This is a genomic window from Frankia sp. EI5c (assembly GCF_001636565.1).
Lineage (GTDB): Bacteria > Actinomycetota > Actinomycetes > Frankiales > Frankiaceae > Parafrankia.
On record NZ_LRTK01000021.1, the window covers coordinates 1 to 57671 of the forward strand.

At 72.9% G+C, this 57671-nt stretch carries 46 protein-coding genes and 15 pseudogenes (1 of these 61 running past the window's edge); 35 read left to right on the top strand and 26 right to left on the bottom strand.

Translation table 11 applies throughout. From position 1 onward, the window contains the following. Positions 1-90: 90 nt before the first annotated feature. A complete protein-coding gene (locus UG55_RS12010; protein ID WP_199865111.1) occupies positions 91-525 on the top strand; it encodes a hypothetical protein in 435 nt (144 codons plus the stop codon). 12 nt (positions 526-537) lie between these two features. Continuing rightward, the gene (locus UG55_RS29460; RefSeq protein WP_128422953.1) at positions 538-918 is read left to right on the top strand and encodes a hypothetical protein; all 381 of its coding nucleotides are present in this window, start codon (positions 538-540) and stop codon (positions 916-918) included. A gap of 446 nt (positions 919-1364) precedes the next feature. Here the strand turns inward: UG55_RS29460 and UG55_RS12020 are convergent, their stop codons facing one another. Beyond that, complete coding sequence (locus UG55_RS12020; RefSeq protein ID WP_066067112.1) at positions 1365-3029, bottom strand: acyl-CoA dehydrogenase family protein; 1665 nt, start codon at positions 3027-3029, stop codon at positions 1365-1367. 177 nt (positions 3030-3206) lie between these two features. Continuing rightward, positions 3207-4031, bottom strand: a complete 825-nt coding sequence (locus UG55_RS35895; RefSeq protein ID WP_242424212.1) for a TetR family transcriptional regulator — start codon at positions 4029-4031, stop codon at positions 3207-3209. A gap of 1297 nt (positions 4032-5328) precedes the next feature. On the opposite strand from UG55_RS35895, the gene UG55_RS12035 reads away from it, so the two are divergent. Both UG55_RS12035 and UG55_RS12040 read left to right on the top strand, forming a co-directional pair. Further along, complete coding sequence (locus UG55_RS12035) at positions 5329-9828, top strand: diguanylate cyclase domain-containing protein (protein ID WP_066067114.1); 4500 nt, start codon at positions 5329-5331, stop codon at positions 9826-9828. Positions 9829-10011: 183 nt separating this feature from the next. Next, the gene (locus UG55_RS12040) at positions 10012-10392 is read left to right on the top strand and encodes a response regulator (protein WP_066067115.1); all 381 of its coding nucleotides are present in this window, start codon (positions 10012-10014) and stop codon (positions 10390-10392) included. A gap of 1564 nt (positions 10393-11956) precedes the next feature. Here UG55_RS12040 and UG55_RS35900 read toward each other — a convergent pair. From UG55_RS35900 to UG55_RS27200, 3 genes and pseudogenes are all read right to left on the bottom strand, one after another. Further along, positions 11957-12739: response regulator (locus tag UG55_RS35900; protein ID WP_242424213.1), on the bottom strand; the 783-nt coding region annotated here is incomplete at its 5' end. Position 12740: 1 nt separating this feature from the next. Continuing rightward, positions 12741-13933 (bottom strand): annotated as a pseudogene (locus UG55_RS35905) (PAS domain S-box protein); the annotation flags it as partial. 56 nt (positions 13934-13989) lie between these two features. Continuing rightward, the gene (locus tag UG55_RS27200) at positions 13990-15012 is read right to left on the bottom strand and encodes a phosphatase PAP2 family protein (RefSeq protein ID WP_242424214.1); all 1023 of its coding nucleotides are present in this window, start codon (positions 15010-15012) and stop codon (positions 13990-13992) included. Positions 15013-15716: 704 nt separating this feature from the next. Here UG55_RS27200 and UG55_RS35910 point away from each other — a divergent pair. The 4 genes and pseudogenes from UG55_RS35910 to UG55_RS12065 all read left to right on the top strand — a co-directional run. Beyond that, on the top strand, positions 15717-16457 hold a 741-nt coding region (locus tag UG55_RS35910), incomplete at its 3' end, for a response regulator transcription factor (RefSeq protein WP_242424215.1). Between the two features lies 1 nt (position 16458). Then, positions 16459-16626: pseudogene (locus tag UG55_RS35915) on the top strand (guanylate cyclase); the annotation flags it as partial. A gap of 1 nt (position 16627) precedes the next feature. Then, positions 16628-17294, top strand: a pseudogene (locus tag UG55_RS35920) (adenylate/guanylate cyclase domain-containing protein); the annotation flags it as partial. 99 nt (positions 17295-17393) lie between these two features. Continuing rightward, positions 17394-18059, top strand: coding sequence for an SDR family NAD(P)-dependent oxidoreductase (locus UG55_RS12065; protein ID WP_083986701.1), 666 nt, complete (start codon positions 17394-17396; stop codon positions 18057-18059). Here UG55_RS12065 and UG55_RS12070 read toward each other — a convergent pair. Beyond that, positions 18002-18421 (bottom strand): hypothetical protein, encoded by a 420-nt coding sequence (locus UG55_RS12070; RefSeq protein WP_199865112.1) that lies wholly within the window; start codon positions 18419-18421, stop codon positions 18002-18004. The genes UG55_RS12065 and UG55_RS12070 overlap by 58 nt on opposite strands. Positions 18422-18666: 245 nt before the next feature. Next, the gene (locus UG55_RS45315) at positions 18667-18798 is read right to left on the bottom strand and encodes a hypothetical protein (protein WP_255360469.1); all 132 of its coding nucleotides are present in this window, start codon (positions 18796-18798) and stop codon (positions 18667-18669) included. On the opposite strand from UG55_RS45315, the gene UG55_RS35925 reads away from it, so the two are divergent. Both UG55_RS35925 and UG55_RS12075 read left to right on the top strand, forming a co-directional pair. Further along, on the top strand, positions 18797-19061 hold a 265-nt coding region (locus tag UG55_RS35925; RefSeq protein WP_242424216.1), incomplete at its 3' end, for an SDR family NAD(P)-dependent oxidoreductase. The two genes, UG55_RS45315 and UG55_RS35925, sit on opposite strands and share 2 nt — an antisense overlap. Before the next feature lies 1 nt (position 19062). Continuing rightward, positions 19063-19558 (top strand): annotated as a pseudogene (locus UG55_RS12075) (SDR family NAD(P)-dependent oxidoreductase); the annotation flags it as partial. Between the two features lie 69 nt (positions 19559-19627). On the opposite strand, the gene UG55_RS12080 reads toward UG55_RS12075, so the two are convergent. Further along, a complete protein-coding gene (locus UG55_RS12080) occupies positions 19628-20509 on the bottom strand; it encodes a TIGR03854 family LLM class F420-dependent oxidoreductase (RefSeq protein WP_066067127.1) in 882 nt (293 codons plus the stop codon). A gap of 401 nt (positions 20510-20910) precedes the next feature. Here UG55_RS12080 and UG55_RS12085 point away from each other — a divergent pair, with 401 nt between their 5' ends. The 13 genes and pseudogenes from UG55_RS12085 (at position 20911) to UG55_RS12135 (ending at position 32513) form a co-directional block, all read left to right on the top strand. Then, on the top strand, positions 20911-21390 hold the full coding sequence (locus UG55_RS12085) for a hypothetical protein (RefSeq protein WP_066067129.1): 480 nt from the start codon (positions 20911-20913) through the stop codon (positions 21388-21390). 300 nt (positions 21391-21690) lie between these two features. Then, the gene (locus tag UG55_RS12090; protein ID WP_242424217.1) at positions 21691-23427 is read left to right on the top strand and encodes a hypothetical protein; all 1737 of its coding nucleotides are present in this window, start codon (positions 21691-21693) and stop codon (positions 23425-23427) included. A 96-nt stretch (positions 23428-23523) separates the two neighbouring features. Next, positions 23524-24269 (top strand): serine/threonine-protein kinase (locus tag UG55_RS35930; protein ID WP_242424218.1); only part of this gene is annotated, 746 nt, incomplete at its 3' end. Between the two features lies 1 nt (position 24270). Beyond that, positions 24271-25758: pseudogene (locus tag UG55_RS12095) on the top strand (serine/threonine protein kinase); the annotation flags it as partial. Between the two features lie 35 nt (positions 25759-25793). Then, on the top strand, positions 25794-26259 hold a 466-nt coding region (locus tag UG55_RS35935; protein WP_242424219.1), incomplete at its 3' end, for a class I SAM-dependent methyltransferase. 1 nt (position 26260) lies between these two features. Further along, positions 26261-26612, top strand: a pseudogene (locus tag UG55_RS35940) (class I SAM-dependent methyltransferase); the annotation flags it as partial. Between the two features lie 132 nt (positions 26613-26744). Then, complete coding sequence (locus UG55_RS12105) at positions 26745-27662, top strand: J domain-containing protein (RefSeq protein WP_066067295.1); 918 nt, start codon at positions 26745-26747, stop codon at positions 27660-27662. Between the two features lie 363 nt (positions 27663-28025). After that, the gene (locus tag UG55_RS12110; protein WP_242424220.1) at positions 28026-28505 is read left to right on the top strand and encodes an OmpA family protein; all 480 of its coding nucleotides are present in this window, start codon (positions 28026-28028) and stop codon (positions 28503-28505) included. Between the two features lie 5 nt (positions 28506-28510). Continuing rightward, positions 28511-29350, top strand: coding sequence for a hypothetical protein (locus UG55_RS12115; protein WP_066067137.1), 840 nt, complete (start codon positions 28511-28513; stop codon positions 29348-29350). A gap of 172 nt (positions 29351-29522) precedes the next feature. Then, positions 29523-30008 (top strand): hypothetical protein, encoded by a 486-nt coding sequence (locus UG55_RS12120; protein ID WP_066067138.1) that lies wholly within the window; start codon positions 29523-29525, stop codon positions 30006-30008. A 165-nt stretch (positions 30009-30173) separates the two neighbouring features. Then, entirely contained in the window at positions 30174-31253 is a 1080-nt protein-coding gene (locus tag UG55_RS12125; protein WP_066067139.1) for a hypothetical protein, read from the top strand. Between the two features lie 105 nt (positions 31254-31358). Beyond that, a complete protein-coding gene (locus UG55_RS12130; RefSeq protein WP_199865113.1) occupies positions 31359-31724 on the top strand; it encodes a DUF2203 domain-containing protein in 366 nt (121 codons plus the stop codon). 96 nt (positions 31725-31820) lie between these two features. After that, a complete protein-coding gene (locus tag UG55_RS12135) occupies positions 31821-32513 on the top strand; it encodes a hypothetical protein (RefSeq protein WP_066067143.1) in 693 nt (230 codons plus the stop codon). 86 nt (positions 32514-32599) lie between these two features. On the opposite strand, the pseudogene UG55_RS35945 reads toward UG55_RS12135, so the two are convergent. The 11 genes and pseudogenes from UG55_RS35945 to UG55_RS12175 all read right to left on the bottom strand — a co-directional run. Further along, positions 32600-33201 (bottom strand): annotated as a pseudogene (locus UG55_RS35945) (AMP-binding protein); the annotation flags it as partial. Between the two features lies 1 nt (position 33202). Further along, positions 33203-33568, bottom strand: a pseudogene (locus UG55_RS35950) (AMP-binding protein); the annotation flags it as partial. A 1-nt stretch (position 33569) separates the two neighbouring features. After that, positions 33570-34489, bottom strand: a pseudogene (locus UG55_RS35955) (AMP-binding protein); the annotation flags it as partial. Positions 34490-34552: 63 nt separating this feature from the next. Further along, the gene (locus tag UG55_RS12145; RefSeq protein ID WP_066067148.1) at positions 34553-35344 is read right to left on the bottom strand and encodes an SDR family oxidoreductase; all 792 of its coding nucleotides are present in this window, start codon (positions 35342-35344) and stop codon (positions 34553-34555) included. A 183-nt stretch (positions 35345-35527) separates the two neighbouring features. Beyond that, complete coding sequence (locus UG55_RS12150) at positions 35528-36208, bottom strand: triacylglycerol lipase (protein ID WP_066067151.1); 681 nt, start codon at positions 36206-36208, stop codon at positions 35528-35530. 88 nt (positions 36209-36296) lie between these two features. Next, on the bottom strand, positions 36297-37061 hold the full coding sequence (locus UG55_RS12155) for an SDR family oxidoreductase (protein WP_066067153.1): 765 nt from the start codon (positions 37059-37061) through the stop codon (positions 36297-36299). Positions 37062-37264: 203 nt separating this feature from the next. Continuing rightward, positions 37265-38380 (bottom strand): class I adenylate-forming enzyme family protein (locus tag UG55_RS12160; protein ID WP_242424222.1); only part of this gene is annotated, 1116 nt, incomplete at its 5' end. A gap of 1 nt (position 38381) precedes the next feature. After that, positions 38382-38968: pseudogene (locus tag UG55_RS35960) on the bottom strand (AMP-binding protein); the annotation flags it as partial. 183 nt (positions 38969-39151) lie between these two features. After that, positions 39152-40327, bottom strand: a complete 1176-nt coding sequence (locus UG55_RS12165) for a branched-chain amino acid ABC transporter substrate-binding protein (RefSeq protein WP_066067157.1) — start codon at positions 40325-40327, stop codon at positions 39152-39154. A 139-nt stretch (positions 40328-40466) separates the two neighbouring features. Further along, a complete protein-coding gene (locus tag UG55_RS12170; RefSeq protein WP_066067159.1) occupies positions 40467-41882 on the bottom strand; it encodes a CoA transferase in 1416 nt (471 codons plus the stop codon). A 244-nt stretch (positions 41883-42126) separates the two neighbouring features. Further along, entirely contained in the window at positions 42127-43173 is a 1047-nt protein-coding gene (locus UG55_RS12175; protein ID WP_066067298.1) for an asparaginase, read from the bottom strand. Positions 43174-43416: 243 nt separating this feature from the next. Between UG55_RS12175 and UG55_RS27210 the strand changes: the two genes are divergently transcribed. Next, positions 43417-43647, top strand: a complete 231-nt coding sequence (locus UG55_RS27210; RefSeq protein WP_083986703.1) for a zinc ribbon domain-containing protein — start codon at positions 43417-43419, stop codon at positions 43645-43647. Positions 43648-43656: 9 nt separating this feature from the next. Here the strand turns inward: UG55_RS27210 and UG55_RS29465 are convergent, their stop codons facing one another. From UG55_RS29465 to UG55_RS12205, 6 genes and pseudogenes are all read right to left on the bottom strand, one after another. Then, on the bottom strand, positions 43657-43980 hold the full coding sequence (locus UG55_RS29465) for a hypothetical protein (RefSeq protein WP_199865114.1): 324 nt from the start codon (positions 43978-43980) through the stop codon (positions 43657-43659). 48 nt (positions 43981-44028) lie between these two features. After that, entirely contained in the window at positions 44029-44358 is a 330-nt protein-coding gene (locus UG55_RS28470; RefSeq protein WP_128422954.1) for a hypothetical protein, read from the bottom strand. 498 nt (positions 44359-44856) lie between these two features. Then, positions 44857-45282, bottom strand: coding sequence for a DUF2795 domain-containing protein (locus UG55_RS12190; RefSeq protein WP_066067168.1), 426 nt, complete (start codon positions 45280-45282; stop codon positions 44857-44859). Between the two features lie 365 nt (positions 45283-45647). Next, positions 45648-45998, bottom strand: a pseudogene (locus UG55_RS35965) (hemerythrin domain-containing protein); the annotation flags it as partial. Positions 45999-46154: 156 nt separating this feature from the next. Next, the gene (locus tag UG55_RS12200; protein ID WP_066067172.1) at positions 46155-46883 is read right to left on the bottom strand and encodes a metallophosphoesterase; all 729 of its coding nucleotides are present in this window, start codon (positions 46881-46883) and stop codon (positions 46155-46157) included. Further along, on the bottom strand, positions 46880-47716 hold the full coding sequence (locus UG55_RS12205) for a phospholipid-binding protein (RefSeq protein ID WP_066067174.1): 837 nt from the start codon (positions 47714-47716) through the stop codon (positions 46880-46882). The genes UG55_RS12200 and UG55_RS12205 overlap by 4 nt, the downstream gene beginning before the upstream one ends. Before the next feature lie 902 nt (positions 47717-48618). Between UG55_RS12205 and UG55_RS12210 the strand changes: the two genes are divergently transcribed. The 4 genes and pseudogenes from UG55_RS12210 to UG55_RS35970 all read left to right on the top strand — a co-directional run. Then, positions 48619-49137, top strand: a complete 519-nt coding sequence (locus tag UG55_RS12210; RefSeq protein ID WP_242424224.1) for a MarR family winged helix-turn-helix transcriptional regulator — start codon at positions 48619-48621, stop codon at positions 49135-49137. A gap of 134 nt (positions 49138-49271) precedes the next feature. Then, positions 49272-50549 (top strand): CapA family protein, encoded by a 1278-nt coding sequence (locus UG55_RS12215; RefSeq protein WP_242424225.1) that lies wholly within the window; start codon positions 49272-49274, stop codon positions 50547-50549. Positions 50550-50672: 123 nt separating this feature from the next. Continuing rightward, positions 50673-51065 (top strand): DoxX family protein (locus tag UG55_RS12220; RefSeq protein WP_242424226.1); only part of this gene is annotated, 393 nt, incomplete at its 3' end. A 1-nt stretch (position 51066) separates the two neighbouring features. Next, positions 51067-51191, top strand: a pseudogene (locus UG55_RS35970) (DoxX family protein); the annotation flags it as partial. 33 nt (positions 51192-51224) lie between these two features. On the opposite strand, the gene UG55_RS12225 reads toward UG55_RS35970, so the two are convergent. After that, positions 51225-51473, bottom strand: coding sequence for a DUF6158 family protein (locus UG55_RS12225; RefSeq protein WP_066067180.1), 249 nt, complete (start codon positions 51471-51473; stop codon positions 51225-51227). A gap of 762 nt (positions 51474-52235) precedes the next feature. On the opposite strand from UG55_RS12225, the pseudogene UG55_RS35975 reads away from it, so the two are divergent. From UG55_RS35975 to UG55_RS12250, 7 genes and pseudogenes are all read left to right on the top strand, one after another. Next, positions 52236-53671, top strand: a pseudogene (locus UG55_RS35975) (Hsp70 family protein); the annotation flags it as partial. A gap of 1 nt (position 53672) precedes the next feature. After that, positions 53673-54415: pseudogene (locus UG55_RS35980) on the top strand (WD40 repeat domain-containing protein); the annotation flags it as partial. 196 nt (positions 54416-54611) lie between these two features. Further along, on the top strand, positions 54612-54749 hold a 138-nt coding region (locus tag UG55_RS35985; protein WP_242424240.1), incomplete at its 3' end, for an MscL family protein. Between the two features lie 21 nt (positions 54750-54770). After that, positions 54771-54824, top strand: a pseudogene (locus UG55_RS35995) (large conductance mechanosensitive channel protein MscL); the annotation flags it as partial. A 23-nt stretch (positions 54825-54847) separates the two neighbouring features. Then, positions 54848-55109 (top strand): MscL family protein (locus tag UG55_RS36005; RefSeq protein WP_242424227.1); only part of this gene is annotated, 262 nt, incomplete at its 5' end. A 1041-nt stretch (positions 55110-56150) separates the two neighbouring features. Next, entirely contained in the window at positions 56151-56885 is a 735-nt protein-coding gene (locus tag UG55_RS12245) for an ABC transporter ATP-binding protein (RefSeq protein ID WP_066067307.1), read from the top strand. Further along, positions 56882-57671: the start of a sensor histidine kinase gene (locus UG55_RS12250; RefSeq protein WP_066067185.1), read on the top strand. 803 nt of this gene lie beyond the right edge of the window; 790 of the gene's 1593 nt are visible here — the first part of the coding sequence; the start codon lies at positions 56882-56884; its stop codon lies off the right edge, out of view. Before UG55_RS12245 ends, UG55_RS12250 begins: the two co-directional genes overlap by 4 nt.

Here is a 57671-nt window from a genome sequence, read left to right on the forward strand (position 1 = left end):
GGCTTCTGCGCCGCCGGCTTCTGACTCGGCTTCTGCGCCGCCGGCTTCTGGGTAGCCGACGGATGAGTTGTGCCCGACGACAGCAGGGAGATGAGGCGAGCTCGGGCTACCGCCACCACCGATCTGCCGGTGTCCGCGGCGTGCTGGCCGGCGCGTCCAACCCCCGGCGGCCCCGCGGAACCGCTGCCGCTCGCCGGCAGCGTCGGCCACCAGGACAGCGGCGGCACGGATCCGGGTGAGCTGTTCACCGGCGCGGAGGAGACGGACGAGGTCGGGGTGCGAGTCGGGCCCGAGGTGCGGTACGAGCCGGTCGAGGCCGGCTTGCCGGTGGCGCTGGTGGTACTCGTGGCGCTGGCGGGCTTGGGCGAGGCGGCCGTCGCACGGGGGCTCGCGGTTGGTGTCGGGCGCGGGCTCACGGGCGGGGTCGGTCGCGATGCCGCGCCACCCGGCGTCCGGCTGGCCGACGTGGTCGGCCGCGGCGAGCGGGTCGAGCCCGATGTCGGACCGCCCGTGGCCGGCGGGTAGGAACCGGCCGCGGTGGGGCTGGGCGCGGGCGGTTGCGCTCCCGACGGTCCCCACGGGACGGACGGGACCGCCGGGTCGGACGGAACGGGCTGCGACGGCGTCCACGGCGTGGGGGCGGGCTTCGGTGCCCCGCCACCGGAGGTCCCTCCGGACGTCCGCGGACCGGTGGGGACCGCGCCGCCGCTGGTGGTGTGGTCCGCGCCGCGGCCGCCGGACGGGCTGCCCGACAGATCCGGGTCGCTGCCCGGATCCGGTCCGGTGGACGCCGGCTGTGATCCGCTGGCGGTCGGCGCCGGCGTCAGCGGGGACGCCGGAACTCCGGTGACGGCCCCGGCAGCGTCCGGGGCCACCGGGTTCGCCGGGTTCACCGGGCGCCCCACCGCGGTGGGCTGACTCACGCCGCCGAAGCGCACGGCTACCGCGCTCAGCGCCAGGACCAGGGCGAGACCGGCCGCGGTCACCATCCCGGCCGTGCGGCGGTTGCGGATCCAGGCCCATTCGGCCACTCCGCGCACCAGACCGAAAAGACCCGCGACGACCACAAGACACGCCACGGCGAGAAAAAAGACGATCATCACACCCCCGGAGGCAGGCGACACGGCTCAACCCAGGAGGGGCCGATCACCTTCCGCTACGCGAAAACTACCTTGCGTTTCCAGTAGTGCGAGAGTCGCATCGCAACAAACTGTCCATAGTCAGGATAGGACCCGGCGTACCGACCAAGGTCACATCAGGACGTCGTCACACCCATCAGTGCAACTCTCCGTACCCGTCCGATCGCCCACGACGATCACCGTACCGGTCGGGCCTCCGCCCGCCGGGGAGCGCCACTCAGGACGTCAGGACGCGGCCGCCGGGATCCGCCGCAGAACGCCGTCGAGGTCGAGACCGGCGGGCAGGGTCCCGAACGCCAGACCGGCGTCACCGGCCACCCGGGCCGCGCAGAACGCGTCCGCCACCGCCGCGGGCGCATGCCGGACCAGGAGCGCGCCCTGCAGCACCACCGCCATTCGTTCGACCAGGCGGCGCGCGAGCAGTTCGAGCTCGACCGGCTCACCCGAGAGCAGGGCCTCCAGCTCGGCCCGCAGCCGGTTCCAGGCCTCGTCGAGCCGCCGGTCGCCCCCGGCCGCGGCGTCGACCTCGGCGGCGTACGCGGCGAGGCTGGCGGGCTCCCGACCGAGGGCGCGCAGCACATCCAGGGCGTTGACGTTGCCCGAGCCCTCCCAGATGCCGTTCAGCGGCGCCTCCCGGTAGAGCCGGGGCAGACCGGAATCCTCCACGTACCCGTTGCCGCCGAGGCACTCGAGCGCCTCGGCGACCATCGCCGGCTGACGCTTGCACAGCCAGTACTTGGCGAGCCCGGTGGCGAGGCGCCGGAACGCCCGCTCGTTCTCGTCGCCCTGCTCGGCCCGGTCCACGGCACCGGCGACGCGCATCACCAGCATGATCGCGGCCTCGGACTCCAGGGCGAGGTCGGCCAGCACATTGCGCATCAACGGCTTGTCGATGAGCAGCGACCCGAACGCCGAACGGTGCCGCACGTGATGCGCCGCCGCGACGAGAGCCGCCCGCATGCCGGAGGCCGTCCCCAAGGCCGAGTCCAACCTCGTGAGCGCGACCATGTCGATGATCGCCCGCACCCCCCGGCCCTCCTGCCCGACGAGATGGGCGAGGGTGCCGTCGAACTCGGGCTCGGCGCTGGCGTTGCTGCGGTTGCCGAGCTTGTCCTTCAGACGCTGGATGAGGAACGGATTCCGGCTTCCGTCGGGAAGCACCCGGGGCACCAGCAGGCAGGACAGGCCACCCGGCGCCTGTGCCAGCACCAGGAACAGGTCGTTCATCGGCGCGCTGGTGAACCACTTGTGCCCGCGCAGCAGGTAGGTGCCGCCGCCGACCGGGGTCGCCCTGGTCTCGTTGGCGCGGACGTCCGAACCGCCCTGCTTCTCCGTCATCCCCATGCCGGCGAGCAGGCCACGCTTGCCCTCCGGTGCGCGCAGTCCCGGGTCGTAGACCGAGCTGGTCAGGCCGGGCAGGTAGGTGGCGGCCAGATCGGGCGCGCTTCGCAGGACCGGCACGGCGGCGTAGGTCATCGAGACCGGGCAGAGATGTCCGTGTTCGACCTGGCCCCACACCACGAGCCCGGCCGCCCGGGCGACATGTGCTCCCGCCCGCCCGGCGGACCACGCGGACCCGGCCAGGCCCGCCCCCACCGCCACGCTCAGCAGTTCGTGCCAGGACGGGTGGAAGTCGACCTCGTCGATCCGGTTGCCGTACCGGTCGTGCGTCCGCAGCACCGGTGGATGGCGGTTCGCGTCCTCCCCCCACTGCTGCGCCTCGGCGCTGCCGGCGAGACGGCCCAGCCGACGCAGGTCATCGAGGTGATCGCCGCCGCCCTCCCGGAACAGTGCCTCCAGCAGCGGGACGTCCTGGGCGACATCACGACCGACGAGCGGCGGCGGCTGGTTGGTCACGCGGTGGGTCGGCCCGCCACCGAACGTCGTCATACCGACCTCCCGACCCGGCCCCGCTGGCCGCCCGGCGGAGGACCGGGGCCCAGACCACCGCCCGGACATCCTCGCCCACGAGGGCCGGGCCTGCACAGGACGCGAGCCCGCGCGGATGGCGGACCAGCATGGAAGCAGCCCCGCCGGCTGACCCTCCCGGACAGCTGACCGGGAGGGTCAGCCGGCTTTCTCCGCGCCGCCCCCCGCACGCACCGCCGGAGGCGCGCCGACGCACCTCAGCGCGATCGCGACCAGCTGCCGCACCACCCGCTCGGCCTCCCACCCGTCCCGGGGAAGCTCCTCCGCCATCGAGATCGGGCCGACGAGGACCTCGCCGATCGCGCCGGTCAGGGCGGCCGCGGAGATCGTCGGATCCTGGTCCGGCAGCATCCCCGCCTCGACCCCCGCAGCGACGAGAGCGGCGAACACATCCCGGTACCGGCGGCGGAAGTCGAGGCGCTCGCACTCCACGGCCGGATCCGACGGCGCCGCCAACAGCGCGTGCGCAAGACCACGACGTGCCAGGGCCCGGCGGGCGAACAGCGCGACCGCGAGTGTCAGGCGGTCCACCGGGTCCCCCGCCGCGCTGGCGAAACCGACAGCCGCCGCGAGTGGTTCCACGCCCAGCAGGTTCAGGCTCAGCGGATCCAGGCTCAGCGGATCCAGGCTCAGTCGATCCCGGTCCAGTCGATCATCATGGTTCACCGGGTCCGCGAGCGGGTCGACATCCAGCAGGTCGGACGCGACCGGCACCGCGGCGACCGCGGCCAGCAGCGCGACCTCACGAGCCGCGGCGCGGCGGAAGACCTCACGGACCAACGCGGACTTGGACGGAAAGTGCTGGTAGACGGAGCCGACCGACATGTCCGCCGCCGCGGCGACCGCCGTGACCGAGGCACCGGCCCAGCCAGCACCGGCGACGAGTTCCGTGGCAGCCGCGACCAGACGCTCACGGGCGGCGGCCAGACGGTCGTCCACGGCGGCGGTGCGGCGGTAGGGCACAGAAGGAGTGAATCATCGCTCGTGTCTTCGAACCGCGACACAGGAAGAATTCAGCTCTCAGGTAGCAGCCCGATCGGGTGATCGCGCCGCCCGCGGGCCGGGACCGGCCGCCGCCCGGGACGAACGACGAGCAGTGCTGACGCCGACATTGCCGCCGGAGCNGCCCACCAGCACCGCCGGCCAGCGCGGCAAAAACAATGTAGAAATGCCGAGCGCTCGGCCGGAGACAGAGCGGGACACGCACACACCCGCTCCACCGCCGGGCCGGTTGAGCCTCGTAAACGATATCCACTGCCCGAACCACGGCTTTGAGTCGCTTCTTTCTACCACAGGCCGCCTAACGGGATGCCGCGCAATGCCGACAGCCGACGACTCCGTCCCCGGCTCCACGCGCATCCACCAACCGCCAGTAGCGCTGCGTAACAGCAACGAAGCTGGGCCGCGGAGGGCCGTCGAGCCGCTTCCGTAATGCTGCGAACAGCGCGTTGTTCGACGCAACGATAAGTCCACGCCGAACTCCATCCGAACTTGATCACACCACATCTCAAGATCGATACTACGGAGTGTGGCGGTTTGAGACACGCCAAGATGTCTCATCAAGAGACCACAACCCGCCACATCACCCCTCGGTCACCGCGGGTCGTTCACGGAAAGTCACCCGAACGGCGCACCGCGGCGCGCCCGACACAGGTGTCACACGGGTGTGACACCCACGCGCTCCGGCTGGTGCCGGCCGGGCGGCGAGCTCCCGGCCGGCCGGCACCCGTGCCGCATCCTCGATTTGCCCGATGACCCTGACGTGATCAGCGCCACGATGGGGCCCATTGACCAGAAGGCGAGGAGCAGGGGTAATACCCACCCTACGCGCGCGGGGCCCGGCCGAATCCAGCCCGGCACCAATTCTGCCCAGCACCCTCAGGCAGCGAAAGAAGGCCGCCACCGACCCGCGGGTGAAAGCCGATGGCACTACTCGTATGCTCTTCCACTGCCGGGATTCGACACACCCAAGCCAAAACCTTCATCCAGGTCGGTTCCGGCAGACGACCGCCGAGTCGGCGGCAAGATGGTGAAACGGAACTGGCGGATGACGATGGCCCACCGGCGGCGCCTTACGGCACCCTACGGGCGCGCCCGACCACTGATCGGGCGCGTCGGGCGTTCTTATGCGACGCCGGGAGCGCCCCGCCGGTCCCGCCCCGACCGCCGGTCCTCACCTCGCGCAGCGCGCTTCCGCCGATCTCGCGGCCGGCCGCGGCAGGCGAGCTGGCCACTCCTCAGCGGGCTGGTCGCCATCGTCGTGCTGAGCTGCCTGGCGCTGGTCGGGGGCAGCCGTTGGCTGCACGGGGCCGAGGAGACCCGCCTGAAGAGCCGAGCGAACCTGATCGGGAACCTGGCGGGCTGGGAGTCGGCCGTCGACGACCCGGCCGCCCTGCGCGTCGCGGTCGACCAGGTCGGGTTCACCCCCGATGATCCCGTTCGCAACAGCAGGCTGACGGCCCGGTTCCAGTTCACCTCCGGAGGCGACACCACCCGGCTGGTCGCCCTGCTGGACCGCTCCGGAAGTCCGCTGTCGGTCCGGCCGTCCCCGGAGACCGTGCGCGTGACGGCCCTGGGTCCCGCCTGGTCGACCGCCTGGGCAGGTGGGAACGCCGTGTCGCCGGTCTTCGAACTGAGCGGGCGAGCGGTGCGGGCGACCGTCGTCCCGGTCGGCGGGCCACGGCCCTGGGCGGTGCTGGTGAGCGTCTCCACCGAGCAGGGAAACGAGCAGCTCGGTACCGCGATCAGCGCGCTGCTGCGGTTACGGGGCAAGGGCTCCGTGTCCACCGTCGATCAGAACGGCGTGGCAGTGATCTCGACGGACCGGGGCCTGGCCGGCGCCCGCGTGCTCGACGCCGCCGATCTCGACGCGACCCGGCGCCTGGCCAGCCTGCCCAGGAGCTGGACCTCCGGCGACTACACCCACATCGCCGCGCATCAGCCCACTACCGGGTACACCACATACCTGACCCAGCCGACGGAACAGTTGTACGGGGAGCTGCGGTCCCATCAGTTCCGCCGCGACATCGCCCTGCTGGTGGTGACGATGGCGGCGGTCCTGTCGATCGCGGTCGTCGGTCTGCACGGGGAGACCCGCGCCCGGCGACGGCACGACGAGGTGAGCTCGCTGCTGGCGGCGACCCGGGACATCGTCCTGACCGTCTCGGCCGACGGGCTCGTGGAATATGTGAGCCCGGCGGTTCTGGGCCTGCTCGGGCATGACCCCGCCGCGCTGCGCGGGCGGCCACTGTCCGACCTCGTTCACCAGGCAGACACCCGCCGGGTCTGCGCGCTGCTGGCCGAGCGGCGTTCCGCGACGGTGATGAACGTCCGGCTGCTGTCGGGAACGGGCAGTGAGCACTGGTTCGATGTCTCGGCCCGACCGCCGACCGAGGCCGGGAGCACCCCTCGGGACCGGTGGGACGTACCCCGAAGCGACCGGCGGGCGTCACGAGGCGACCGGCGGCGGGCGTCACGAGGCGACCGGCCGGCTCCTCGTGTGGTCCTGACGTGCCATTCGATCGAGCGTCGGAAGGGGCTGCTCGACCAGCTCGGCTTCCAGGCAGGGCACGACCCGCTGACCGGGCTGGCCAACCGGGCGACCTTCGACGAACGTCTCGCCGCCGCCCTGGACGAGCGTCCGCCCGACGGGCCCGTCTCGGTCCTGTTCATCGACCTGGACCACTTCAAGCCGATCAATGACACCTACGGGCACGCCGCCGGGGATCAGGTGCTGACCGTCGTGGCCGATCGGCTCACCGCCGCACTCGCCGACAGCACCGCACTCACCGACAGCACCGCACTCGCCGCCACCACCATCCGAGGGGGCCCGGTGGCCGCCCGCGAGCCGACGGCGAGCCGCTTCGGTGGCGACGAGTTCGGCGTCGTCCTGCCCGGCGTGGGTCAGGAGGCCGCCGTCGCCATCGCGGAACGCGTCAGCCGGGCGCTGCGCGAGCCGGTCAGCCTGGAAACGGCGGTGGTCACCGTCGACGCCAGCATCGGAGTCGGGGTCGCCAGTACGGCCTGCCGGGCCGAGAACCTGCTCCGAGCCGCCGACGAGGCGATGTACCGGGCCAAGGCCGCGGGACGCGGGCGCCACGCGGTCGCCGCCGTCGGCGCCTCTCCCCTTCCCCCGGGCCCTCGCGAACCGGCCGAGCCCTCGGGCCCGCTCGAACCGGGCACAGGATCCGGCCCCGCGGATCCCCCCGCCGGGCAGGCGAGTTCCGGCGGGAACGTCCGTGAACACGACGGATCGCCCACAACGACCCGATCCACAGCTGCCCAGCCACCCGCGACCCAGCCACCCGCGACCCAGCCACCCGCGACCCAGGCGGTCGAGAGGCAGCCGGTCGAGAGGAAGCCCGTCGAGAGGAAGCCGGTCGCCGGCCCCTCCTCAGCACGCCAGGCAGCAGCCGGCCCCCTGCGCACGGCCGCCGGCCACGCAACGTCCGGCAGCGGACGGAGCGGCTGCATGCGGAACGGCGACGGCCGCGGCCCCCAGCGCGCCCCGGGCTGCCGCCGGCGGCTCGCGGCCGCGGTCCCGTCCGTCATCGTCGTACTGGTGCTGCTGGGGACGGCGGCCACCAGGCTGGCGATGGAGGCCGCGGAACGCGCGCGAGCGCGGCATCAGCGGCTGGCGGCCGGTGCCCTGTTGGTCAGCCATTTCGCCGAGTACGCCCACGCGATCAGCGACCCCGACCGGCTGACCGGAGCCGTCTCCGACTTCCCCTGGGATCTGGAGGACCCCACCGCGCTGGCCGAGTCGCTGCGAACCATGGCCCTGACGCCGATCGCCGGCCCCAGCGCGCTCCTGGCCGTGGTCGGCCCGGATGGCAGCCCCAAGGCCGTTCAGCCGCCGGGAGCGATGGTGCCGATTCCCCCGAACGACCCCTTCTGGACGCTCTCCAGCCACGGTGGTGCCCTCACCTCGCTACTCCCGGTGGACGGGCACAACAGGATCTGCACCGTGGTCCCCATCCTGCGCGACGGATCGCCGGCGGCCCAGCTCCTGCTGTGCCCGACCAAAGTGCTGCCGGCCGCCCGCGCACTGCGGATGACCGACGGACTGGCCAGTGACCTGGGGCAGGGCGGGGTCTCCGTCCTCGACCAGAACGGCCAGGCGGTCCTGGCGTGGGACGCGGCGCTGGTCGGCCGGGTGCTGGTGGACCGGGCCGAGCTGGCGGGCATCCAGCCCGGCCAGCCCAGGCAGGTGCGGTCGCACAGCGGACCCGACACCATCGCCGTCGCGGCCGCGATCCCCGGGGGCGGGTACGTGCTGCTCGACCAGACCGCCGACGTGGTGGAACTGAGCGTGCTGGAGTACCGCGCGACCGGCGAGGGACTGCTTTTCGGGATCATCGGTGTGACCGTCCTCGGGCTCGCGGTCGCCAACCGGCGGCGGGAGCGCGCGATCAGCCAGGACCTCGAAGAGCTCGGTGTCCTGCTGCACGAAACCCACGACATCGTCGTCCTCCTCGATCGCGCCGGCCGGCTGGCGTTCGTCAACGCGGCCGTCGACCGCCTGCTCGGCCACGACGGGCAGGCGATGATCGGGCAGGATCCACTGCGGTACGTCCATCCGGAGGACCGCACCGCCGTCCGGGCGCTCCTGCACGCCCCGCGGGAGGCGCCACCGCTGCTGGACGTCCGGCTCGCGACGCCGGACGGCACCTACCGCTGGTTCGACATCGCCGCCGCCGTCTGGGAGACCCGGGCCGGGCAGCCACGCGTCCCCGTCCTGACCTGCCGGGAGATCGGTGAATGGCGCGGGCTGACCGAGCAGGCCCGCCGCCGCGCGCGCCTCGACCCGCTGACCGGGCTGCCCAACCGGGCCGCGCTCGCCGAGCACCTCGAGGCGATAGCACGCGACCGGACGGCTTTCGCGATCCTGCTCGTCGACCTCGACGGGTTCAAACCCGTCAACGACACCTTCGGTCACGCGGTGGGCGACCAGGTCCTGCAGGTCACCGCGGCGCGGATCCGGCGCATCCTCGCCGCCGACGGCGCCCCCGAGCGGGGGGGCGACCCGATACCCTGCGCGGGTCACGACCCTCCGGGGCCGCTGGTGGCGCCCGACGGACCCGACAGCCCTGGCCGGCCCGACAGACCCGGCGGCCCGGCCGAGCAAGGGCACGCTCGCCGCACCGACGCTCCGGCGGTGCCAGCGGCGGCGGCGGTGCCGGCGGACGATGCCGATGACGCCGACGCCAGTGCCGGCCAGTTCGGTGCCGAGCGGGACGGTGCCGAGCGGGATGGTGCGGAACGGGACGGTGCCGAGCGGGACGGTGCCGAGCGGGACGGTGCGGAACGGCGGCGGCTGCGCCGGCCGTCCTCCTGGTTCCGCCGTGGCGCGGGACAGTCCTGGTATCAGCCCGAGCGGGGGGCGGTCTTCCGGGTCGGGGGCGACGAGTTCGTCGCGGTGCTGGCCGGGCCGTCCACCGCACTCGCCGGCGGCCTGGACGTCGAAGCCGTGGCGTGGCACACCGCGGACCAGATCACCCTGGCGGTGCGGGAGCCGATCAGCGCCGGCGGGAGCCTGGTGTCGGTCGGAGCCACCGTCGGCGTCGCGCTCTCGCGCGGGCTGGCCGATCCACAGGCCGTCGTCGGACTGGCCGACGCCGCGATGTACGAGGCGAAGCGGAGCAGCGGCCGCGGCCGGCCGCGGAACGGCTCAGCGGCCCTCGAGCCACCGACCCGCCAGGGCCGCGCGGACGGGAACGACGGTCAGCAGCCGCGAGCCGGTGCCCAGCACGTATGGTGACCAATACTGGCACATCGCGACACGGGACTTCGTCGTCGCGCCTTCTGCTGTCAGGGTCGTGCCGTATGGTGTCGCCGTTCGGCTGGCAGGCTGCGACAAGGTCCTGGTTGAGGGCGACCGAGGTGGCGAGTGCGAAACCCAGGTAGCGATGAGGCGCCCCGTACAGGCCGTCCCCAGGCACTCGTGGTCGACGACCAGGAGATGATCCGGGTCCTTGCCGCACGGGTGCTGTCCGACGGCGGCTGGTCCGTCGCCACCGCTGCCGGCATCTCCGAGGCTCTCGCCCTGCGGCCCCTCGACTTCGACGCCATCGTCATCGACACCCGTCTCGGCCCGGAGCGCGGCACCGAGCTGTTCGCCCAGCTGCGCGCGCAGGACCCGCTGGTGTCCCAGCGGTGCCTGGTCCTCACCGGGGCCACTGTCGATCCCACGCCGGAGGGTGTCGCCGTTCTCTTCAAGCCGTTCCGGGCTGACGACCTGCTCGACGCGGTCAACCGGCTCGCCGGCCGCCGCCCGACCGACAACGGCCCGCGGGACGGTGTCCGCCGCGGGCTGAACGGGTGAGCGTCCCCGGGACGGTGGGGCCTGTTCCCGGTGCCGAGCGCCTGCTGTTCCTCATGATCGCCGTACAGGAGCGCGAGAGTCGGGCGCTCACGGAGGCACTGCACGACGGTCCGATGCAGGACCTGACCGGAATCCTGCTGTCGCTCGCGAGCCTGCGCCGGGACCTGCCTGAGGAGGCCGCCGACCGCGTTGCCCAGCTGGAGACATCGCTGCAGGACGCCGCCGCCGCCCTGCACCGGCCGCCGCCCCCGTTCCGCCCNGGCAACAGCCCCCGGCAGATGCTGGAGCTGGGCCTGACGCAACGGGTCGAGGGCGTTCTCGTCGACCGGCTTTACATCAGCCTGGACATCGACTCCTCCCCGCCCGCGTTGAGCGAGGTCGCCATTCTGCTCGCGACCGTCCAGCTCCTCCTGCAGGAGAGCGACCCGATTCACCAGGCCACCCGCGCCCTGGTGTCGGTTCGATCCAGACCCGAGGGAATCGACCTCGCGCTGCGGGTCGCGTACGCCGGTACGCCCCAGCCCTTCACCGCTGACCGCATCGTCGGGGCGGGCTCGGCGGGCAACGACGCGGGCGAAGCCGGGGCCGGGGCCGGGGGCCACGACGGGGCCGGGCCCGGGTCAGAGACCGTGCGGGAGAACGAGACGAGCTGGCTGGGCCGGGTGCAGCCGGTGGCGGACCTGCTGGGTGCACAACTTCGGACGGACCCGGGGACGGGCTCGTGGTCGGCCGTGGTCCGGCTGCCCCGCCGCGGCGCGAGTCCGCAGGCGGCGCGGCACGCGCCGCAGACCAGGCAACCCGCGAGGTAGCGCCGACACAACAGACCAGGCACCGCTAGCCGGCTTTCAGTAGATCAAGGGCGGGCATCCGGGGCAGCAGGCCGGGGGCTGACCCGAGCCCGGGCGACAGCCGGGGGATGCGCAGACGGCACGCGCGGGCGGGGGCGGGAGCGCGGGCGAGGTGCGGACAGCACGCGCGGGTGCGGACAGCACGCGCGGTGCGGCGCGGGCAGGTGCTCGGCGGGCGGAGGTGCGGCGGGTGCGTTCGGTGATCTGACGATGCTGGTCAGCGTTTCGAGCGCGGGCGCGGCAGTGCCGATCCCGCACCTGAAGAGCTGTTCGTGTCTCCCGCCGAGACGCCTTGACAACCACGGCGGCACAGGGGCCGCAACCCCTGCGAGCGAAGGACACAAGGAGCCCTTCAGTCGCTGTCGGCGAATCCTCCCGGACCCACGCCCCACGGGTGGGTGACGGCTGCCGCGGGGCCTGCCGACGCTCTGAAAGCCCAGGTAGCCCCATTACCGCGGGGTCCCGCGGGATGCCCGCAGCCCCGTGGCCGCACCGCGACGCGATCTTCACCAGCCCAGGCGTCCACAGACGGGATCGAGGACGTCGAACAGCCGGCACAGTGCGCCCCCGCACCAGCCCGCAGCCGCCACCCACCGCACCCCGCCGCCGGCCCAACGGCCGCGATATCCCGCCGATCAGACAGCCGTGTCACCCGAAACGCTCGGTGTTCCCCGCAGCCCGGCCAGGCATCCGACTGGCACCGTTTCCGGGGCCGCCTACGCCGGCCGGTCGGACGGTGACGCGTCCAGCACCTCGCGGACCTTCGACAGCAGCACCCGCTCCGAGAACGGCTTTGTGATCAGGGCCAGCCCCGGGGCGAGCGTCCCGTTCTGGGCGAGGACGGGATACGCGTAGCCGGACATGTACAGCACCCGCACGTCGGGACGCTGCCGGCAGATTCGCTCGGCGACCTCCCGGCCGAGGAGCTGCGGCATGACGACATCGGTGAGCAGCAGGTGGATCTCGTCCCGGAACGTCGCCGTCAGTTCGAGCGCCTCCGGGCCACTGGCGGCGCTGATCACCTGATAGCCGTTTCGGGTGAGGATGCGGTGGGTCAGCTCGCGCATCGCCGACTCGTCCTCGACAACCAGGATCGTTTCACCGCCGAGCAGTTCGCCGCTCGCCGGCACCTCCTCGACGACCGGCACCGCACCCTCGATCGCCGGCAGCAGTGCGCTGACGGTGGTGCCGACGTCGACGGTCGACACGATCTCGACATGCCCGCCGGCCTGGGTGACGATGCCGTAGACCGTCGCCAGGCCCAGCCCGGAGCCCTCGCCCTTGGCCTTGGTTGTGAAGAACGGCTCGAACGCGCGCGACGCGACCTCCGGATACATGCCCGTACCGCTGTCGCTGACCCGCAGGTGCACGAACCGGCCGGCGTGGAGCCCCGGTTTGGCGGTCGCGGTCTCCTCGTCGATCCGTACGTTCGCGGTGTCGATGGTGAGCGTGCCGCCACTCGGCATGGCGTCGCGTGCGTTGACCGCCAGGTTGACCAGNACCTGCTCGATCTGGCCGGCGTCGGCCAGCACGGACCACAGCTCGGGGTGCGCGAAGGTATGCAGCTCCACATGCTCGCCGAGGGTGCGGCGCAGCAGCTGCTCCATGTCGTGGACGACCTCGTTGAGGTCGAGCGGGCGGGGCTGCACGACCTCGCGGCGCCCGAAGGCGAGCAGCTGGTGGGTGAGCTGGGCAGCCCGGTCGGCAGCCCGCTGGACCTGCTCGATGTCGCGGCGGGCGGACTCCCAGAGACCATCCTTGCCCTTGGCCGCCTCACCGACGACCTCACCGACGAAGGCCGTGTAGTTGATGATGACCGCGAGCAGGTTGTTGAAGTCGTGCGCGACACCGCCCGCGAGCTGGCCGAGGCTCTCCAGCCGCTGCGACTGGTGGAGCTGGACCTCCAGCCGTTCGCGTTCGGCCTGGGCGCGGAGCCGTTCCCGCTCCGCCTGCGCCTCCAGGCGGTCGGTGACATCCCGGATGGCGGCGGAGACGAGCAGGCCCTCATCGGTCTCCAGGGCGGAGAGGGAGATCTCGGCCGGGAACTCCGAGCCGTCCCGCCGGCGCGCGGCGAGCTGCATGCCCGCACCCATCGGCCGTGGCCGTGGATCGTCGAAGTACCGGTTCCGGTGCCGCGGGTGCAGGTGCCGGGCGGACTCCGGAACCAGCATCTCCACCGACTGACCGACCAGCTCGCCGCGGTTATAACCGAACAGCCGCTCTGCCTGGGCGTTCACCAGCGCGATCCGACCATCCGGGCGCACGCCGACAATCGCGTCCGGCGCGGCCTCCAGCAGGCCTCGGAACATCGCCTCAGCCCGCTTCCGGCTGGTGACATCGCGGATCGCCGCAGTCACGAACGTTCCCTCCGCCGTCTGGACCGCCGACAGCGAGATCTCGGCCGGGAACTGTGTTCCGTCCCGACGCAACGCGGCTAGCTCCACCCCCGCACCCATCGGCCGCGGCCGCGGATCAGCCAGGTAGGCGCCCCGCCGGGCCGGGTGGGCCGCCCGGAACACCTCGGGGACGAGCATCTCCACCGACTGACCGACCAGCTCGTCGCGGTTATAACCGAACAGCCGCTCTGCCTGGGCGTTCACCAGCGCGATCCGACCATCCGGATGTACACCGACGATCGCGTCGGGCGCGGCATCCAGCAGACTCCCAGGCGGGACGTCGGCATATCCCGCCAACGACACCCCCCCAGACCATGAATGATGCGTCACACGATGACACATCGTAGCCCGGGCTACTGGGAAGGATCGACGTTGTACGGATTCGAGTGGAACCCGTACATGAAACATAACGATCTGTTCGGAAGAGTCTCGCCGCCGTCGCCGGCCAACACCGAAGACCTGTCGGTGGGACCGGGCCGCTGCCCGGTGGGCACGGGCGAGCGGTCTCCCGGGGGAGACACGGCGGGTGCGGCGGCCGAACCGGGAGCGATCAGACCGGGAGCGGTGGCCCCGGCCTCCCAGCGGGCCTGCGCGCCGACGGGTTCGGTGGCCGGGGCCGCCGCGGTCGCTCCGGCCGGGGCCGCGCCGCGCCGCCCGACCAGGGCGACCGCCCCCACCACCAGCAGACCGCCGACCAACCCGTCCAGCCAGTAGTGGTTGGCCGTCACGACCACGACGAACACGGTTGCCAGCGGGTGGAGCAACACCAGCCAACGAGCCCGGTGCCGCAGGATCGTCACCACCGCCCAGGCCTCGAGGATGGCCCAGCCGACGTGCAGGCTCGGCATGGCCGCGTACTGGTTCGCGACCCCGTCGGTCGCGTCGCCATAGGGGGACGGCCCGAGGACCGCGCCCGTGTCGACCATCCGCACCCCGGGGCTGACCTCGGACAGGAAACGGGGCGGCGCCAGCGGGAACAACAGCTGGATCAGCAGACCGGCACCCGTGGCCAGGACGATCGTGTTCCGGACCCGGCGCCAGTGCCCGCGGTGCAGCCCGAACACCCACACCAGCAACAGCACGGCGGCGGGAAAGTGAACGCCGATGTAGTACCAGTTCGCACCGCGCAGCAACCACTCCTGGGCGAGCAGCGCGCTCTGGAGAGCCGCCTCGCCGGGTAGCCGCAGGAACCGTTCCAGCCGCCAGATCTCCACCGCGTTGTCGAGCGCCTCCTCCTCCCGGCCGATCGCGAGATGCCGACTGAACCCATAGCCCACGTACAGCAGCGCGAGCAGGACCACCTGGCTGATCGCATACAGGAGAACGCCCAGCCGCCGACCCGCGAGCCGGGGGCACGCCGGCTGACCGGGCGGCATCGCCGACGGGGGCCGCGCAACCCGCTGCGGCGGCACCGCTCGCGGCACCGACTGCTGCCGTGCCGCTGGCGACTGCTCCCGTGCCACTGGCGACTGCTCCCGTGCCGCTGGCGACTGGGGCTGCGCCGCTGGCGGCGGCAGCTGCGACAGCGACACCGGCTGTGACAGCCGCGCCCGCGGCATCGGCGGAGGCGGGACGGAGAAGGGGACGAGCCCCGGCAGCGCTGACCGGCTGACCGCGCACCGCCACCACGGCGGCGCGGCCGATGAAGCACTCGCCACAGGTCCTCCTCCGTCCGGGCCCAACCGGGCACACCGCCCCACCACCGCACGGACCTGGCTGGGCGGACCAGGCATGCCATCACGAACGCGACAGTCGAAGTGTCGTCGACGGGTCCGACAGTTTTCCGGCGTTGCCGCCCCCGAGGGTGCTCCGTGGTCCGAGGCGAAGGGCGGGTGAGACGAGTCTCGTACGATCTGGCCGGGAAAACAGTGGTGCCAGCCCCCCAGACAGCGCTGACGCCACCGCCCCCGCCCCCGCCCACACCAATCAACCACCGGCCGGCCACCCCTGCCGCCCGCGACCGCCGCGGACCGCGCCGATCGGGTGTGGGCAGTCCGCCCGGCGGGGTGGTGCCAGCATCCCCGGACGGGGTGATCCTGGCCTGCTGGCCCAGACGGTGGGAACCCGGCTGAATGGTGTCATGGCGCGCAACGGCAGGGCCGGCGGCGAAACACACGCACCAGGCAACGACTCGGCACGGACGAACCGCATCACCGTGCTGCTCGCCGATGACAACCTCATAGTCCGAGAAGGCGTCCGGGCACTGCTGTCCCACGTCGCGGACATCTCCGTCGTCGGGGTCGCGGCCGACCACGACGAACTCGTCCGGGCCGCGAGCGAGCTGCGGCCCGCGGTTGTCGTGACCGACATCCGCATGCCACCCGACTTCACCGACGAGGGGGTGCGGGCAGCGCAGCGCATCCGCCTCGCGAACCCGGCGACGGGCATCGTCCTGCTCTCCCAGTACGACGAGCCGGACTACGCGATCCGGCTGCTGCGCGACGGCCTGTCCGGCTACGCCTACCTCCTCAAGGAGCGGGTCGCCGACCCCGATCTGCTGGCTCGTGCCATCCGCGAGGTGGCCGGCGGCGGCTCGGTGCTGGATCCAGCCATCGTCACCGCCGTGATGGCCCCGGTGCGCGAGGCCGGCACCCTGACGCCGGATCAGGAGGAGCTGCTGCGCGACGTCGCTCACGGCCAGCCGGTCGCCGCCATCGCGGCCAGGCACGGTGACACGCCCGCCGCCGTCAACTCGGCGATCGACGCCCTGCTGCTCCGGCTCGCCCAGGGCGCCAGCGCCGGGCAGGCCGGGGCGCTGCGCCGGCTGCGCATGCTGCACGAGGCACTGATGAAGCGCGAGGAGCAGGACGCGGCGCTCGCCNGGCTGCTCCCCGGTGGCCTGGCGGAGAAGCTGCGGGACGACGCGGAGGCCGCCAACCGCACCGAGCGCCTCGTCGTCACCGTCCTCATGTCGGACGTCCGCGGCTATTCGGGCATCGCGCAGCGGACCGACCCGATACTCCTGGCACACCAGCTCGACGAGCACCGGCNGGAGATGAACGCGGCGATCCTGGCCGAGGGCGGCACCGTCCTGCAGTACGCCGGGGACGCCGTCATCGCCGTCTTCGGGGCACCGAACCCGACCAGTGATCACCGCGAGCGCGCCGTTCGCGCGGCCAGCGCCATGCACGAGCGTCAGAACAACCTGAACGACCGGTGGGCCGGACGTGGCCTGGAGCCGTTCGGGCTGGGCGTCGGCGTTTCCACCGGGGAGGTCGCCGCGGCGCTGCTGGGCTGTGACGCCCGGCGGGAGTACACGCTGGTCGGGGACACCATGAACCTCGCCCAGCGGCTCCAGGCCATGGCCGAGGCGGGCACGACGATCATCAGCGCGGCGACGGCGACCGCGCTGCCCGCTGAGGTGGTCGTCCCACTGGATCCGCGGCCGGTGAAGGGCCGGGTCGGCGACGTGCGGGCCTTCCGGGTGTCCACGACCGGCCCGGTCGCCGCCGCCCTCAGGCCGCAGGCCCCGGTGGCGGTACCGATGCCGCTGCCCGCCTGGGCAGCCCCACTCGCGCCGCCGCCGCACCTCCCGCCGCAGCTCGCGCCATGGCGGGAGGCCGCGGACGCGGGTGGCTCCAGGGGCCCTGGCGGCTCCCGGCCCGCGGGCGGCAAGGGGCCGCGGCGGCGACGGCGGCTCCTGCGGTCCGCGGCCTGACCCACCGGGACGGGCTGGTCCGCGGGCCGGTCCCCGGCGGGCAGGATGGTTACCGGCCGAAGCCGTCGGCAGGCGGCGGCCGGGACCGGGAGGATCCTGATGACGCAGCCAGAACGGGCCGACCCCGAAGCCGGCCGAGGGGTCGCCGTGGTCACCGGCGGGAGCCGGGGTATCGGCGCGGCGTGCGCCCGCCTGCTGGCGAGATCCGGGTGGGCGGTCTGCCTCACCTACCGGACGGAGAAGGACACCGCGTGGGAGGTGGCGCGGGGCTGCGACGAGGCCGCCCGCGAGTACCACGCCGAGCACGGTCTGCCGGGTGCGCCCACCGGCGCGATCGCCGTCGCCGCGGACCTGGAGGATCCGGCGTGCGTCCCCGGTGTGTTCACTGCCGCGGACCACTTGGGCAGGCTGACCGTCCTGGTCAACAACGCCGGTGTGATCGACCGGGTGGCCCGGGTCGACGAGCTGACGCCCGAGCGGCTGACCCGCATGTTCACCATCAACACGATCTCGGCGATCCTGCGCGCCGGTGAGGCCGTGCGCCGGATGTCCACGCGACACGGCGGAACGGGCGGGTCGATCGTCAACATCTCCTCGGCGGCCGCGAGGCTGGGCAGTCCGGAGCTGTACGTCGACTCGGCGCGCAGATGTCCGGCACGCAGATGTCTGGCGCACAGACGTCTGGCGCACAGACGTCTGGCGGTGGGCTACCGGGCGGAGGGCGGGCGGAACATGACGAGCGCGGTCGGGTTGCGGCGGGCGTAGCGCAGGGCCGCGCGCTCGCAGGAACCGCTGACCCACTCCAGCGTCCAGTCGACGTTCACCAGGCCGACGACATCCGCCACCCGCTGCTGGAACTCGTCGTCGACCTCCTGCTCCGCGGTACGGGACGCGTAGGCGACGCCCTCCATCCCGAAAGCTCCGTACATACCGGTGGACCATCTTGCCCATCGTGACCATCGGTCACGTACTGCAACGACAACCAGCCGGGAACCCATCCGTGCCGCGAGTTCGGCCGCCAGCAGGACGTCGGCGAGATCGCCGGCGTCTCCGGCGCGTAGACCCACGATCACATGACTGCCCGACGTCGTCCGCGTGGCGAGTCGACGTCCCTCCGCCTGCTCCACGGCTCCTCCTCCGCCGACGCCTTCCCGGCCGGAACCCGGCCGGAATGATGGCCACGATTGTGATGTGTGACGCAGGAAAGGGGAAGTGCCAGCAGGGGTCCTGTTTGACGAAACCCGCGCCCTTCGCTCCGCGGGTCGTCCTGGAGACCCCGCCAGCCGACCCCCGCCTGGCCTCGCCGGTCTCTCGTCGCCCGGTTTCGATTCCGTGCTCGGATTCTGCCCACCGGCGGCGGCTCCTACCCCGATCAGTCGCGGCCGGCGGCGCCGGCACCGAGAATCATGAGGATCCCGGGCCGGAACGCCGGTCGCGTCAACGACGCGGAAGTCGAGCCGCCGGGCAGGAGCAGGCAGGATCTCCCGAAAGCGAGGGTCGACATGTCGGTGTTGGACAGATTCCGCCTCGACGGCAAGGTCGCTGTACTCACCGGCGCGTCCTCGGGGCTCGGCGTGGGATTCGCCCGCGGGCTCGCCGAGGCCGGCGCGGACCTCGCTCTCGGCGCGCGGCGCACGGACCTGCTGGCGAACACGGCGGCGCTGGTGGAGAAGGAAGGCCGCCGAGCTGTCAGTGTCGGCACCGATGTCGCCGACCCCGAGGCGTGCCAGCGGCTCGTCGACGCCGCCATGACCACCTTCGGGCGGGNTGACATCCTCGTCAACAACGCGGGCGTCGGCTGGGCGTACCCGGCGCTGAAGGAATCCCCGGAGCAGTTCCGCTCCGTCATCGACGTCAACCTCAACGGGTGCTACTGGATGGCTCAGGCGGCCGCGCGGGTCATGCAGCCGGGCAGCAGCATCGTCAACATCTCCAGCGTGCTCGGCATCAAGACCGGCGGGCTGCCGCAGGCCGCCTACTCGGCCAGCAAGGCGGGCCTGATCGGGCTGACCCGCGACCTGGCCCAGCAGTGGACCGGCCGGCGCGGGATCCGCGTCAACGCGCTGGCGCCCGGATTCTTCGAGACCGAGATGACCGATCAGTACCAGCCCAGCTATCTGGAGAGCCGGCGGTCGAAGATTCTCGCGGGCAGGTTCGGCGGCGCGGAGGAGCTCACCGCCGCGCTGATCTTCCTCGCCTCGGACGCGGGCGGCTATGTCACCGGCCAGACCCTCGTCGTCGACGGCGGTATCACCATCACCTGACCGGTGACCTGCGTACCGGAATTTCGCCGGCGGTCGCCCGGCGGCGGGGTTCCGGTACGCAGGCGGTGCTCAGGTCTGTAGCGGCACCAGCTCGCGGACGAAGCCCTCGAGGAACTCCGGCCAGCCCGACGGCCCGATCGACGGGTACACGACGAACTTGCTCACCCCGGCGTCCACGTACCTGCCGATGAGGTCACGCGCGGCCACCCAGCCCCGGGGCAGGAGGTCGGCGGGGTCGCTGTCCGGACGTCGCGCCCGGATCGCCGCGACGGTCGACGCGGAGAGCTCACCGAAGGTGACCCGCAGGCTCATCCCGAAATGCTCGGGGTCGATCTCCCGACCGGCGGCCGCGGCGGCCTCGTTGATCGCCCGGATGCCCGCGGCGGCCTCGGCGGGCTCGATCAGACTCGCCAACCAGCCGTCACCGTGACGGCCGATGCGGCGCAGCGCGGCCGGCGCCGCCCCGCCGAGCCAGATGTCGAGCGGGCGCGCCGGGCGGTCCCCGATCCCGAGGTCGGTGACCTCGAAGAACTCGCCCTGGAAGGTCACCGACTCCTCGCTGAGCAGCCGCCGCAGAAGCAGGATCGCCTCGTCGAACACCGCACCCCGGCGGCCGGCCGGCACGGGGAAGGCACTGCGGTCGGCCGCCCGCGCCGGCCCGAGCCCGAACACCGGCAGCACCCGCCGTGGGGCCAGCGCGGCCAGGGTCGCGAGTTGCTTGGCGAGCAGCACCGGATTGCGCCCGGGAAGGACGGCGACGCTCGTACCCACCTTGAGATCGCTGGTCCGCCCGAGGGCATAGGACATCCCCGCGAGCGGGTCGACGGCCTCGGTCGAGAGCTGCTCGGACAGCCACAACGAGTCCACACCCAGCTTTTCCAGCGCGTCGACACGCTCGGCGAACACCGCTCCGGAAACCGAGCCGAATCCGATACCCACCCGGATCTTCACCCGCTCAGCCTAGAACTTCCCGAGCCACGGGGCTGCCGGGCCGGCGACCGCCGGCCACGGTTCGACAGGTCGACGGATCAGTCATATCGGCGCGACCGTCTGGGCAAATCGGGGCATTGACCCCAACCCGCCGGCCCGAGGACCGTGGTGCGAATGGGTGACGTTGGCAAGCCTGAACGCATCGTCGAGGACGAGCCGATCGGGTTTCCCGAACATGAGCCGCTGGCGGTTCCCGGACCCGACCCCGCCCCACCCGTTCCGGCGGAACCGGCAGTGACACCAGTGCCGGCGGGAACACCAGTGCCGGCGGGAACACGAGTGCCGGCGGGAACACGAGGGCCGGCGGGAACACGAGGGCCGGCGGCGCCGGTGCCGGAGCCCACGCGCGAGCCGACTCCGGCGTGAGCCTGCTCGGATGGCGCCAGTGGGCGGTGGACGGCGACGGTCTGCTGCGCCCCGCGTGGACTCCGTGGTCGCCTTTCCCCGCCGGCCTTCTGCTGTGGCGCCCAGACGGGCTGACCGAGGCGTGCTGTGTGCGCCCGGAGGGCTCCGGGCAGGTTCCGCACGACCGGATCCCGGCGGCGGACTGCGCGTGCGGCCTGTACGCCTGGCGCAGCCCCGCCCTGCTCTCGATGGCGCGGCCACCCCGGTGGACGAGGCACCCCTGCGTGGTCGGCGTGGCCAGGCTGGGCGGGAGAGTGATCATCGCCAGCCGCGGCTACCGCGCGGAGCGCGGCTTCCCGGTCGCCGTGTTCGATCCGCGCGGCCTGGTTTCCCCCCGGTATTCGGTGGCGCGTTACCGCGCCTGGTCGGCGCTGGTCGCCGAATGGCACGACGAGTCCGACCAACCACCCCTCCGCCCCGCCCGGGACCGGCACTAGGGTCGTATACGTCCACAACTGGACGATCCAGACGTATTGGCTTCCCAGCAGATGGGGGCGCCGGGTGCGGGCGCGTCACCACCGGCCCGGACCAGGCCGGGGCTCCGCACCGATTCGGGTCCGCGGCGAGGAGGAGAAAGCGTGCCAGCCTGCGCGGGCCACCCATCCCGCGCGTTTCCGGCAGGCGGCCCCGTCTCGGCGGTTCCGACCGAGGACGCGGTTTCGCGGGAACCGGCGAGCGGCCCGGCTCCGAGCGGCGGTCCGGTTCCCGCGGCACCGCGCGGGCCAGGCAGGTTTCGGGTGTCGCTCGCCGTTCTCGCCGGGTATCTCGCGCTCGCGCTCGCCGTCTTCCGCGCCGCCTGGGCGGATCCCGGCGGCGTGCTCTACGGAGCCAGCGACTCGGCGCTGTTCGCGTGGTACCTCGGCTGGATTCCGCACGCGCTCGGCGAGGGACTGGACCCGTTTGTCACGTCCCATCTGAACGCGCCCACCGGGAGCAACCTGCTGTGGAGCACGCCCGTCCCGTTGCTCGGGCTGCTCACCGCACCGGTGACCGCGCTGTTCGGCCCGGTAGTCTCCCTCAACCTCCTGCTGACGCTGGCTCCGGCGCTGTCGGCCTTCGCGCTGTTCCGGGCCCTGCTGCGCTGGCTGCCGGCGCAGCCGGCGGCGTTCGCCGGCCTGCTGTACGGGTTCGGCCCCTACATGATCGGCGAGTCCTACGGCCACCTTCATCTGACCTTCGCGGTCTTCCCGCCGCTGCTGCTGATCGCGCTGGACGACCTGCTGACGAGAGCGCGCCCGCCGCTGCGGACCGGCGCCCTGCTCGGACTCGCGGTCGCGGCACAGGCCATGATCTCCGAGGAGATCCTCGCCACCAGCGCCCTCATCGGCGGCATCGGGGTGGTCATCGCGGGCCTCGGTCACCGCGACCTCGTCCGGGCCCGGGCCGGCGCGCTCGGCCAGGGCCTGCTCAGCTGCGGGACGGTGGCCGGCCTGCTGCTCGCCTGGCCGCTGTCCGTACAGTTCTTCGGCGATCAACGGGTGCACGGGAACATCCAGCCGCACAACGTCGCGGTGTCGGACCTGCTGACCTTCGTCACTCCCACCCCCGCCCAGCTCATGGCCCCGGACGCCGGGCTGCGGCACAGTGCTCGGTTCACCGGGAACGCGGTGGAGGTGACCGGCTACCTCGGGATTCCGCTGATCCTGGGCGCGGCCGTCATCGCCGTCCGGCTGCGGCGTGATCCGCTGGTGTCCCTGTTCGCCCCGCTGGCGGTCGTGGCGGCTGTTCTCTCCCTGGGCAGTCGCCTGCACGTGGACGGCCGGACGACCCGCGTGCGGCTGCCCTGGCTGGCCCTGGAGAACCTGCCCGTCATCAACAGCGCGCTGCCGTCCCGGTTCGCCCTGTACCTGATGATGGCCGTCGGGATCATCGTGGCGGTCGGCCTGCACCGGGCAGCCCTGCGCGGCACCCGTACCGCCCGGCATCGCGCCGGCTGCCGGAGCGGCCGGGGCGGCCGGGGCGTACCGTTCGCGACCTGCGCCGGGCTCGCGGTGGCGGCCGCGGTCATGGTCGTCCCGCTCCTGCCCCGCGCCCACGTCACGACGCCGACGGCCACACCCGCTTTCTTCACCGGCGACGCGGTCCGCGCGATTCCCGCCGGATCGACGGCGCTGGTGCTGCCCTATCCGTATCCGACGCGGACGGAGGCCATGCTCTGGCAGGCCGACGCGGACTACCGCTTCCGCATCCCCGGTTGCTACTGCACCATCCCCGGGCCGGACGGCCGCGCCGTGTTCAACGCCTGGACGGACCCGCTGAACAGCGCCCTGGTCGCCGTCGAGCAGGGCCGGCTGGACGCCGACACCGCGCTCGCCGACCCCGCCGTGCGCGGTGCCTTCGAACAGCTCGCGCCGGCCGCGATCGTGCTCGGCCCGACACCGCGGCGCGCGGAACTGTCCAGACTGATGACCGGCATCACGGGCACAGCACCGACGGATGTCGACGGCGTGGAACTGTGGCTGCCGCGCCGCTGAGCGACAGATATCTGTCCGCGATCCGTCCTGCCGCCCCATTGCCAACAGCCGCCTGAGATGCTGGCCTCGGGTGATGTGCGGGGCCGAGGGGGTCAGGTGGCAGTCGGTCCGAAGGGTGCACGGTTCGTTGCTGGCCGTTACCGGCTCGTGGCACGACTCGGGGCCGGCGCGATGGGAACCGTCTGGCGTGCCTTCGACGAGATCCTGGAGACCGAGGTCGCCCTCAAGGAGATGGAGTTCGCGGGCGGCGTGCCGAACGCCGAGCGGGCCGAACGGGTGGAGCGCGCCATGCGCGAGGCCCGGCACGCCGCCAAGCTGCGCGGCCACCCGCATGTGGTGACCATCCTGGACGTCGTCCTGGAGAACGGTCTCCCCTGGATCGTCATGGAACTGGTGCCGTCCCGGTCGCTGTTCGAGATCGTCCGTGACGCCGGCCCACTGCCGGTGCCGGAGGTCGCCCGGATCGGCCTGGCCGTCATCGACGCCCTGCTCGCCGCCCGCGACCGGGGAATCGTCCATCGCGACGTCAAGCCGTCGAACATCCTCATCGGTACGGACGGTCGGGTTGTGCTCACCGACTTCGGAATCGCGACCGGCGACGGCGATCCGACACTCACCGTGACCGGAGTACTCGGAACTCCCTTGTACATGGCCCCCGAGCGCCTGAACAACGCTCCGGCCACCTTCGAAGCCGACCTGTTCAGCCTGGGCGGAACACTGTATTTCGCGGTCGAGGGGCACCCGCCGTTCGAGCGGGAGAGTTTCGGCGCCATGCTCACCTCCGTACTGCTCCATCCGCCGACGCCGATGCGGCTCGCGGGTCCCCTGGCGGCCGTCCTGACNGGCCTGCTGGAGAAGGAACCGCAGCGGCGGCTGCCGGCCGGAGCCGCGCTGTCGATGCTCGGCGATCTGCTCGCGGCGAGCGGAACCCCCCGGGCGGGCGACACCACCGCGCTGGGCGGCGCCACGACCGGCGGCCACGGCTCCCTGACGACCGGGACCGCCCTCCTCGGCGAGAACCCGGGTCCGTCCGGTTCCGCCGAACCCGCCGCCCGGCCGGGGCTGGCGGACGGCCGCGGGAGCGACAGCCGGGCCGTCGTCCGCGCGGACGGTCTGGGCTGGCATGCCCGGGCCGGGAACGACCCGCCGCCTCCACACGCGCCGACCCTTCCCGACCCCGACGCGCCGACGACCCTCTCGATCCCGGCGATCCCGGCCGCGCCGGGATCGCCGGCCGGGGGCCCCGCACAGCCCGCGGCCAGCCCCACCGGCCCCACCCCGGGCACGGACGCCGGCCCGGGTACGGACGTCAGCTCGGGCACGGACGTCAGCCCGGGCACGGGCGTCGGCTCAGACGTCGGCTCGGGCGCGGGACCGGGGCCCGACGGCGTCCCGGCCGGCGGGCCCCCGCCGCCGCCCGCGGAGGTCACCGTCCTGGAACAGGACGGGGCGCTGCTCATCGCCTGGACGCCCGTGCCCGGAGCCGAGGCCTACCGCGTGGTCCGCGTGGTCGCGGACCCGGACTCCGAGAACGGGCGCCGGGAACGCAGCCTCGGGATCACCTCCGCGACCCAGTTGTTCGACGCCGGTGTCCCCCGGGGGGTCCGGGTCTGGCACGAGGTCGCCGCGCTCGGTCCGGGCGGGTTCGGTCCGGGCGGGATCGGGCCGGGCCGGGGCGGTCCGGCCAGGTCGGCTCCGGCCCGAGGCCCGGTACGCATGGTGCTGCCCCCGGTGACGGCCCTGCGCGCCGACATGGCCGACGACGCCGTCGCCCTGTCCTGGCGCCCGCTGCCCGGCCACGACGAGGTGGTCATCGAGCGGACCCACGACGAGGCGTCGTCCGTGCGCGGAGCGATGCGCCGCTACCGGGGCTTCCGCGGCAGTTTCGTCGACAGCGATGTGCAGGCCGGTGCGGTCTACCGCTATCGCGTCTGGGTCGCCGCCGGTGACGAGTCGGACGGCCTGCGGCCGGAGACCTACGCCGAGGTCACCGCCAGAGTGATCGCCAGGCCCCGCGCCGTCGTCGACCTCGAAGCCCGCGACACCCTCGGCGGGACGGTGCTGCGCTGGACGACGGTGCCCGGCTCGGTCGTGCGGGTCTACGCCACCGAGGCCCCGCGGCAGGTGGGGCTGGCCGGCACCGGCCCGTTCGGCCCGGCGGACCGCGAGGTCGGCCTGGACTCACTGACCGGCCGGGCCCGGGTCGTCGGGGAGAGCCGCCGGGGGCGGCTCGTCGACCGCGAGGCCAACGGCACCGTCGTCTACACCCCGGTGAGCATCGTGGAGGACCGGGCGGTGATCGGCGCCGCCGTCACCCACGTCCGCTCGTAGCACCGGCCCCCGGCCGCGCCGGGCGCGATGCGAGCATGACGGCCGTGGACACTTCCGACAGCCCCGCCTACGGCTACACCGAGATCGACTCCGACGGCGCCCGGGCCGCCAGCCGCTACTACTGGGACAACGAGGCCGCGGCCTACTACGCGGAACACGGCGCCTTCCTCGGTGACGTCGACTTCTGCTGGGGCCCGGAAGGTCTGCGCGAGTCCACGGCGGGGCTCCTCGGCGACGTGCGGGGCCGGGTCGTGCTGGAGATCGGGTGCGGCGGCGCCCAGTGCGCGCGCTGGCTGGCCGGGCAGGGGGCCACCGTCGTCGCCACCGATCTGTCCGCCGGGCAGCTCGCCCAGGCGTGCGCGCTCAACGAACGCACCGGGGTGCCGGTTCCGCTCGTCCAGGCGGACGCGATCACGCTGCCGGTGCGCTCGGAGAGCGTCGACATCGCCTGCTCGGCCTTCGGAGCCGTCCCGTTCGTCGCCGACAGCGCGGCGCTGATGCNGGAGGTGGCCCGCGTTCTGCGGCCGGGAGGCCGGTGGGTCTTCTCGACCACTCACCCCTTCGTGTGGTGTCTGCCGGATGCCCCCGACGCCAACGGGCTAGTCGTCGTCCACAGTTACTTCGATCGACGCGCGTACACGGAGCATTCCGCGACCGGCGAGCCGCTCTATATAGAGGCACACCGGACGATGGGCGACCGCGTACGCGAGATCGTTGCCGCTGGCCTGCAACTAGTCGACGTCATCGAGCCGGAATGGCCTGAGGGGCACAACGAGGTGTGGGGCCAGTGGGGCCCCCTTCGAGGGCAGTTCGTGCCGTCAACATCGATCTTCGTCACGGCCAGACCGCACTGACGGCGACCGACCTTCGGGCCATCCGTGGTCTCGCTCACCGCGAGCGGGGCAGGCCGATCCCCCGGTTCCGGCCTACGGTGGGGACCAGGTCGACGCGACGCCCCACTGCACGGGCGCCGGGAGGTGATCGCCATGCGTGATACGCCAAAAAGTCAGTCGGCCCAGTACTTGCGGGCCTCGATGTACGAGGTGCTCGGGATCGCACCCACGGCTTCGGACGAGGAAGTCCACGCTGCCTATCGCCGCGTGGTGAAGCGCGCTCATCCGGACGCCGGCGGATCCCAACGCGCGTTCCTCCGGGTGAACGCGGCATACCGGGTGCTGAGTGATCCCGGTATGCGGCGTGCCCACGATCTGTGGCTCGCCCATCTGCTGGACGCCTACGACCAGCCGGGGCGTTCCGGCGGCGCACGGTCGCCGCAGGGACGCGGCACACCCGGCGGTCACACCACGGACGGGCGGCCCACTTCGGGCCGGCGGCCGGGGTCCGGTGGCCGGCCGAACCCGGGAGCCCCGGGGACGTCCGGGCGCTGGGGACCCCCGGGCGACCAGACCGGCACGGCAGGCCCGCCGGGAACGGGACCGGGTTCACCCGGCCCCTGGACCGGCGCCGGAGCGGGACCGACCTCGGGGAAGGGGTACGACCCCGCCGGGCCGTATGACCCGAGCGGGCAGTATGACCCCACCGGGCAGTACGGCCCCACCGGGCAGGGGGCCGGCAACGGCCCGCTGCCGGCCAGCTCCCCCGGCGGGCGGCGGCGTGCGCGCCGCCGCCCGCAGCCGGCCGACGGTCTGCCCGGCCAGCCGGGAGAGCCAGGGCAGCCCGAGACCTGGGCAACCTGGTCGGACGAGGAAAGAACGGCCTGGGGCCCGGACCGGCGTGCCCGGCGGCGGTACCTGGTCTCGATGGCGCTGTGCCTTGCGCTGTTCGCGCTGGCGGGCGCGGTTGTTCGGCTCTACTCCATTCCGGTGGCGCTGGGAATGACAGCGGCCGCGATGGTGATTCCGCCGCTGGCGGTCTTCGCGGTGAACACCGCCCGACGCCGCTGAGTGCCGGAGCCGGTGGGCGGTCAACCGCTCGCCGGCTCCGGGTCCGGCCCCGGCCCCGAGTCCGAGTCCGGCCCCGAGTCCGGCCCCGGTTTCCTCCGCCGCGCGGCGCGGCTGCACCGGATGCCCGGCGGCCAACCCCGTCATCCCGGGCATCACCGCACCCCTCTCGACGTCAACACGGAACGGCCATACCCCACTGTTGACACAACGCCCAAGCCTGGGTGAAGCAGCACAGTTCGGCGCGGTTATGGTTGGCGCCGCACTCGCTGTTGGGGGCCGACCGTGTATCACGCGTTTCGCACCACCGGAGGTGCCGGGTCCGCAGGGCGCCGGCGCTCCGGAACCGCTGTGTGCGCTTCGTTCGTGCTGTCCGCTTTTTTCGGGCTAACCGCAGCTTGCTCCAACGACGCGGCCGCGTCCACCTTCACCCCTGCCCCGCACGCCACCAGAGTGCCACCGACGGTGGTCGCGGATCCGCTTCCCCCGCTGGGCAGCTTCATCACCCAGGCCGACGGCAGCCGGGTCTCCACCGTCAGCGCGGACTACCTCTTCGACGCCGACAGCGAGGTCCTGCGCCCCGAAGCGGCCGCGGCGCTGGCCGGCATCGTGCCCCAGATCCGCGAACACGACGGGCGCGTCCAGATCGTCGGGTACAGCGACGGCCTGGGCTCCACGGAGCACAACCTGGAACTGTCCCGGCAGCGTGCCACCTCCGTCCAGACGTACCTCGCGGGCGAGGACATCCCCGCGTCCCTGCTCGAGGTCGTCGCCCGGGGCGAGGAGGGCGCCGCTGACGAGGTCGCGGACGCCAGCCGGCGCCGGGTCGAGATCGTGCTGAGGTGACCGGGATGACCCGTCCGCGCTCCGAGGACACCGGGCCGGCCTCGGCGTCACGGCTCGCCGGCCTGCTGGCGGCGGCGCTGCTGGCGGCACCGGCGCTGGCGGGCTGCGACGCGATGGACTCGATGCTCGGCCGCGAAGCCGCCGGCCCGGTCGACTGCGCCCGTTACCAGGACGACGCCCCCAAAGGGGACGACACCGCCCCCCTGCTGATGCTGTACCTCGATATCTCGGACAATTCCGCGGAGAACGCGGGCCGGGTGGCCGAGGGCCTACGGCCCTACCTCGACGCCGCGCTGCGGGAGGGCCAGTACATCCGGCTGGTCGCCAGCGGCGGCGGAGACGCGGCCCTGACCTATTCCGACTGCTTCGACGGCGGATCTCTTTTCAAAATCGACCGCAACAACGACACCCGCGAGGAGAAGGACCGCACCGCGGCGGTCGAAGCCCTGACCGAAGAGATCGACCACGTGGTCCAGAGCGAACACGTCAGCCCCACCGGCAGCGTCACCAAGCTGCTCTCCGGGGTGAACGACGAGATCGCCACGCTGCGGGCCGCGCCGGGAGTGCGGATGGGCTCGGCGACCGTCGTGGTCTGGAGCGACCTCCTCGGCTCCGGCGAGACGTCCGACTGCCTCAACGTCGACGGGAAGAAGGCCTCCGTCCAGATCGCGGAGGCGATGGTGCGCCGCTGCTTCTCCCCCGAGACGCAGCAACTGCGCCCCATCGCGGACAGCAAGGTCCGGTTCCTCGGCGTGAACGTCGGTGCCGCCACCAAGCCCCAGCAGGACATCGCCCGCTACCTCAAGGGCGAACTGTGCCGCCGGATCAGCAGTGACTGCGGCTGACGTCGCTCCCATGCCCCGGTTGCCCGGGGCCCACCCCACCGGGCCGGCCGCCGCCGGGCCGGCCACCGCCGGACCAGGCACCACCGGCCGAGCCACCGCCGCGGGCACCGCCGGACCAGCCACCACGGGCCCAGCCGCCACCGGCACCGCCACCACCGCAAGGAGGCGACCGATGGGCGCCCTTTTCGAACCTGAGGACCAGCATTTCAGCCCGGCTCTGATGCGGTCGACGGTGGTCATCCTGACCTGCCTCGTCCTGCTCGCGGTGCTGGAGGTCTGGGTCTGGCTCACGCTGTCGTCACCGTTCGCCCGGGTCTCCGTGACCGGATCGATGATCGTGACCGCGGTCAGCTTCTTCATCGCCGGCAACACCTTCCGGCTGCGGGACATCCGCCGCCGGGTCGGCAACCGGGCCCGCGCCGGCCGGATCGCGCCGATCGACGCCCTCTCCAGCCTGCCGCCCCGGGAGACGATCGCGCGCCGTTTCATGCTCGGCGCGATCGGTGCCGTCGTCGGTGTCGGCACCCTCGTTCTCACCATGGTCTTCGCCGGTGACGAGACGGAGGGCGCCCGGGAGGCCATGGTCGCCTCGGTACTCGGCATCGTCTGCGCCATGCTCTGCTTCGTGGGGGGAACCTTTGCCCGCCCGATTGACTGAAACCCGCTCCGCCCGCTGACCTTCCAGCTCCCACTCCACTCCGTCGATCTCAGCATTCAGCATTCCGTTCCGCTTTCTGGCTGCTGCGGCTGACCGGACCTGGGAAGGCCGTCCACCAGACCACCGAGGCCGTCCGCACGAAGACACGGAAAGAGAGACCAGCACGTGCTGCGCAGGGGAAATCGGCCGGGACGTCTGGCCAAGCAGCTCATCCGCCAGGTAGGGGACGCCGATATCGCGCTGGCGGGCGCCGAGACCCGGCCGAAGGTCCTCAAGAGCCTGGAGGAGGCCGAGGTCCAGGAAGTCCGGGCTGCCGTCCGCGCCGACGCGCGGACCCTGGAGGAGCTGATAGCCGGACTCCGGATGGAGATCGACTCTCGGGCGGAACGCCGGGAGCGCAGAACGGAGCTCGTCAAGAACAAGGTGGAGCAGGGGCGGCTCTGGCGCAGTGTCGGCATCCAGGAACGCATCCCGCAGATGCACTTCGCGCCGCCGGTCCGGCTGCTCGTCCTGACGGTGCTCGGCTCCCTCGACTTCTTCGTGTTCGCCGAGGCCTACGGCGTGCTCACCGACGCCGCGGACTACGGCGTCAGCTGGTTCCTCGGCGGCATCCTGGGTATCGCGGTCTTCATCGCCGGAATGGTGCTCGCCCATGCGATCAAAGGCGCTATTCTCGCCCGGGCGCAGCTACAGCTGCTCAAGGCGGCGGACGCCGGCACGGTGAAGGTCGACGCGGAGATCCGCGAACAGCTCGTCACCTCGCGGTCGTCGGCGCTGGCGCTGTCGCTGACCTCGGTCATCTTCCTGCTGCTGTCGATCGCGGGCATCCTGGTCCGGATCCAGGGCGCGGCCAGCGACGGCGGGGACGGCCCCGCGATCCTCTTCACCGCCCTGATCCCGCTGGTGGCCGTGGTAGTCGAGCTGTACCTGCACGATCCGACCGAGCGGGACGAGCCGATGCCGAACGTCGTCGACCGCCGGCTGGAGCGGCGGCTCGCGAAGGCCGAGCGGCGGCTGCGGATCGTCGCCGCCCAGGTGGAGGCCAAGGTCGCGAAGATCGAGAAACTGTACCGGGTGGAAGAGGCGATCCTCGACGTCGAGCAGCGGGACATGGGCATGCGGCACACCACCGATCTCGTCCTCGGCGGTGGCCATCAGATCCCCACCGTGGCCACGAACGGCCGCTCCACCGACGCGGACCGGGACCACCTGGAGAAGACGCTGAAAATGGCCCGCCGGGCCTGAGCCGTCACCTCCGCGGGTACCACCCGGCGTGTTCCACGAACGTGCGTGCCGTTCGGTGCCACCAGCCGCGGTCCGCGCGGGCCGCGGCATGATGGACTGGGCTGTGTGGACCAGATCTTCTCCGTGGACGAGGCCCGTGCTCTCATGCCCGAGATCCACGAGCGTGCCGCCGAGTTCGTCGCGCGCCGGGCAGATCTCACCGAACTGAGCGCCGCCCTCGCGGACGGCGCGTCGTCGCCCAGGGGCGGCCTCGCAGAGATGAAGGCTCTGCAGGCCTGGCTGTCCGAGGCACTGGCCTGGTTTCCCGCCCATGGCATCCAGGTCAAGGGCGCGGCCCCGCTGCTGATTGACTTTCCCTCCGTTCTGGATGGCGAAAGCGTTCTGCTCTGCTGGATCGAGGGCGAGCCCGACCTCGCCTGGTACCACCGGGCCGACCTCGGTTTCGCCGCGCGGCGCCGCCTCCCCGGCTGACCCCGCGCCACGCTTCCGTCGGTGCCGGCCGCAGATCCAGCCGGCGCCGAACACGCCGGCGGGGTCGACGACCGGCGCGCGGGCCCGCAGGAAACAATGGCTGGTGTGCTCACCCAGGACGACGTCGACGAGATCGTTTTCAGTGCCGCGGGAAACGGCGGCCATCGGCAGGCCGCGGCCCGCTTCGAGGATCTCGCGGCGCGGCCCGAGCTCCATGGCGAGGTAAGCGCCACGGTCCTGCTCGTCCATGCCGGCGACCAGCACGGCCTCGCCGGCAGCTGGGATGACGCCGTGCGTTGTTACCGGGCGGCGACCGCGCTGGCGACGAGCGGCGACGAGGCGGAGATCGACCCGCGGGTCTGGCTGCACGATGCCCTCATGCGCCGGAACAGGGCGCGGGCCGAGGCTCGGGAGCAGGCCGTCGGCCTGCCCGCGTCGCGCCGGGCCGGCGAGACGGACCACGCGACCGAGGCCGAGAGCGAGAGCGAGACCGAGACCGAGATCACGGCCCTGCGCGCCGAGATCAAGGCGAGCCGGTCCGCGAATCCGGACGTCTACGCGGCGGTGGCGGAGACCCTGGCGGACCACGGCCGCCTCCAGGAGGCGCACACCTGGTTCACCATGGGCTTCCAGCGATGCGAGGGCGCCGACATCCCGGACTACATGCTGCACCTGCTGCTCGTCGGGCGCCGGGCGGTCCGCCGAGACCTCGGCTACCCCCCGGATGAGCTCGACCGGGTGGCCGACGCCTACGTCGACCACCTGGAACCCGCGGACGAGCACGCGTAACGGACGCGGCCGGGGCCAGGCGGTCGCCCCCGCGGCCGGGCCCGGCGCTCACCAGGCCGATCGGGTCGGGCCAGGATCAGGTCAGGTCAGGTCAGGTCATCGGGCGCCAGCACGGGCCGGATGGCGTCGAGGACCGCGGCGTCCTCGATGGTGGACGGAACGGCTGGCGAGCGGCCGTCGGCCAGCTCCCGCATGGTCCGGCGCAGGATCTTGCCAGACCTGGTCTTGGGCAGCGCGGCCACCACGTCGACCCGCCGCAGCGAGGCCACCGGTCCGATCTCGGCCCGGACCAGCGCCACCAACTCGTCTTCCAGTGCCTCGGGCGTGATCCGCACCCCGCTCTTCACGACGACCAGGCCACGTGGCACCTGGCCTTTGAAGGCGTCCGCCACGCCGACGACAGCGCACTCCGCCACCGCCGGATGGCTGGCGAGAACCGCCTCCATCGAACCGGCGGAGAGCCGATGGCCGGCGACGTTGATGACGTCGTCGGTGCGCCCGAGAACGAAGACGTAGCCGTCCTCGTCCACGAAGCCGCCGTCGCCGGTCAGGTAGTACCCGCTGAACGCCGAAAGGTAGGAGGCGCGGTAGCGGTCGTCGTCCTCCCAGAGCGTCGGCAGGGCGCCGGGAGGCAGCGGAAGCCGCACACAGATCGCGCCCTCGGTGTTGCGCGGCACCTCCGCACCGGNCGCGCCCAGCACCCGCACGTCGTACCCGGGCATGGGAACCGAGGGGCTGCCGGCCTTGAGCGGCATCTCCTCCAGGCCGAACGGGGAGGAGCAGATGGGCCATCCCGTCTCCGTCTGCCACCAGTTGTCGATCACGGGGAGGCCGAGCGCCCCGGTCGCCCACTCGAAGGTCGCCGGGTCGAGGCGCTCACCGGCCAGGAACAGCGCGCGCAGGCTGGAAAGGTCGTACTGGCCGACCAGGGTGGCCGCCGGGTCCTCCTTCTTGATCGCCCGGATGGCGGTCGGCGCGGTGAACAGGACGTTCACCCGGTGGTCGGCGACCACCCGCCAGAAGGCACCCGCATCCGGCGTACCCACCGGCTTGCCNTCGTAGAGGACGGTCGTCGCCCCGACGAGCAGCGGCGCGTAGACCGTGTACGAGTGGCCGACCGCCCAGCCGATGTCGGAGGCGGCCCACATCACGTCCCCCGGCCCGATGCCGTACACGTTGCGCATCGACCAGGCCAGGGCGACGGCGTGGCCGCCGTTGTCCCGCACGATCCCCTTCGGGCGCCCGGTCGTCCCGGATGTGTAGAGGATGTACAGCGGGTCCGTCGCCGCCACGGGCACCGGGCCGTGTGGCTCGGCCGCCGCGACGAGCGCCGCCCAGTCGTGGTCCCGCCCGGGGGCAAGCTCGCAGCGCCACTGCGCACGCTGGACGATGACGCAGGCGGCCGGCTGGTGGCCGGCGAGCTCGACGGCCTCGTCCAGCATCGGCTTGTACGGCACCAGGCGGGTCGGCTCGATGCCGCAGGAGGCGCTGACGACCACCCTGGGCCGGGCGTCGTCGATGCGCGCGGCGAGCTCGGGAGCGGCGAACCCGCCGAAGACGACCGAGTGCACCGCCCCGAGTCGCGCGCAGGCCAGCATCGCCACGACCGCCTCGGGGATCATGGGCAGGTAGATGATGACCCGGTCGCCGGGGCCGACCCCGAGCGACGCGAGCGCGCCGGCCGCCCTGGCCACCTCCTCGGTGAGCTGGGCGAAGGTGTAGCGACGCGCGGTCCGGGTCACCGGGGAGTCGTAGACCAGCGCGAGGTCGTCGCCGCGGCCGGCGTCGACATGCCTGTCCAGGGCGTTCGCGCAGGTGTTGAGCTCCGCGTCAGGGAACCAGCGGTAGCGGGGCGGGGTGTCGCCGTCGAGGATCCGGCCGGGCGGCCGGGTCCAGGTGACGGCCCGCGCGGCCGCGGCCCAGAAGCCCTCCGGGTCGGTCCGCCACTCGTCGTACGCCCGCCGGTATGCGCCCATGGAGGCCATCCTCCCGCTGGGCGGGCTCCAGTCCAGGGCACTGGCGCCTGTCCGGGCCGAAGGTCACCCGCGCCCGCTCGGGCCGAGCACCCTGGAGGTGACCGCCGCGACGAACCCACGCCGGAGCAGGCGGGACGCGTTCGACGTCAGGTAGTTGAGCCGACCGTCGATCACATAGGGCTGACCGCGGTCCAGCGCGCGGAAGGCACTGGTGACGACCTCGTCGGTGGTGCGCAGTCGGCCGCCCGCGCTCATCCGGGAGCCGAGGGCCTCGAAGAAGTTCGTGTCGGTCGGCCCCGGGCACAGGGCGAGCACCTGGAGGCCGCGTGACCGGTACTCGGCCCACAGCGCGATCGAGAAGGACAGCACGAAGGCCTTGGAGGCACCGTAGACGGCCATGTAGGGCACGGCCTGAAACCCCGAGGTCGACGCAACGTTGATCACGGTTCCGCGGCCGCGCTCGACCATCGCGGGCACGAAGCGGTGGGTGAGCCGCTCGACCGCGACGACGTTGACCATGACCTCGTGGTGGTCTCGTTCCGCGGCGAGCTCCTCGTAACGGCCGCGGGTGCCGAAGCCGGCGGAGTTCACCAGCACGTCGATCTCCCGGCCGGTGGCCAGGGTCCGCTCGGCCAGCTCGTCCGGACCGGCCTCGCCGGCCAGATCCACCGGGATCATCCGTACGTCCACGCCGTGCAGGACCCGCAGCCGGCTCGCGACCGGCCGCAGCCGCTCCTCGGACGGTGCGCTGAGGACGAGATCCGCGCCGCGCGCGGCGAGCGCCTCGGCCAGTGCGGCGCCGATGCCGGAGGAGGCCCCCGTCACCAGCGCGGTCCGACCCCGGAAATCGGTCATCTCCGCCAAGCTCCTCATGTGAACCGCGGCGCCAGGTAGCACGTCGACGACTGAACGCCATGAAACGGCGAGGGCAGGGCAGACCTGTGCGCTTCAGGCAGACCCCAAGGTACCGGACGGAGTGCGGAGTTCCGGGTGCCCCCACCCGGAGTCACCACTCCAGTGCGACCGGATCGCCGCCGGTCAGGCTATGAACGCCCGCACCGAAGCGGCGACCTCGTCGTCGTCATGCAGCTCGGAATGACCGAGGCAACTGGTGGGCGTGTTCGTCGCCCCCGCGAGCGCGACGGTGGAATCAGGATTGACGATGTCGTCACACGGCGACCACCAGGTGCCGTAGCTGACCGCCCCGGGCGTCTCGTCACCGGCGTTGAGCGCGGTCAGGAAGGAGGAGCCGGGGCTCATCTCCGCACAGGCCGGATAGAGCCAGCCGCACAGCACGGCGGTGTCGGTCCCGTGGTTCGGCCCACCCAGCGAAACCCAGTCGTCGACGGCATGCGTCCCGCCCAGCGACTTCAGGAAGTAGCGGGTGGACAGTGCGCCCATGGAATGGGTGACCAGGTCGACCTTGGCCGCCCCGGTCGCGGACCGAACCGCGTCGATCCTGGCGGCCAGTTCGTTCGCCGTGGTCACGTTCGACTGGGTCGAGTCATAGGTGAAGATCACCAGATCCGCGGCGGGATAGCCGTGCGCCTGGAAGTCGGCCACCAGGTCCGTCCAGGTGGACGTCGAACCGTTGAAGCCGTGGACGAAGACAACCGGGTCGCGGGTCGCCGCGGACGCGGTGGTGCCGGTACCCAGCAGGGCGGCGCCGGTGACGGCGAGGGCAGCGAGGGCAGCGAGGAATCTGGCCGCTCTGAGCACGGGGACTCCTGTCTGGCGGATCGGGGTCAGGGATTTCACGCGCCCGGTTCGGGGCGGGCATCAGCGAGGACAGGACGCCCCGCCGGCCTCAGGACACCTTTCGGGCCGGCCGCATCACGATGTCGGTGACCTCGGCCCGGCGCGGCAGTTCCAGGACGGAGAGCACCATCGCCGCGACGTCCTCGGGCTGCATGAGCCCTTCGGGGTCCCAGTCGCGGCCTTCCAGCTCGAAGACTCTCTTCTGCATCGCGGTCGCCGTCCGGCCGGGGAGGATCGTGCAGACCCGCGGCCCTTTCGACCCCAGCTCCGCGCGCAGGCTGTCCGCGATCGCCCGCAGCGCATGCTTGGTCGCGGCGTACTGGCCGACCTCCGGGCTGGCGGCGAGCCCCTGGGTGGAGTTCACGAAGATGATGTCGCCGGCCGTACGGGTGAGATCCGGCAGGAGCAGCTGCGTCAGTGCATACGGAGCCCGCAGGTTGACCGCGTACTGATCGTCGAGGTCGGACAGGCTGGCGAGGCTCATCGGGCCGCTGTGGTAGACGCCGGCGGAGTGGACCAGGATCGAGATGTCCCCCAGCTGGTTCCGCGCCGTCTCGACCAGCCGCTCGCGGCCCGCGGCCGCGGTGATCTCGGCCGGGTGGACGCGCACTGCCAGCCCGCGGTGAGCCGCGGCGCCCGCCAGCCGGGACAACGCCGCGCGGTCCCGCCCCGTCGCCAGGACGGCGGCGCCGGCAGCCGCCAGCTCGAGCGCGACCGCGTAACCGATGCCGCTGGAGGCACCGGTCACCACCGCAACCCGGCCCGCCAGGCGACCACTGGGCGGAGTATCACCGTTGATCGGCGGCGGCACCATGCGCGACAAAAACCTCTGCGTCAGTGAAAGCTTCGACAGAGGCAACCCTATGACGAAACCCGCCGAGCCGACCCGACCGCCGGCCGTGGCACACCGAACTGAGGGACATCGGTGCCGGTCGAGCGCCCGGCCGGTACCCGCGACCGCCGGCACGCGGTCGTCGGCGCGGCCGTCGGGTAGCGGTCACCGGCTGACCGAACGGCTCACTTCTGCCGAGCTTCGGCCGAACCGGCCGAACCGGCCACGTCAGCCGGGCCTGATCCGTCCGGGGCCTCCACCGGGTCGGCCAGGAGTGACCGCAGCGCCCTCCGGTCGACCTTGAGCATGCTGGTCAGCGGTATCGCGGCGAGCGGACGGATCTCACGGGGGTACCGCGCCGGGCCGAGCCGCTCCCGGCCGAACCGGAGCAGGTCCTCGGCCGTCGAGGCCGCCCCCGGCCGCAGGCACACAAAGGCGACGATCTCCTCTCCCAGCCGACGGTCCGGCCGCCCGACGACCGCGCAGTCGTCCACATCGGGATGCTCACGCATCGCGTCCTCGACGTCGCGCGGAAAGACGTTGAACCCCCCGCGGATGATCAGGTCCTTGCCGCGACCAGCGATCCGCAGGAAGCCGTCCGCATCGAGATGACCGAGGTCCCCGGTGTGCAGCCAGCCGTCGCGGAGGGCCAGCGCCGACGCCTCCGGATCACGCCAGTAGCCCACCATGACCGCGGGACCACGCAGACAGATCTCGCCAACACGCTGACCGCCCGTCCCGGTGCCGGTGCCGGCGCTGCCGGTGCTGCCGGTGCCAGCACCTTCCTCGTCGTCGGCGCCGAGGGGGCGGATCCGGATCTCCATGCCGGGCGCCGGCACCCCCACCGTCCCTGGTCTGGTGCGGCCCGGGGGCACTGTCGTCACGATCGCGGCGGCCTCCGTGCAGCCGTAGCCCTCCACGAGCCCGACACCCGGCAGGCGCCGCGACCATTCGGCGACCACCTCCGGCGACAGCGGGGCACTACCGGAGATCACCCGGCGCAGCTTCGACAGGTCGTAACGGTCGAGATCCTGATCGAGGATCATCCTGACCATCGCCGGGACGACCGCTACCTGCGGTACACCGTGCTCGACCAGCAGCTCCAGGAACCGCCGCGGTTCGAACCAGCGCATCAGGACGGTCAGCACCGGGGCCTCGGCATAGGTGTCGAGGACACTGACGATCATTCCGTAGGAGTGGGACACCGGGAGTGCCAGCACCGTCGGACTGCCCTCACCGAGCAGGGAGTCGCGTGCCGCCCACGCGGCCGCGGCGACGTTGTCGTGCGAGAGAACGACGCCNCGGGCCCGGCCGGTCGTCCCCCCGGTGTAGAGCAGGGCCGCCATCTCGGACGGGGCGACGTCCACCAGGCCCGCCTCGGTGCCCTCCTCCAGCTCGGCGAAGGAGAGAACCGTCGTCCGCGACCTGGGCCGAGCGGCCGGCGGTTCCGGTTCGTCTCCCACCAGCACGACCGCGCGCAGCGCCGGCAGGCCGTCCGCGGCCGCCAGCACCTTGTCCAGGAAGTCCGGCGTGGTCACCACGAAGGACGAGACACTGTCGGCGAGGACGTGGCGCAGGTCGGTCTCACTCAGCAGGAACAGGATCGGCGTCACCGCCGCGCCGGCCCGCCAGACAGCCTGATAGGTGATTCCGACCTCGGGGCAGTTCGCCATGCAGACGGCGACCCGCTCGCCGGGACGCAGACCGGCCCCGCGCAGCCCGCCGGCCAGCCGCGACGCGTGCTCCGCGAGCCGGGCGGACGTCCAGTGCCGCCCCTCGAAGAGCAGGACGCCGGTTCCCCCGGTGCGTTCCAGCGACAGTTCGGCCAACCGACCGAGACTCGCCCGCCGGCGGGTGGGCTGGGCGGGCACGGGCTGGGTTGCACGCATCGGAGGCCTGCCTTCCTGCGGGGTCGGCCGCGCGGGCAACCCGACACGGTCCGGTACCGGACGTCGCTGCGCCGGGGCATCGTCTCCCGGCCCCGGCCGCGCTACCAGCACACGGATTACCCGGCCGGCAACGGCTTTCGAGCCGTGCCCGGCGCGGCGGCCTCCCCGACGGACCGGGCGCGATCAGGATGCGAGCAGGTCCGAGATCTTCCCCAGGCTCACGATCTCGCCGTCCTCGACCCTGTACAGGTAGACGGTCGGACGCCGCAGTTCGCCGGTGGCCTCGAAGGAGATCTCCCGGGTGAGGCCCTTCCAGCTGACGTCGGCGAAGGCGCGGGCGACCGTCTGCCGGTCGGGGTCGTCGCCGACGGTCCGCAGCACGTCGACCAGAGCCCTGGTGGCGTCGTAGGCCTCACCCGAGTAGGTCCCGGGCTGGGCCCCGTCATTGGTGGCCCGGTAGGAGGCGACGAAGTCCTCCGCGCCGGCGTTGTCCGCAACCTCGGCGCAGGCGCAGGAGAAGTAGGTGCCCTCGGCGACCTCCGCGCCCGCCCGGGTGATGTAACGGGTGTCCCGGGCGCCGTCACCCGCCATGACGGTTCCGGTGAAGCCCTTGTTCCGCAGCGCAGCGGCGAGCCGGGCGAACTCGGAGTAGTAGCCGGCGTAGTAGACGACGTCCGGCGCCTCGGCGATGATCTTGTTGGCCTGGGCGGTGTAGTTCCGGGCCGGGTCGACCCCCTCGTGGAGGACCTCGACCCCGTCGGAGTTCAGTTCCGCCTCCAGCGCCGTGGACAGGCCGATGCCGTATTCGCCGCGGTCGTCGATCGAGTAGACCTTGTTCGCCTCCAGGACCGTCGAGATGTAGTCCGCGACCGCCCTGCCCTGCACCGAGTCCGGCGCGATGGCCCGGAAGAAGGTGGTGAAGCCCAGGTCCGTCAGGGCCGGGCCGGTGGCGGACGGACTGATCGAGAGCAGGCCGGCCTCGCTGTAGAACGGCTCGCCGGCCCGCGCGGTGTTCGTACGCAGCGGCCCGATCACCGCCACCACATCCGAGTCGTCGCGCAGTTTGCGGGCGGCGGCCGGTGCGCGGTCGGCGGAGCCGGCGTCGTCGGCCTCCACGAGCTTCAACCGGAACGGCAGGCTGGCATCCGCGTTGACCTCGCTGACCGCCGTCCGCACCCCGTAGAGCGCGTTGAGGCCGAGCTTGCGGTCGTCGCCGGACAGCATGCCGTGGAAGCCTATGGTGATGGTCCGCCGGCCGTCACCGGGTGCCGGCTCGCGGCCGAGGCCGCAGGCCGACACACCGGCCGCCGCCAGCACGGTGGCGAGGACGAGTACGCCGATGGCCGGTCGCCTGATCATTTATTCCGTCCCCTCCGGCGGGCGCCGCCCCCGATGTCGCTGGACCCAGTCCTACGCGACGCCGAGCCACCGCAAGCCACCGGCCGGCCCGTTCGGGCCGGCCGGGCCGGCCGGGCCGCCGGGTGGATGAGCGGGAACGCTACTCGCGCGGCTCCCATCCGGGCGGGCTGGTTCCCAGCGACGCGGGAGCCATGGTCCACGCCGGCGCGCGACCGTCGACGGTTCCCGGCGGCGCCACGTAGGAGAGCTCACCGAACTCGCTGCGCAACCGGCGGAGGAACTCCAGCGCGTCGTCCCGGGTGGGGTCCGGGGAGGCGAGCGTGTCGTGGTGGCCCATCTCCTGCAGCCACCGCCCGGTCTGCGCCAGCGACGTCCGGACGTGCCAGCTCCCGCCCTCCACCGCGCGCCGGGCGAGGGCGGCCAGGACGCCGTAGGCCGCGAGGTACCCGGTGGCGTGGTCGAGCGCCTCGGCCGGCAGCGGCCGCGGGCTGTCCTCCCCGCCGGCCCGGCCGGCCGCGAGCGCCACCCCCGACGCGGTCTGGACCAGGCTGTCGAAGCCTCGCAGGCCACTCCAGGGACCACTGCGGCCATAGGTGCTGATCGTCGCGACGACGACCCCGGGAGACAGCCGCGCCAGCGCGTCCGGGCCGAACCCCAGCCGGTCGAGCGCGCGCGGGCGGTAGGCCTGGATCACCACGTCAGCCGTCGAGACGAGTTCCCGCAGCCGCCGCGCGTCCGCGGCGACCCGCAGGTTGAGGAAGGTGTTGCGCTTGCCGAACCCGGTGTCGACGAGCAGCGAGCGGACCTCGGGCAGATGCGCGGCGCTCACCCGCAGGACCTCCGCGCCGTAGCCGGCCAGTGTCCGGCCGCAGACCGGGCCGGCGACGACCCGTGTCATGTCCAGCACCCGGATGCCCTCGGCGGGCAGGTCGGCCGGCGCGAGGGCGACCGGGTCCGCGTCACCGATCCGGTCGATCTCGAGGGTTGGCAGCTCGGCCACCGCCCTGGCCTGGCGGTGCGAGCGCCACTCGTCCTCGTCGCGCGCCATCGTGGCGCACATGCCCATCGCCTGGAGCTCCAGCTCCAGCGACTCGGCCTCGAAGCGCCCGATCGCCCGTTCGACCTCGGACCGGTCGCTCGGCACGTCGAGCAGTTCCAGAATCCCGGCCCGGTGGTGCGGGAAGTGGCAGTGCAGCTGGATCCACCGGTTGTCGGCGGTGCGGTAGTAGCCCGAGATCGGGTCCCAGGGGCCGGGCAGGCCTCGACCGTCGACCCGAAGGTACCGCTCACTGCGGAAGGCGGCGCTGGCGTGCCGGGTGTCGACCTCGACCGCCGGCTGGTCGTCGGGGGTGGCGCCGGCGGGGGCGGCGTTCCTGGTGGCGAGTAACCGCCCGGCGCCCACCGCCGCGGCGGCCACGCTGGCTGTCGCGAGGGTCGTCACGCGGTAGAGGCTCGGCAGGACGTCCGCGGGCCCGGTGATGGTCAGGTGGTCGGCGGCCCGCGGATCGCCGACAATCGTCGCGACCTGTGCGGCGATCAACGCGTTGTCGGCCATCTCCCCATCCCGCCAGAACTGATCAACAACGCCGCTCGGCCCGTGACCGAACGTACCGTTCGACTTGATCCTTCCTCCAGACCATGTCCCAGAGTGAGGCTTATGTGACGGACAGCATTACACACCTCGGCTGCCACACGCACGCAACACCTTTCACGGGCACGTCGCGACGCCCGTCATCGACACGCACGAAACCCTTCACGGGCAGTCCGCGGACGCTCTCGCCCCGCTTCCGATCAGTTGCTCAACCGGCCGCGTCGAGGACGACACGCAGCGCGCCGACCTCCACACCCCCGCCGAGCACGGGAGGAGAAGCCAGCTCCGCCAGCCGGGCCAGATCGGCACCGGCGTCGGCGTGGAACGCACCGGCGTGCCACAGCACGGCGATCAGGACGGGCATCGCCGCCCGCTGGGAACCGTCCTCGATCTTCACCGCGGCCGCGAATCCCGCGGACGTGGCCGCGACCGTCACGCCTTCGGCGCCGTCCTTCGCGATGATCGACGGGACGGCGAGCATCAGCTCGGTGTCCGCTCGCCCGAGCCCGCCGACGCGGGCCGGGAAGGCCCGCATGGCCGCCGCGACCCGCTGTCGAGGGGACGCCGGGCCCGTGCCGGCGACGGCGATCGCCCGCATCCCGCGCGCCAGACCCAGCAGTGGAATCCCGAACAGCGGCGCGCCGCACCCGTCGACCGCCGTGGCCGCCACCGGGCCACCGACAAGTTCCTCGACCACCGCCCGGATCCGTCGCTGCAGTGGATGGGCCGGGTCCAGGTAGCCCTCGGTCGGCCATCCCGACCCGGCACAGCAGGCAAGCATGCCGGCGTGCTTTCCGGAGCAGTTCATCAGCAGCCGTTCGGGACCGCCGCCCGCCGCCAGGTGCCGCTGCTGGGCGAGGCGGCCGAGCGGGAGATCCGGCGGGCAGGCCAGGTCGTCCGGGGCACGCCCCGCGGCCGCCAGCACAGCGCGCACGGCGGCCACCTGCTCGGGCTCGCCGCTGTGTGACGAGGCCACGATCGCGAGCAGTTCGGCGGGGATACCCGGCGCCTCGCCGGGCGCTCCTGAGCCGGGGGCGCGCAGCCCCGCGAAAGCCCGGTCGAGCCCCGCTGTGAGCATGCCGACAGCCTGCATCGGCTTCACCGTCGAGCGCGGGGAGATCACCGCGCTCGGGTCCCCCACGGACAGCATCACCGCGCCGGCGGGATCGAGCACCACGGCGGTCCCGCGGACGCGGCTTTCGACCAGCACGTCCACGCCCAGGTCAGCCACGCCCAGGTCAGCCGCGCTCAGCATCGCTGATGGCAGCAGCTCGGCGCTCGTCGCGGAGCCGCCCGGCGCGGGCCGCGGGCCACGGGCCGCCGTCGGCGCGCGGCCCCGCAGAACCACCGCGACGACAGGCGGCGCGGGGTCACGTCCAGTGATGTTCATCAGGTGGCGTTCATGCCGCGGTGCGACTCACGATCAGGCCCCCCGGGTAACCCCTCCGGCTGGGCGACACGCCGGCGCGACTGCCCGCTGCCGGCCTATCCTTGGCATGTGCCCGCCTACGAGTACCGATGCCGTGTGTGCCACGTCTCCTTCGAGGTGCGTCGCGGTATCAGCAGTGACACGTCCGCTCCGACGCCGTGTCCCGCAGGCCACCAGGAGACCTCGCGGATCTTCTCCGCGGTGGCGGTGAGCCGCGGCGCGGCCGCACCCGCGATGGCGGCGGCGCCAGCCGGTGGGGGCGGGGGCGGCGCCTGCTGCGGTGGAGGTTGCTGCGGCTGATCCGGCGCGTCAGCCGCGCCGGGCGCCGGCCCGCGGCGCGTCGCGAGTCGACTCCGGCCCCCCGGAGGCCCGCCCCGCGGACGACTGCCGCGCGGGGGTCTGGCCCGCGGGGGTCTGCCCCGCGGGGCGCCTGGCTCGCGACGCCCGGTTGCGGGTGCCGACGTCCACCTGCCGTTCACGCTGCCCGCCGGCCGCGGCCGCCCGCTCCGCGATAAGCCGCCGCGTGATGATCCGCATGGTCTCGACGCGTTCCCGCTCGTCGAGCCCACCGGCCAGAGTCACCAGCAGGTCCGACGACCCCGGCCCGCACACACCACCCAAGCTCCCAGCCATGGCAGTCCTCTACCCTGCTTCCGGCTCGGCCACGCGCGGCCGCCGCCCTCAGGTCCCGGGCTGCTCGACCGGCCCGGGCTCGGCTGTCTCGTCCGGGGCCTTCCTGCGCATCCGTCCCGCGGTCGGCCGCCGCCGCACGCCCTTCGCCGCCTCCTGCCGGGCGACGGTGAGTGCGTGCCGCAGGCCCTGACGGAGCTGGTCGACCGGCACCTCCCAGTCGACTCCGGGCCGGCCGAGCACCAGGCCGGTCGCGGCGATCAGCGTCCAGAAGCCGAGGACAGCTCCCACCGCGAACAGGTCGAGGGCTCCCACCAGCGCCGAGAGCAGCAGCAGAACCGCGGCCCCGACCAGCGCGAACGCGACGGGATGAACCGCCACCCAGCGGGAGAGGGAGACGCTTCGCCGCCCGCGGGCCGCGGGCCGACCGGAAACCGGCCGCCGGGCCGCCTGCCCGGGCCGACCCGGCCGACCGGGCCGACCGGGCCGACCGGGCTGACCCTGGCCAGTCCGACTCTGCTGGTCTGACCGCCGCCGGGCCTTCCCCGGCGGCGGATCCTCGGCGGGCTTGGCGGGTCTGGGGCGTACCGCGACCGGACCGGGAACCTCCTGGCCCCCCGCAGCCGGCCGACGCCGCTCACGTGCTTTCCGTTCCAGGACAGGACCATCCATGCCAGGCTTCTGCCCAGCGTCAGCGCCTCGTATCGGCCCGGACACCAGACTCATCCACTTCACCCACGTCGTTTCTCACCCGGGACCACGGGTTTGACCCGTCGGTGCGGGGCCCGGCCGGGCCGGAGCCAATCAGTTCAGTGACGCCCATCAGTTCAGTGACGCCGGTCAGTTCAGTGACGCCGGTCAGTCAGTGACGCCGGTCAGTCAGTGACGCCGCGCCTCGACGTGCGCGCCCGGCCGCAGCGCCCGCCAGAGCTGGCCCAGGGAGGTGAACTGGACCCCTTCGGGCGCGCCGCGGACCTCGTCCACCACCCGGTCGGGGGCGTGCTGGTGGCGCAGGTGGTCGACCACCTCGTTCCGTTCCGCGGGGAACACGGCCCGGCCCAGCCAGCGCGCCAGTTCGGACCGTTCTTCGACGTCGGCCGGGGTCATCCCGGCCGGGGCGCCGCCGAGGACTCCCACTCCGTCCGGCCGAGCGGCGACGGCGGGGCTGTCCTCGCTCGGTGGCTCCGGCGACCTCCATTCGTCCACACGGGTGTCCCGACGTGCCCGGACGAGGCCTCCGACCTCGTGAGCCAACATCTCGTCACGCGCAGGTCCGTGTTTGGCACTGCCGCGATCCATCACCATGAGACGTCCTCATTCCGTCGGTCTGTCCGGTGGCGCCCCTCGCGCCGCGAGGGGCGCCACCGGCGTATCTGGGACCTACCCGCACCAGGCGGTCGGGCTCACCTGGGCGCCGGGTATTCGTCGCGAGGCTGGCCCGTTCGGGCGCCCCGGGAGACCCGCCACTAGCGCTGCCGGCGCCCGGAAAGCAGGTCACGGGCCCGGTCCGCCATCCCCGTACCCACCCCCACGAGCACGTTCAGCGGCGGCCGGTCCGGGGCTGCGGGGTGCGGGCGCGTCGGCGAGACGACCTTGGCGCCCTCCACCAGTTCGGCCAGCCGGCGCCGGTCGGCGGGTGGCATGAGCTGCCGCAGCCGCGGGAACCACCNCTTCTCCTCCTCCCGGACATGGCCGCGCACCACGCGCATCAGTTCCCGGGCCAGCGGGTCGAACCCGGCGTCCATCGGCTTCAGCCGATCGAGCCGGCTCATGATCCGCTCGGCCTCGGCGTGTTCGGCGAGCTCGCGGTCGACGATGGCGTGACCGTCCGGGAGCACGAGCCGGGCCCGCGGGTAGACGTACATCTCCTCGGCTTCCGCATGCCGCACGAGCTCGATGATGATGTTGGTGACGAGGCGCCTGCGCTCGATCGCGGAAGGCGTTCGCTCGTAGTCGCGAAACCACTTCTCGATCCGCGCGTGGTCGGCGGTCAGCACGTCGACGACGTCTGTCTCACGCATGTCAGGCCTTTCCGTCGGTGGGGCGGCCGGACCCTCGCCGCCCTCGCGCGGCGTGGCTTTCCCCGGCGGGAGCACGGGAACCCTCCGCCGCCCCCGCGGCACGCCGCTGGCCGGCGCCTGCCAGCGCCCGGCCCGCTCAACCGCGGGCCCGTTCCGTCACGGAACGCCTTGTTCGCCGCCGACCTCGTACACCGCGAAGGCCCGTCCGATCACCGGCCGGGCGACGTTGCGGACGGGCACTCCGCCGGCCGTGCGGCCCTTCTCCGTGCCGGCGTGCGCATGCCCGTGCAGCGCGAGGTCCGCCCGGCCCCCGTCGACCGCCTCTGCCAGGTGGTACGTACCGAGGAAGGGAAAGATCTCCGGGTGTTCGCCGGCGAGGGTGTCCGGCACCGGTGAGTAGTGCGTCAGCGCGACCCGCACATCGCAGTCGAGTTCGTCGAGCGCGGTGCGCAGACCCGCGCTGGCCTCCCTGGTGTGGCGGACGAACGCCTTCATCAGCGGCTCGCCGAAGTCACTGCCGCTGGCGCCCGCGAAACCGCCACCGAACCCCTTCGCCCCGGCCACTCCCAGGCAGGTCGAACCGACCCGGATCACCGTTCCGCTGCCCTCCAGGGTGCGCACCCCCGCCTCGCTCAGTACCGAGACGACCTCGTCGGCCTGGTCGCCGTGATGGTCGTGGTTGCCGAGCACGGCGATGACCGGCACCTCCGCCCCGGCGAGTTCGCCGGCCACCACCTCGGCCTCCGCGAGGCTGCCGTGCTGGGTGAGGTCACCGGCGAGCAGCAGCACGTCAGCCAGGTCACCGATGCCGGCCAGGCACGGCGCGAAGGTCCCGGGCGAGTCCGTTCCCAGATGGATGTCGCCGACGGCGGCCAGCCTGATCACGACACGCTCTCCACTGTGGGTGGCGACTCCTGGTGCGACACCGTGACGTCGTTGCGGATCGGGCGGTCCGGAACGATCTCCGCCAGCACCCGGTCCAGGATGTACCGACGTGCCTCGGTCGCGACCTCGCCCCGTACCGTCACGCCCTCGGGCCCCACCGCCACCTCAAGCCCGAGCTCCGCGACCCGCGGGTCTTCGGCGAGGCGTTCATGCAGGTCCCCGGCGAGGTACTCGGCCGGTTCGGTGACATCCAGCCCGCCGAGCGGCGCGGGCACACCGACCGGCGGCGGGATGAGCTGTAGTCGGGTCGCGACGAGCAGCGCGGCCTCGGCGAACGGCGACTCCGCGGTGGCCCGCCGGACCTGGCTCCAGTCGACCTGTTCCCGCATGGCGCGGATCATCGGCAGGACCCGGCCGAGGTCGCAGTACCGCTCCTCCAGCGCCAGCAGCGTCATCTCGAACCAGTCGGTGGCGTCGAGGACGGGCATGCGGACCGAGTCGACGGACATGTCCCGCGAGCGGGCCAGCATCTGGTCGGTCACCGCCCGGCCGACCGGATGGTGGATGAGGTCGACGAGCACGTCGCCGTCGTAGACCTTGGTCAGCCAGTCCTCCGGCGGGTCGACCGGGCGCAGCCCGGCCGCGCGAAGGACCTCCACGGCACGGGGGACGTCCGACTCGCGGAGCATGAAGTCGACGTCGTGCACCGGCTCCGGTCCGCCCCGGGCCCAGCAGGCGTAGCTGCCTCCGAGCGCGAAGGGGATCTCGGCCTCCTTCAGGGTCACCGCGACACGTTTGAGGCTTTCCCGCAGCCCGCGTGGTGCGTCATCCATGACGACCGGGGTACCCGCACGATCGTCGATGACTCCCCGAACGCCACATCCGTGTCGGGCGGCCCCGGATCGGGCCGGGGCGGCCACATCGCCAATTCGCCACAGATGCTCGGGTGCACCTCGGTGACACAGGCAACCCTATGGTCGGGTTCACGACACGTAAGCACACGGTCTTCCGCCGGATGCATCCGCACGAGCATGGCACTGATTCAGGCCGGCTGGTGCTTCCCCGGGCACCGGAGGTAAGCCGTCCGGGCCCTGCGTGGCAAGGGCGTCACGCGCGCGGAGACGAAGAAGCCCGGCTTGTTGTTCCCACCCGGGCCGAGCGTGACGTACGCATCCCGGCCTTGGCGGACTCTATGCGTGATCCGGCCCAGGGAAGCCGATATTTCCTGACATAGGTCTGGCTGACATATCTGGTAGCAAGGTTGCCGCACCCCGGGCCGACCGAGCTTCGCCGGACCCGAAGCCGCTGGTCCTGCGGCACGTCAACGGCCCGCACGGGCTACGCCGAACATGACTCGGGCACACCGTTGAGCCGACGGAATCGACTCGGCCGGCACAGCCCCGCCCAGGGCGATGACATGTCGCCCGCCCCCCACCGGGGCCGGATGGATGCCAGCCGAGATCGGCGGCGGGGCGCCTGTCGACGCGAACCGGATATCTTTCCGTTCGGGCGACACTGTTTTGAACATGCCGGATGAGTTACCCGTTCCGTGGGGTCATCTCTGTGCGATTCCTCCGGCTTGCCGGCNACGGGCGTACGGATGCGGGATGATGACCAACGCGAAGCCCTGCCGTCGGGCGCACGAACGTCCCCGCCCAACAGCCCGGAATGGAACGAAGCCCTGACCCCGCCCACGCGAACCGCGCTTGTGACCATAGAGACCCGTGAGGACGCCGTGAACCAGCGATACCCGGGACCGAGACGGCCGGCCGAGGAGACCGACCCCGGCCGCGCGCGGCCCGTAGCAGACCTGTCTACACACCCCGGACAGCTTGCCCGCCGTCTGCAGCAGGTCACATATCAGCTCTGGACCGCAGTCGTCTCCACCGAGACGACCCCACCGCAGTTCGTCGTTCTCAACAGCCTGCTCGCCGACCCCGACATCGACCAGCGCACGCTGGGCGAGCGGGCGTCGCTCGACCGTTCCACCGTGGCCGACGTCGTCGCCCGCCTGGTGCAGCGGGGGCTGATCCGCCGCGTTCGCGACCCCCGTGACGGGCGCCGCAACGTCCTGCGTCTGACGCAGCGTGGCGAGGCGACCCACAGCCACGTCGCGAGCCGGGTCGAGCGGATGAACGACCTGCTGCTCTCCCCGCTGAACGCCGACGAGCGCACGGCCCTGCGCTCCATGCTGACACGGATCATCGAGTCCGTGCCCGCGATCTCCGCGGCGGAGGGAACCGCCGCGGTCTGAAGACCGGCATCGGCCTCACCACTGGAGGAGACGACCGTCCAGCGAAGATCGAACTACTTTGAGTAGTGAGGCCGACACCCATCGCCTAGGTTGGAGGGGCCCACCCCTCCGAACCGGCCCAGGCGATGGGGACGATGCCGCGCACACGCTTCTGGCACCGCCCGCGCCGCGAACGTTCCCAGCCGACCGAGCGGCGCGGGTTGCCAGCGGCGGCCGGCCGACCTGATCCGCCAGCCGGGCGGCTTCTCCTCGCCGCGGCCGTCGTCCTGGCCGCCGCCGCCCTCGCACTCGGGCCCTTCTCGGACGTCCTGCGCCGCCAGGTGCTGACCGTCGACGCTGGTCAGCGCACCACCCGTCCGCCGGTCGCGGCCGCCCCGGAACAGCCGGCGGGCGGCGCGGCGGCGAGCGGCGGCCAACTCCCGCCAGCGACGGGCCGGCCGTCGGCGAGCTGGGAAGCCACCGAACTGACCATCAGCGTCAGCGGCGAGCTCGTGCTGCCCCCGGCCGCGGCACAGTCGGCGCTGACACCGCTGACCAGCCTGCTCTCCTCCGCCGACCTGGCCATCTGCCAGGGTCCGGCGCCCACCGGGCAGCCCGGCCCCGTCGCCGAGGCCCTCCGCCGGGTTGGCTTCGACGCGTGCGCCACCGCCACCACAGCCACTGTGACCACTGCCGCCACCGGCCGCGCCGACCGGCGGGACGACCCCGCGCAACGCGACCAGGCGGAACGTGACCAGGCGGAACGCCGCCTGCTCGACGCGCTCGACGCGGCGACGATCAGCCACAGTGGAACGGCACGGGACGACGCCGAGGCCGACACCCTCACGCTGCTGCCGGTGCGCGGCGCGCAGGTCGCGCTGCTTTCGTACGCCGAGGACCGGGGCGCCGAGGACGGGAACGCCCAGGACGGGGGCGCCGGCATGCTGCCCGCGCACATCCTCAGTGACGCCGGCCGGGCCCGCGAGGCCGGCGCCGATCTCGTTCTCGTGCTGGTCGACTGGGCGACCAGCCCCGCCGAACGGCGGCGTTCCCTTGCCGGGGAGCTGCTCGCCTCGCCGCTGGTCGACCTGGTCATCGGCACCGGCCCGGTGCGGGCGATCGAGCGCGTCAACAGCAAGTACGTCGCCTACGGGACGGGCGCCCTCGCGCCCGCCGGCCCCGACCGGGACGGCCTGCTGCTGCACGCGCAGGCCCGGCGCACCGCGCTCGGCTGGCTGATCTCCGGTGTCACCTACAGCCCGACCTGGAGCAGCGACGACGGCGTCATCCTGCCGGTCGCCGACACCCTCGACGCCCCCGGAACGCCCCCGTCGCTGCGGTCCGAGCTGACCGCCTCCTGGCTACGGACCGTCGCCGCCGTCGCCGCGGCTGGGCCGGTCGACGGGGTACGCCCCGAGCGCGCACCCCGCTGAGCCGGGCCATCCGGACGCAAGCTGTCGAATCTGCGACTCACTACCGCTAGCGTCTGCAGCAAACATCCACCTGACCCGCTGACAAACGCCTCTGATCCTCATGCCCATGGGAGGAAAGTTCCCGTGACCTCGCCCGATACCGCGGCGCTCGTTCTAAGAATCATCGTGGGCCTCACCATCGTCGCCCACGGCTACAACCACCTCTTCGGGCCCGGCGGTGTGCAGGGCACGGCGGGCTGGTTCTCAAGCATGGGCCTGCAGCCCGGCATCGTGCACGCCTGGACCTCCGGGCTGCTGGAGATCGCCGCCGGCTTCGGGCTGGCCTTCGGCTTCCTCACCCCGTTCTCCGCCGGTGCCATCATCGGCATCATGGTCGTCGCGGGCATCACCGCACACCGCACGAACGGGTTCTTCATCTTCAAGCCGGGCCAGGGCTACGAGTACGTGCTCATGATCGCGGTGGTCTGCGCGGGCATCGCGATCCTGGGCCCGGGCAAGGCCTCCCTCGATCACGCGNTCGGCATCGAGCTCGACGGCTGGGCGGGCGGCCTCATCGCCGTCCTGCTGGGTGTCGTCGGTTCGGCCGGGCTGCTCGCGACGGCGTGGCGTCCCGGCAAGCCGGCCTCGACCAGCTCTTCCTGACGTCCCGCGCCCCGGCCGGACCAGCGGTCAAGGTCAGGCCGGGGCTCCGGCGGCGCGTCGGCTGCCCGCCCTGGTCCGGAGCGGATCAGGGCTCGCCGCGTCGGGGAACCGGCGCAGGTACTCGCGCTCCAGCTCCAGCATCCGCTGGGTGTGCGTCTCGAACGCGTCCTCGCTGCCGGTCAGGAACGTGTCGTGCCTGGTCAGGTGGAGATGCCGCACCTCCCGCGCCAGATCGGCGTCGGACAGTTCGGGCGCGGGAATTCCCTCAGGGCGATGACTCATGAAGGAGCACTACCCCGCCTCAGCACCGAAATGCGGATCGGGCCGCGGTTGTGCCGGGGATCAGGTCCGGGCCGGGCGGCGGGGGCACCGGATCCGGCAGCGGGCCGGGTGGGACGGGGTCCGGGTCGGGTGACGGCAGCAGCGGGTCGGGCCCGGGGCCGGGCGGCACCGGATCCGGCCCGGGGCCCGGTGGCACCGGGTCGGGAAGCGGAGTGGGCGGCACCGGGTCGGGCCCCGGCCCCGGCGGAGTGACGGCGCGTTGCCCGGTCCCTCCCCGGGCCGCTTTCCGCGGGATGGCGATGCGCATGGCCGGACCTCCAGGTGTGAGCCCGCGATCTCTCCGGATCCGCAGGTAGGTGGTGATCCCGCTCGTCGCCTACCCAGCCAACGCCAGCGCACACCCGGCCCGCCGGACCACCCGCCGAAGGTCATCGCTACGATTCCCGCAGGCCTGGGGCTATCCGCGGCCAAGGCTATCCGCGGACAAGCAGACACCACGTCATGAGCAACCGGTCGGACGTCCGGCCGCCGGCGAACCATCGCCCGACAGCTCGGGTGACTGGAGGGCCACAACGGTCGACGGGAGGGCGCCGGTGGGAGAGCCGATCCTCGCGATCGACTTCGGCACCTACAGCGTGTCCGCGGCTCTGGTCGTCGACGGGCAGGTCACCGCGGTCCGGGAGCCGGCGAGCGGCACCGTCGCCTGGCCCTCCGCCGTCCTCGCCGACGGCGACCAGCTCGTCGTCGGGACGCTCGCCGAGNGCCGCAAGCGGATCTGGCCCGACGCCTACCACGGCGGTGTCAAGCGCGACCTGACCCGCGACAGCACGATCATGCTGGACGGCCGCGGCCACGCCCCGTCCGCGCTGGTCACCGCGGTGCTGGCGGCGCTGCGCGCCGAGGCCGAGAGCCAGTTCCCCGGGGTGGCACCGCACCGCGCGGTCGTGACCGTGCCCGCCAGCTACGACCCGGCGGGGCCGCTGCGCCGGCGAATGATCGCCGCCGCCGAGCAGGCCGGTTTCGTCGACGTCGACCTGCTCGCCGAACCCGTCGCCGTCGCCTGGGCACCGATGGGCGCGACCGGGCCGAAGCCCGGCGACCTCGTCCTGGTCTACGACCTCGGCGGCGGCACGTTCGAAGCCGCGCTGATGGTGATCGGCGAGAACGGCCGGCACGAACTGCTGGGCAACAGCGCCCTGCACGACTGCGGCGGGCGGGAGTTCGACCAGCTCCTCTTCGACGAGATCCTCGGCCACTACGGACCGGGGCTGGAGCCGCTGCTCAACCCGTCCGGTGTCGGCGAGGTGTTCCAGACAGCGGCCAGCCGCACCCGCCACGAGCTGCTCGACTTCGCCCGCGCGGTCAAACACCAGCTCACCGACGTCGCCTTCGTCGAGGATGTCTTCAGCCCCGCGGGCCTGCTGGTGAGCCTGGACCGGGACCGCTTCACCAAGCTGGCCTCCCCCACCCTGGCCCGGACGATGGCCTGCTGCCAGCACCTGCTGGTGACCGCCGGGGTCGCGCCGGAGAAGCTCGACGGGGTGCTGCCCGTCGGCGGCGCGTCGCGGATGCCGGTGGTCACCGAGATCCTCGCCGGCCGGCTGGGGGTGGGCACCGACTGGCCGGCGCTGCACGTCTACCCCGTGCCCGACCCGGACCAGGCGGTTGTGCTCGGCGCGGCCTCGTGGGCGGCCACGGTGTCGACGCGGCGGATGGTCGCCGCCCGGCCCGATCCGGTGGTGCGACCGGCCCGCTGGGACATTCCGGGCGGGCGGGCGACGATGGTGCGCTGGCTGGTCGAGCCCGGGACCCGCTTCGACGCCGGCGCGGTGCTCGCCCGGGTCCGGCTGAGCGACGGGGCGCTGTTCGACCTCGCGGCCGAGGCCCCCGGCAGCCTCGTCGAGACGCACGCCGAACCGGGCTCGGCCGTGCGGGACGTCGACTGGCTCGCCACCATCCTGCCCTCCGGGCCGGTCCCGCACGGCCTGTCATCACTACCCGCCGACCTGCGCGGGTTCGCGCGCACCAGCCGCCCCTCCCGGCATGTGGAGGTGATCGCCCGCCTCACGCTGCACGGCCACGAACGGGACGTCACCTGCGCGGCGTTCTCCCCGGACGGCAAGCTGCTGGCCACCACCAGCAAGGACGGCGCCCGGTTGTGGGACGCCACCACCGGCCGCGCCACCGGCCGGCTGAGCNGGCGGCGGATCTCCGGCCTGCACGGCTGCGCGTTCTCCCCCGACGGCCAGCTGCTCGCCACGACCAGCTACGACAAGACCGCGCGGATCTGGGAGATCGCGACCGAGCGGGAGGTCCACACCCTCAGCGGCCACAAGGGTCCCGTCTACGGCTGCGCCTTCTCCCCCGACGGCCACCTGCTGGCCACGGTCAGCACCGACCGCACGGTCCGGCTCTGGGGAGCCTCGACCGGCACCTGCATCGCCACGCTCGCCGGTCACCGCGGCTCCGTCTACGGCTGCGCGTTCTCCCCCGACGGCCGGCTGCTCGTGACGGCCGGCGCCGACCAGACCCTGCTGTGGGACGTGACGACCGGGGAGACGATCCGCAACCTCGCCGGCCACACCAACTTCGCGAACGGCTGCTCGTTCTCCCCCGACGGCGTGCTGCTGGCCACGACCAGCAACGACGGCACCCGCATCACCGACACCCCCACCGGGACGACGACGCTCACCCTGCCCGGCTCGGCGCAGAGCTGCGCGTTCTCCCCCGACGGGCTGCTGCTGGCGACGGCCAGCACCGACGACACCGCCCGGCTGTGGGACGTCGCGAGGGGAACGGCGGTCGCGACCCTGACCGGGCACACCAGCACCGTGATGGCCTGCGCGTTCGCGCCCTTCGGCCTCCAGCTCGCCACCACGAGCACCGACATGACCGCCCGGCTCTGGGACATCTCCTACACGCCCGAGGCCCCCGGCCGCTGATCCGGTCACCGCGCCGCCGGATCGTCACTCCACCCATCGTCACCCACCGATCGTCGGTGGGTTGCCAGAGGGTCACCGGAGAGCTGGTGCTTTGGCGCACTCGGTCCGGCTATACCCTGCCAACGGCAGACATACGGGGAGCCGGGCGGGTCGCCCGGCGGCCGGGTCCAGCGGCGAGATCGACGAAGGAGTGGGTATGGCCGGATGGCAGGATGCCGCGAACAGGGGACGCGGTGTCGTCGAGACACCCACCCGGCTCATCGGGCCGGGGCTGCGTGGCTTCAAGCAGTTCCTGATGCGGGGCAACATCGTCGACCTGGCCGTCGCGGTGATCNTCGGTACCGCGTTCACCGCNGTCGTCAATTCGCTCGTGAAAAACATCTTCACACCACTGATCGCCGCGATCGGCNGTGAGCCGAACTNCGCCGGCCNGACCTTCACGATCAACCACAGCACGTTCCACTACGGCCAGCTCATCAACGATGTGATCACGTTTCTCATCGTCGCCGCGGTGATCTACTTCGTGGTCGTGCTGCCGATCTCCAAGGCGAACGAGCTGCGGCGGCGCGGCGAGCAGCCGGCCAAGGAGGACGAGCCCACGATCAGCGACGAGGCCCAGCTGCTCATCGAGATCCGGGACCTGCTCGCCGCGAACAGCCGACCCGGTTTCACCCCGCCGACACAGCGCAGCTGACCCCGCGGCCCGGCGGTCGGCCCGGCCCGGCCCCGCGGCCTCAGGCGTTGAAGTCGGGCTGGTCCTCGNGGCACTCCAGGTCGAGGTCCGCGGCGACGCTTTCGGGCACGATGCCGCAGCCCACCTCGTAGCTCCCGAGCTGGACCAGCTCCCACCCACCCGCGCCACGGTGCAGCACGCCCTCGGCACGGTCGAGGTCGTCGGTCACCGGCACCAGCTCGACCCAGGCCCAGGTCCGGTCGGAACGGGCCAGCACGGTGCCGGTCACCTCGTAGCTCCGCGGCGCGACCGCGGCGGTCAGCGAGCTGCTCCGGACCGCTTCGGCGATGACCGTCGACTCGCTCGCCGAGGGAGTCACGGCGCCGGAGCGGGCGGCCGCGGCGTTGAGGATGTCGGCCCGCGGTGCCGGCACCTGGCCGGCCGCCACGGACCCCGAGGACATCGCGAAAGCCGTGCTGACCGTGACCGCGCCGGCGGCCACCGCGGTGGCCGCCACGGCGACCGCGGGACGGGCGACGCGGCCGCGGCCACCCCGGCGCACGGAGCGGCTGGGCGAGACTGGACGACGGTGGCNGGCCATTGACTGCACGTACCCAGTCTGCGCAGCTGAACCCACCAAATCGAGCGAGTTTCCGGTCGCGCTCGCGACAGACCACATCCGACCCACAGCACACGAACTACTTCCCCTGTGACACAGGGGTTGTTGTCGGCGCCAGAGGCCACAGACCCCCAGGATCCGGACCGGGAGGGGAGGGGCCAGCGCGGCGGCGGGCGGGCGGGCTCGGGCACGCCAGGTCGGCGAGCCGTCCGCAGCGCGACCCGCGCAGGTGTTCCCCGCGGACCCGTCATCAGGTGAAATGAGCAGTTGCCGGATGCGCTCGCCGGCGGGTGCCACCGAGGACCGAAGCCTCCGAAGCCACCGACGAGGTGGGCGGACCCGGTGCGGTCACGGACGGGAACGGACGGGAAGGGACGGGTGCGGTGTCAGACGCACGGGACGCGCCGGCCGCGCCACCGGGAGCCGAGGCCGGCGTACTGCCGGTGCCGGAAGCCGCACCGGGCGGGCGCGGGCGCGAGCCGCGTCCCGAGGAGGCGGCGGTCGTGCTCCGATCCGTCTACCGGACGTTCGCCGCGGACACCGCGCCGGTGCAGGCGCTGCGGGGCGCCGGGCTGACCGTCGGGCACGGCGAGTTCGTCGCGGTCATGGGCCCGTCCGGCAGCGGCAAGTCGACCCTGTTGAACGTCGTGGCCGGCCTCGAGCGCGTCGACGACGGGTCGGTGACGGTCGCCGGGATGTCGCTGGCGTCGCGCTCCGAAGCTGATCTCGCCCGGATGCGCCGGCGGCACGTCGGCATGGTCTTCCAGTTCTTCCACCTGCTGGAGACGATGACGGTGGCGGACAACGTGGTGCTGGCGGCCAGGTTGTCCGGCGCCGGCCGGCGGGCGGCCGTGCGCCGTGGGCGCGACCTGCTGGACCTGCTGGGCCTGCTCGAGCGCGCGGACTCGCTGCCCGCCACGCTGTCGGGCGGGCAGCGCCAGCGCCTGGCGATCGCGCGGGCGCTGGCCAACGAGCCGACCGTGCTGCTGGCGGACGAGCCGACCGGGGCGCTGGACTCCGCCGGGGCGGCCGAGGTCCTCGACCTCTTCACCCGCCTGCACCGGCGGGGGCAGACCATTCTGATGGTCACCCACGACCGCCAGGTCGCGGCCGGCGCCGAACGGATCGTGACCATGCGCGACGGCCGGGTGTCGGAGCGAGCCGAGGTCGGGCCGTGAAACGCCCACGCCGCCAGCTCATCTCGGCCGCGCTGCTCGCGGCGGCCGCGGTGACCGCGATGTGCGCCGTCCCCCGCCTGCTCGGTGACCGGAGCCCGGCCTGGTCCGTCCCGCTGGTGGTGGACGCGCTGTTGCTCGCGGCCGGGGTGGGCGCCGGCTGGGTGCCGCGGGCCCGGCTGCGGTCGGAACGGATTCTCACGGCCGCGGCGGACCTCGCCTGCCTGGCCGGTGTCGCCGCGCTGGGCCTGCTGGCCGCCCTGGCCACGCTCGGCCACCGGCCGCTCGACGGCGGAGCGGAGTTCACCGGCCCGGTGCTGGTCGCCGCCGCGCTGGCCGCGCTCACCGCGGCGGGCGCCCGGGCGCGAACGTCCAACGTGGTCCTGAATGTGGTCCGTGGCGCCCGGTACGCGCCGGAGGACGTCCTGCGGACCTTCGGCGAAGACGCCAGCCGGGGCACCGACCTCGACGAGACCCTCAGCGGGCTCGGCGACGCCCTGCGCCGCGGTCTGTCCCTGGAGCGGGTGGAGATCTGGACGGGCGCCGCCGGGCGTCTCACCGCCGCGGTCGTGCTGCCCGACGCCGCCGGCGAGCCGGGCGCGGTCGAGGTGGGCTCCACGATCAACCTCACGGTCAGCGACCGGGTCGCGCTCTCGCGGACCCGGGTGGCCGGCCCGGGCTGGCTGGCCCTGTGGGTCCCGGTCCTCGCCCGGGCGCACGGTGACGCGCCGCTGCGAGTGATCCCGGCCCGGGCCGGCGGCGCCCTGCTCGGCATGATCGTGGTGCGCC

Coding starts and splice junctions, on each gene's coding strand:
- UG55_RS12010 (WP_199865111.1), top strand. CDS start 91: ATGAGGCGAGCTCGGGCTACCGCCACCACCGATCTGCCGGTGTCCGCG.
- UG55_RS12020 (WP_066067112.1), bottom strand. CDS start 3,029: ATGACGACGTTCGGTGGCGGGCCGACCCACCGCGTGACCAACCAGCCG.
- UG55_RS27200 (WP_242424214.1), bottom strand. CDS start 15,012: ATGCCGCCCGGTCAGCCGGCGTGCCCCCGGCTCGCGGGTCGGCGGCTG.
- UG55_RS12065 (WP_083986701.1), top strand. CDS start 17,394: ATGACGCAGCCAGAACGGGCCGACCCCGAAGCCGGCCGAGGGGTCGCC.
- UG55_RS45315 (WP_255360469.1), bottom strand. CDS start 18,798: ATGTCGACCCTCGCTTTCGGGAGATCCTGCCTGCTCCTGCCCGGCGGC.
- UG55_RS12105 (WP_066067295.1), top strand. CDS start 26,745: ATGCGTGATACGCCAAAAAGTCAGTCGGCCCAGTACTTGCGGGCCTCG.
- UG55_RS12115 (WP_066067137.1), top strand. CDS start 28,511: ATGACCCGTCCGCGCTCCGAGGACACCGGGCCGGCCTCGGCGTCACGG.
- UG55_RS12120 (WP_066067138.1), top strand. CDS start 29,523: ATGGGCGCCCTTTTCGAACCTGAGGACCAGCATTTCAGCCCGGCTCTG.
- UG55_RS12135 (WP_066067143.1), top strand. CDS start 31,821: ATGGCTGGTGTGCTCACCCAGGACGACGTCGACGAGATCGTTTTCAGT.
- UG55_RS12145 (WP_066067148.1), bottom strand. CDS start 35,344: ATGACCGATTTCCGGGGTCGGACCGCGCTGGTGACGGGGGCCTCCTCC.
- UG55_RS12155 (WP_066067153.1), bottom strand. CDS start 37,061: ATGGTGCCGCCGCCGATCAACGGTGATACTCCGCCCAGTGGTCGCCTG.
- UG55_RS12165 (WP_066067157.1), bottom strand. CDS start 40,327: ATGATCAGGCGACCGGCCATCGGCGTACTCGTCCTCGCCACCGTGCTG.
- UG55_RS12170 (WP_066067159.1), bottom strand. CDS start 41,882: ATGGCCGACAACGCGTTGATCGCCGCACAGGTCGCGACGATTGTCGGC.
- UG55_RS12175 (WP_066067298.1), bottom strand. CDS start 43,173: ATGCTGAGCGCGGCTGACCTGGGCGTGGCTGACCTGGGCGTGGACGTG.
- UG55_RS29465 (WP_199865114.1), bottom strand. CDS start 43,980: ATGGCTGGGAGCTTGGGTGGTGTGTGCGGGCCGGGGTCGTCGGACCTG.
- UG55_RS12190 (WP_066067168.1), bottom strand. CDS start 45,282: ATGGTGATGGATCGCGGCAGTGCCAAACACGGACCTGCGCGTGACGAG.
- UG55_RS12205 (WP_066067174.1), bottom strand. CDS start 47,716: ATGGATGACGCACCACGCGGGCTGCGGGAAAGCCTCAAACGTGTCGCG.
- UG55_RS12215 (WP_242424225.1), top strand. CDS start 49,272: ATGCCGCGCACACGCTTCTGGCACCGCCCGCGCCGCGAACGTTCCCAG.
- UG55_RS12225 (WP_066067180.1), bottom strand. CDS start 51,473: ATGAGTCATCGCCCTGAGGGAATTCCCGCGCCCGAACTGTCCGACGCC.